Consider the following 56,070-nt stretch of genomic DNA (forward strand, 5'->3'; position numbering starts at 1 on the left):
GCGATCCAGAACTTCGGCGGCTACTTCGGCGGCGCCTTTGCCCCGCTGCTGACCGGCGTGATCGCCGACGCCACCGGGTCCTACGCGCCGTCGTTCGTCATCGGCGGCATCATCGCGGCGCTCGCCGCAGTGGCTTACACCGTGCTGGTCCGCGGCCCCATCAGCGGCAAGACTGAAGAAACAGAAACCGAAACGGAAATCGGCATCGACGCATGAGCACAGCAACAAAGGAAACGACGACGGCGGCCGCCGCAACAAAGGAAACGACGACGGCGGCCGCCTCACCCTCGCCCTTCACCGTGGCGGTCACGGCGGACGCCGCCCGGCCCGACGGGACGTCAATCCATGGAGACCTCGGGCTTCAGCGACTCAGCGAGAACGGCATCAGCTGGCGGGTCCTGCCCAGCTACACCGACCCGGTCCCGCTAGAGGACCTCGCCGGAGTCCAGGCTGTTCTGTCGCTGGGGCACATCGCCTTCGGTTCGCGCACAGTGGACCACGCGCCGGACCTAAGGCTGATCGCTCGGTTCGGCGCAGGCTACGAAACCATCGACCTTGACGCCTGCACCCGCGCAGGCATCGTCGTCACCAATACGCCGGATGCCATTCGCCGGCCGCTGGCGGTGGCGGGGCTAACCCTGCTCCTGGCGCTCTCGCACAAGCTCCTGGCCAAGGACCGGCTCACCCGGACCTCGGACTGGGCGCAGCGGGAGCACTACCGGGGTGCACCGCTCGTGGGGCAGACGGTGGGCATCGTGGGCTTCGGCAGCGTGGGTGCCGAGCTCGCGCGGCTGCTGGCCCCCATCGGGCTGAAGGTGGTCGGCAACAACCGCAGCGGCCGCCACCCCGAGGCCGCCGCACTCGGCGTCGAACTGCTGGGCCTGAACGATCTCCTGGAACGTTCGGACTACGTGGTGCTCTGCGCGGCGCTCACGCCGGCGACCGAAAAGCTGATCGGCGCCGCCGCCCTGGCCAAGATGAAGTCCAGCGCCTACCTGATCAATATCGGGCGCGGAAAACTCGTGGACACCGATGCCCTCCGGGAAGCGCTGCGGGGCGGCCGCATCGCCGGCGCGGGCCTGGACGTCTTTGAGCCGGAACCCCTGCTGCCCGACGACGACCTGCTCACCTTCGACAATGTGGTGCTGTCCCCGCACTCGCTGTGCTGGACAGAGGACTTCACCCAGGACGTGTCCGCGGCCGCCATCGGATCGATCCTGGCCGTGGCGGCGGGGGAGCGCCCCGCCAACGTCCTGAACCCGGGGGTCTTCGCTACCGAGGCGTTCGCCGCAAAGCAGGCGTCTGCGGACCTGTGACCTTGACAACATCCCGCCGGATAGTAAATCCTATAGGAAACAGGATTCCACGAAGGAGTGACCCCATGGCCTACACCGCCGAAAACTGGCCCATCACCGCGGCCCTGCTGCAGTTCCCGGGCACCGACGCCCGGGGCACGCACGTCAACGACGCGCCGGCCTCTGCTTGGGCCGAGGTGCTCCAGGAAGTGAAGGACGCCGGCTTTGCCAACGCTGACCTCACGGACAGCTGGGTCCGCCCGGGCGACCTGAGCCCCGCCCGCCTCGCCGAGTTCAAACAGACCGCGGAGTCCGTCGGGATCGGCGTCCCGGTCATCTCAGCCATCCGCCGCAGCGTCATCGAGGAGGGAAACTGGGAGGCCAACCTGGCCTACAGCCACCGCACCATCGACGCCGCGGCCGCGCTTGGCTGCGAGGTGGTCTCGTTCGGACTGCACCAGGCCATCACCGCCGAGCAGCAGAAGCAGCTCTGGTTCTGGACCCTCGAGGGCTACAAGGACCCGGTGGGGGACAAGGAAACCTGGAACAAGGCCGTGACCCGGCTGCGGGAGCTCGGCCAGCACGCGGCCGAGGTCGGCGTCCTGCTGTCGCTCGAAATGTACGAGGACACCTACCTCGGCACCGCGGATTCTTCCGTCCAGCTGGTCCAGGACATCGGCCTGGCCAACGTCGGGCTCAACCCGGACCTTGGCAACCTCATCCGGCTCCACCGCCCGATTGAGGACTGGCGCGAGATGGTCGCCAAGACCCTCCCGTACTCCAACTACTGGCACATGAAGAACTACATCCGCGACGAGGACGTGGCCCGGGACACCTACGTCGCCATGCCCGCCCCGATGGAAAGCGGCCTCATTAACTACCGTGAGGCGTTCAAGGTGGCGCTCTCCGTCGGCTTCCAGGGCATCCTGTGCACCGAGCACTACGGCGGCGACGGCCTCAGCGTCACGGCCAGCAACCAGGACTACCTCCGCCGCCACGTCCTGCCGAAGACGGACGGCTACACCCTCGGGCAGAGCCAGGTGGCCCAGGGCCGGCAACAGCCCGCAGCCGCGGAGCTCGCCGGCGTCTAACCCTGTCCGGTGCGGCCGCCAGGCCATTTGGGGGGGCGGCCGCACCACCCTAGATCTCCAGCACGACATCCCCAACACGGATTCAATCCAGCACGACATCCCAACACGGATTCAATGAGGAACCATGACCCAGATCTTCGACAACCCCGCCGACTTCGCGGATGAGGCACTGGACGGCTTCGTCGCAGCCAACCGCGGCTACGTGGCCCGGGTCGACGGCGGCGTCGTCCGCTCCACCGAGGTCCCGGCCGGGCAGGTGGCCCTGGTGATCGGCGGCGGCTCCGGGCACTACCCGGCTTTCGCCGGACTCGTCGGCGCGGGCCTGGCCACCGCCTCGGCGTGCGGCAACATGTTCGCCTCGCCCGCGGCCGGCCAGGTCTACCGGGTGGCCAAGGCGGCCAACGCCGGCGGCGGCGTGCTGCTGAGCTACGGCAACTACGCCGGTGACGTCCTGCACTTCGGCCAGGCCCAACTGCGCCTCAACGCCGAAGGCATCGAGACGCGCACGGTCCTGGTCACCGACGACATCGCCAGTGCCCCGCTGGATCAGATCGAGAAGCGCCGCGGCATCGCTGGCGACCTGACGGTCTTTAAAATCGCCGGTGCGGCCGCCGAGGCCGGCCTGTGCCTGGACGACGTCGAACGCCTGGCCATCCGGACCAACTACCGCACCCGGTCCCTCGGCGTCGCCTTCGACGGCTGCACCCTGCCCGGTGCTGACGCGCCGCTGTTCTCGGTCCCCGCGGGGCACATGTCCCTCGGTCTGGGCATCCACGGCGAACCCGGCATCTCCGACCACCCCATGCCCACAGCCTCCGAACTGGCCGACCTTCTGGTGTCCAGGCTCCTGGCCGACAAGCCGGACGACGCCGGCACCCGCGTGGTGGCGATCGTCAACGGCCTCGGCACCGTCAAATACGACGAACTGTTCCTGCTCTTCGGCAAGATCGAAAAGCTGCTCACCGCCGCCGGACTCACCGTGGTGGAACCGGAATGCGGCGAGCTCGTCACAAGCCTGGACATGTCCGGACTCTCCCTGACGCTGCTCTGGCTGGACGATGAACTTGAGCAGTACTGGGCCGCCCCCGCCGACACCCCCGCATTCCGCAAGGGCAACCTCGCGCCCCGCGCCCGCCGCGAACTTGCCGGTCCGGAAGACACAGCAGCCGAAAACACCGAGCAGGCCACCGCGGCGTCCGCGGACCTCGGCCGGCTGGCAGCAGCCGTGCTCGCCCAGGTGCGCGACGTCGTCGTCGAACATGTTGAGGAACTGGGCAACCTGGACGCCATTGCCGGCGACGGCGACCACGGCATCGGCATGCGCCGCGGCGTCGACGCCGCGGCAGCCGCGGGCGAGCAGAACGCGTCGGCCGGAGCCTCGGTTGAACGCGTCCTCACCGCGGCCGGGGAAGCGTGGAGCGAGCGCGCCGGCGGAACCTCCGGAGCGCTGTGGGGATCCGCCGTGATCGCTGCCGGCCTGGCCCTGGGCAACCGCGAGTCATACCGGGCCGCGGATGCGGCCGCCGCCGTCACCGCGTTCACGGACGCCATCACCGAACTCGGCAAGGCAGAACCGGGGGACAAGACCATGGTGGACGCCCTCCTGCCGTTCCGGGACGCCTTCCTTGAAGCGTCCGACAGCGGCGCCTGCCTCAGCGGTGCCCTCACCGGGGCCGCGGCGGCGGCAACCGAGGCTGCCCGGCAGACTGCTGACCTTCGACCCCTGAAGGGCCGGGCCCGCCCCCTGGCTGAAAAGAGCCTGGGCCACCCCGATCCCGGTGCGGTCTCCTTCGGACTGATCACCGAGCGGATCGCGACATACATCGAATCCGGCGCCGGGACTCCGGGAGCCGACAATTCTAGGCTGGCCGCAGCGGCCGGAAATGGAGCAAAAAATGACTGACACCGCAGGCTGGCGCATCGTCGTCGGCAACGATGAGGCCGGCGTCGAATACAAGAACGCGCTGAAGGCACTGCTCGAAGCCGACCCCCGCGTCGCCTCCGTGCTGGACATCGGCGTCGGACCCGACGACTCCACCGCCTACCCCCACGTGGCCGTAGACGCGGCCCGCAAGGTCGCCGAGGGCGACGCCGACCGGGCGCTGCTGATCTGCGGCACCGGCCTGGGCGTGGCGATCGCCGCCAACAAGGTCCCCGGCATCCGGGCCGTCACCGCCCACGACAGCTACTCCGTGGAGCGCTCCGTCCTGAGCAACAACGCCCAGGTCCTCACGCTCGGCCAGCGCGTCATCGGGCTGGAACTCGCCAAGAAGCTCGTGGGCGAATGGCTGGGCCACCGCTTCGACGAAAACTCATCCTCCGCCGCGAAGGTGGAGGCCATTTGCTCGTATGAACCTGTTTACACGAAGGCAGACTGAACATGACTGAATCAGCAAACACCGCAGCCGCCATCAACGCCGCCCGCAGGATCGCCGTCGTCGGCTCCGGGTACATGGGCGGCGGCATCGCCCAGGTCCTGGCGCTCGGCGGAGCCCGGGTGGCGCTGGCGGATGTGTCCGCCGAAGTCGCCCAGAAGAACTACGAACGCCTCCTGACCGAATCCGACCAGTTTGTCGCCGACGGCCTCTTCCCGGAGGGCGCCACCGCCATCCTGAAGCAAAACCTCTGGGCCGCCAAGGACATCGAGGAAGCCGTGGCGGATGCCGACTTCATCGAAGAAGCCGTCCCCGAGGTCATCGCGATCAAGCACGAGACGCTGGCCCGCATCAGCGCGGCCGCCCGTCCTGACGCCGTCATCGGCTCCAACACCTCCACGATCTCCATCGCGGATCTATCCGAACCCGTCACGAATCCGGAACGGTTCCTGGGCGTGCATTTCTCCAACCCGTCGCCGTTCATCCCCGGCGTGGAAATCATCCCTCACGCCGGCACTTCCGCGGCCACGGTCGGTGCGGTCCGCGAACTGGTCCACGCCGCCGGCAAGCAGACCGCCGTCGTCAAGGACGTCACCGGATTCGTGCTCAACCGGCTCCAGTACGCGCTGTTCCACGAGGCCGCCCAACTCGTGGAGCAGGAAATCGCGACGGCGGAAGACGTCGACACCCTGGTCCGCACCACCTTTGGCTTCCGGCTGCCGTTCTTCGGGCCCTTCGCCATCGCCGACATGGCCGGACTGGACGTCTACAACTTCTGCTACAAATCGCTCCAGACCGATTTCCCGGAGCGTTTTGCCACACCGAAGATCCTCACCGACCTGGTGGAAGCCGGAAAGCTGGGCACCAAGTCCGGAGCGGGCTTCCTCAACGTCCCGGCGGAGCGCACCCCGGAGCTCATCGCGTACCGGAACAAGGCGTACGTGGCCATGCAGAAGCTCATTGACGAGCTCGGCCCCGCCCCCATCAACTGATTCCCTCCACTCTTCACACCTTCAGGAGCATTCCCATGAGCGCTTTCCCCGCAGAACGCACCGCGATCATCACCGGTGCCGTTTCCGAGCGAGGCATCGGCCGCGCGACCGCCAGCTACCTGGCGGCACAGGGCTGGAACATCGGCATCATCGACCTCGATGATGCCCGCTGCAAGGCTGCGGCCAAGGAACTGGCCGCCGAGTACGGCGTCCAGGCCTTCGGCGCCGGCGCCAACGTCTCGGACGAAGCCTCGGTCCGTGCCGCGATCGACGCCATCGAGGCCGAGCTGCCGCAGATCGTGGCGCTCGCCAACGTGGCCGGCGTCAGCTCGCCGGTTCCGTACCTGGAGCTCGACGCGGCCGAGTGGGACCGGGTGCTCAACATCAACCTCAACGGCGTCCACTACGCCACCCGCCGGGTAGCGGAATCCATGGTGAAGAACCGCATCGGGCGCATCGTGAACATCTCCTCCGTCTCCGCCCAGCGCGGCGGCGGCACGTTCTCCAAGACGCCGTACTCGGTGGCGAAGGCCGGCGTGATCGGCCTGACCCGGTCCACCGCGCGGGAACTGGGCGAATACGACATCACGGTCAACGCCATCTCACCGGGCCCCATCGACACCGACATCATGGGCGGCACCCTCAGCGAGGAACGCAAGAACGAACTCACCCAGGACCTCGTGGTCAACCGCGTTGGCTCCACCCGGGACATCGCAGCAGCCATCGCCTTCCTCATCAGCGAGGACGCCGGGTACATCTCCGGCCAGACGCTGAATGTGGATGGCGGGCTTTACATGCACTAAGGAAGAAACACCGTGGCACAACACAGCCAAACCCGCGCCACTCCGGGAGCCGTATCCTCGGGATTCGGATCCTGGAGCAAGGGGCGCAAGATCTACCTCGCCGTCGGAATCCTGGCCTGCCTGGCCGGGGTACTGATGATCGCTTTCTCGCTCTAGAAATATTCTCCTGACCGGACCCGGCCCCACCGGGCCGGGTCCGGTCTGCTCTCCACGCACCTGATTCACCCCCATCACCCCACCGGGTCACACCACTGATTGCTCGACGAGGAGTATTTTGATGTCCGAAACAACAACGTCCACCCGGGACTTACTGGAGACGCCGGTCCTTAAATCGGCCATCTCCAAGGCATCCCGCCGGCTCATGCCCATGCTGGTGATCCTGTATGTCGTCGCCTTCCTGGACCGCACCAACGTCGGCTTTTCCGAAGCTGCCCTCGGAGTGGACAAGGGCATCAGCGCCGGCGCTTTCGCCCTGGGCGCCGGGATCTTCTTCATCGGCTACGCACTGTTCGAAATCCCGAGCAACCTGCTCCTGACCAAGTTCGGCGCCAAGGTGTGGCTCGCACGCATCGCCATCACCTGGGGCATCGTGTCTGCCTGCTTCGCGTTCGTGCAGGGCGAGACGTCCTTCATCATCCTGCGCTTCCTGCTGGGTGTGACCGAGGCGGGCCTCTTCCCGGGCGTCATCATGTTCCTGGCGGCGTGGTTCCCCAACAAGGTCCGCGTCAAGATGTTCGCGATCTTCTATCTGGCGCAGCCGTTTTCCCAGATGATGGGCGCACCGCTGTCGGGCTGGCTCATCAACATCGGCGACCAGGTTCCCGGCGTCGAGGGCTGGCAGGTCATGTTCTTCGTTGAAGGCATGCTGGCCGTCCTCGCCGGCGTCGCCGCGTACTTCTTCCTCATCAACAGCCCCCAGGACGCCAAGTTCCTGGACACGGACGAGAAGAAGGCGCTCCAGGACGTCATGGCCCTGGAGGACACCGTCAAGGAAGAGACCGGACCGCGCGGCGTGCTCCCCGCCATGAAGAACGGCAAGGTCTGGTACTTCACTGTCATCTACTTCTGCCTGCAGATCGCCGTCTACGGCGTCACCTTCTACCTGCCGCAGCAGGTGGCGCAGCTGACCGGCCAGAAGGTGGGCCTCGCCGTCGGACTCATGGCCGCCATCCCGTGGTTCTTCGGCATCTTTGCCTGCTACTTCATCGGCAAGGCCGCCAACACCGTCATCCGGCGCCGCGTCTGGGGCACGTGGCTCTTCGTTTCCACGGGCCTGTGCATCTTCGGCTCCGCCTGGGCCGGCACCAACCACCTCCCGGCACTCGGCATCATCTTCATCACCCTTGCCGTCTGCAGCTTCCTCTCCATCGGCCCCATCGCGTGGTCCTACCCGACCGCGTTCCTGACCGGTACGGCCGCAGCCGCGGGAATCGGCCTGATCAACTCGCTCGGGAACCTCGGCGGCTTCGTCGCGCCGATCCTGCGCACCAGCGTTAACCAGATCGCGGCTGACCCCACCGGCTCCGCAGGCGTCTTTGCCCTGGGCGTGCTCCCGTTCCTGGCCGCGGTCATGATGTATGTGACGAAGCGGTTCCACAACAAGGCCGACGAGCTGCTGGAGCAGTAACACCCCTTCAGATCAGCTCGCCTGAACCCCGCAGAAAGCACCGCAATGCAGCAGACGCCCAGCAGCCCATCGTCCGTCCCCGGCATCCTGGTCGGTGTCAGCACCAAAATGTATCTGGGCTACCGGGACAGCCTGGACTGGCTGGCGCAGTTGCGGCACGAAGTGGACGCCCGTCCGGCCCTCGCGGCCGGGCGGGTTGTCCCGTTTGTGATCCCGTCCTTCCCCGTCCTGCCCGCGGCAGTTGAGCTGTTGGCCGGGTCGCCGCTCCTGCTCGGGGCCCAGAACTGCGGCTGGGCTGACGGCCCGTGGACCGGCGAGGTGGCCCCGTCCATGCTCGCGGAACTCGGCGTCCCGCTCGTCGAGATCGGGCACGCCGAACGCCGCCGGCACTTCGGCGAGGACGACGCCATGGTGGCCCTCAAGACCCGGGCCGCGGACGACGCCGGCCTGACGCCCCTGCTGTGCGTGGGGGAGACCGGCCGCGGGCTGCCCGCTGCCGCGTCGGACCACGTGTACGCCCAGATTGAATCGGCGGTCGACGGCGACTGGGATCTCGCGGGCCGGTTGGTCGTGGCCTACGAACCGGTCTGGGCCATCGGCGCGGCCGAGCCGGCCGGCGCGGACTACGTGTCCGACGTCATCCGCCGGCTCCGGGACCTGCTCGCCGCGGCCGGGGTGCCGGAGCTGCCGGTCATCTACGGCGGTTCGGCCAAGCCGGGCCTGCTGCCCACGCTCGACGGCGTCTCCGGATTATTCCTGGGCCGCTTCGCGCACGACCCCGCGAACTTCGGGCGGGTGCTCGACGAAGCTTTGCTGCTCGCGGACCGGTTCCCGGCGTAGGCGGCCGCCCGCCCCGCAGGCAGCTCGCCGCGGGACATGTCCAGTCCTGGGCGCCCCCCAGCGCTCGCGCCGCGGGACATGTCCAGTCCTCGCCTTGAGCTGTGTACATGATGCTGTTGTGCTCAGTGGCCGCGCCCAGCAATGGACATGTGCCTCGGGGAGCGGGCCTGGGAGTGGACATGCTCTGCGGTGCGGGTGCCCAAGAATGGACATGTCCTACGCGCCGGGCTGGGCCTCAGAGTCAGGCCCAGCCACGGTCCCGCCCCACGAGACATGTCCAATCCTGGCCTCGAGCAGTGGACATGATGCTGTTGTGCTCAGTGGCCGCGTCGAAGCGTGGACATGTCCCTTGATGCGGGTGCCCGCGGACGGACTTGTCCTACGCCGCGGCCAAAGAGTGGACATGTCCCTGGGGGCGGGTGCCCGCGGATGGACTTGTCCCTCGGTGGTAGGGAAGAGTGGACATGTCCTGGGTGCGGGGACCAGTTCAGTGCCCGCGGATGGGCATTTTCGTCAGTGGTGGCGAAGCGTGGACATGTCCCTTGATGCGGGTGCCGGCGGACGGACTTGTCCTACGCCGCGGCCGAAGAATGGACATGTCCCAGGAGGAACTAGGCGCGGACCGAACGTTGACACAGGCCGATGAAGCCGCCCAGTTGTTCCATGCCCTCGGGATGCGTGGGGAGGTAGTTGGTCAACTCCGCCGCGCGGACAATCACGGCGCGCCACTGCCCGCGGGACACGGCCACGTTGATCCGGTTGCGCGAGAGCAGGAACTCCATCCCGCGCGGAGCCTCGGCAGCGGCCGAACAGGCCATGGACACGATGACCACCGCGGCTTCCTGGCCCTGGAACTTGTCCACGGTCCCCACCCGCACCCCAGTCAGGTCTGCACCCTCCAGTGCGTCGCGGATGGTGTTGACCTGGGCGTTATAGGCGGCCACCACCAGGATGTCGGTTTCAGCCAGGGGCCTCGTGCCGTCTCCGGTGTGCCAGGAAAGTCCTAGATGCCGCCGCACCTGCCGGACGACCTCCGCCGCTTCCTCGGGGGAGGACGTCGTGTTGCCGCTGTGCTCGACCATGACCGTCTCGATCCCGGCGGGGACGCCGGCCAGTTGCCGCCGGTCCGCCGCTGGCGCCGACCGCAGACGGCCCTCGTAGGACAGCTCCGACACGGCCAGGCACAGCTTGGAATTCATCCGCCAGGAGTCAGCCAGAAAGTAGCCGAGTTCGGGCGGAAGCGTCGCGTGCCCGGCGGAAATCCAGCCCAGCGCGGACTCGTCGACGGGTTCGGGATGCCGGCCCTGGCTGACCTGGGGCAACTGCTGTGGATCGCCGAGCAGGAGCAGCCGGCTGCTGGCCTGGGCCACGGCCAGCGTGTTGGCCAGGGAGAACTGTCCGGCCTCGTCGATCACCAGGAGATCCAGCGATCCGGGCGGCACCGTGGCGCCTGTCATTGTCCACGCGGTGCCGCCGATCAGCGCCCCGCCTGCAGACCCGAGGACAGCCGAGACGTCCTTGGCGGTGCGGCGATCCCACGGGAGGGGGCCGTTGTGCTTCACCTCTTTAGCGACGCGCGCGGGGTCTACCCCGGCCTTGGTCACGGCGGTGGTCAACAGGTTCTCGACGACGGCGTGGGACTGCCCGACGACGCCGACCTTCCAGCCCCGCTCCACCAGGCGGGCGATGACGTGGGAGCCCACATGCGTTTTGCCGGTGCCCGGAGGACCCTGCACTGCGAGGTAGGAGTGGTCCAGATCCTGAACAGCCTCCGTGATCGCGTCGATGAACCGGTTCGGCCCAACACTTTGCTGCGGGAGCGGACCGCCGGTGGCCAGCCGCGGCGGCCGGCGGCGGACGAGGTCCAGCCCGGGATGCTTGGGAAGGGACGAGGATTCCAGGCCGACTGCCACTCGGCCGGCGAGGGCTTGCAACGCTTCCTCAATGCTCTTCGTGGCGAGGGGCTGGTCCTCCGTGAGCGCCACGGGCAGGTCATTGTGCGGTGGAATTTTCCGATGCAGCCGGTCCCGGATGACAACTGTGTCCTTCCCGTCATCGTGGCCCAGTTCCAAAATCTCCGTTCCGAACCAGCCGTTGCGCCCGGCACTGTCCTTCCCTGTGCCGTCGAGTCCGGCTGGAAGCGGGACGCCGTACATGCGGAACCATTTGCTGCCTTCGCGCAGATCCGAGCCCGGGCTGACGGTGCCGGTCAGCTTGACCCGGCGTTCGGGAAGCTTGGTCCCGACCTGCTGCCACTCGTCCAGGATCTCGGCGGCTTCGACCAGGAACACGTTCCTGTCCCGGTCATGCGTGTCGGGGCCGTTCTCGCACCGGTCGAAGTGCGCCCACCAGAAGGACTTCCGCTCGCGGCGGTGGTAGCTGACCGCCGCCGCCAGCATCGCGACGGCCTTCCGGTCGTCCTCCGGCAATGCGTTCCCGGGCGCCGCGAACGTCATCAGCGCGATCTCGGCAGGAGTCAGGGCGGGATCGCTCGCCGCATCTTCGCCGGACGGAGGAAGGGCGGAGACGTCGGCAGAAGGGGCGGCTGGGGCGCGGGCTGCTGAGCCGTCCGCCGCCGACGCCGATCCCGACAGACCGCCGCCAGTGCCGCCGGTCACGGCCCGCGGCGCGATTCCGCGCTCCTCGGCCAGGCGCAGGAGCCAGTCCCGAAGTTCCAGAGTGGAGAGGCAGTCGTATTCGTTGTAGTCCGAGATGCTGGTCAGGATTCTCTCGGCGTCCTCGGTCTGCCCGTCGTCGCGTGCCTGGCAGTAGTGGGCGTAGGCAACCACGGAGGCGCCGGCGTCTTTCACGTCTCCGGAGCGGAGTCTCGTTCCCATGTAGAGAGGTTCGAGCTTCTTGATGCTGTAGGAATTCTCGGAAATCCGGAGGCTGTTCCGCACCGTCTGGTAAAGATCAACGAGCAGCCCGTCGCGCAGCCAGCCATCCACTGTGTCCTCGCCCGCGACGTGCACGACCGAGAGCTTGCGGAGAGCGGTCTTCTCATAGGCGGCGTAATGGTAGACGTGCATGTCCGGGTAGTCCTGCCGGCGCTTTTCCACGTAATCAAGGAAATCCAGGAACGCCTGTTTCTCGGCTTCCCGGCTGTGCGCCCAGAACGGCCTGAAGATGCCGGGCGCGCCCGGTGCGGCTGGTGCCTCAATAACGCCAAACAGGTACTCCAGTCCCCAGGCCCCCGTGGCGCTGTCCTGCCAGAGCGGGTCGCCTTCGAAGTCGAAGAAGATGTCCCCCGGGCTCGGTGGCGGCAGTTCGGCCAGGATGTTCTCCGGGATCACCCGGTAGCTGATGGTGTGTTCCGCCCCGTCCTTGGCGTACCGGACGCTGCCGTCGGGAGTGCCCGTCCCGTTCTGCATGCGGGCCTGGTCCTGCAGCCGCTGCAGGGCGCCGTTCGCACCGGCAAGGTCTGCTTCGGCGAGTTCCTTGACCGTGAAGATCTGCCGCGCGTGCAGGGCCTTGCGTTGTGTTGAGTTCATCCGCGCCACCAGGAGGAGATCGTCGGTGGCTTTGACCATCTCTTGGCAGTAGTCGCAGCGGCCGCAGGCGGTGATGCCGGCCGTGCCCCAGCCAACGGGGCCAGGCTGTGCCATATGCTCCGACGTCAGGGCGAGGAAGCGCTCGCGGCGTTCCCGGAAAACCGGCAGGAGGTCCGGCAGCTTGTGGTGGCTGCGAAGGTAGTCGAAACCGCCGCCGGGCAGCGGGACTGTGGCGCCGAGGACCAGGGTGACGGCGGGATCGGGTGTAATGCCGGCCTTCAGGAGCTGGTCCCCGTAGGCCGCAAGCTGGAGCAGTGCCGTCACCTTGGCGTGGCGGGCCAGTTTCGTGTCGAACACGGCGTAGCTTCCGTCCGGCTGCCGCACCAGGAAGTCGGAGCGGCCGTGGAACTGGCCGTCGAAAAAGGCCGCTTGGAAGACGACGTCGGCGCCCGACCGCAGCGCCTCGATGGACTCGGCGTGTTTGGCCTCAAGAGTGGCCCGGTCCATGTTCTTGGCAGGGACGACGTCGTACACGCCGCGCCCGGAGGCCGGATCCCACGGGCCGAACTGCTCCACGAAACCGGCCAGGACCTTATGCTCGTGGACATCGCCGAGTCGGGCGGCGTACTTGAGCATCTCGTCCTCGCCGAAATCCGCCTTCGCGGTGCGGTCCAGTTTCTCGTCGAGTTTCCGGAGCAGCTGGTACTCGCAGCTCGCGGCCACCACAAGATCGCTCGCAGAGTAAATCAGGTCCGGTGCTGAGCCCGGCTCCTCAGGTTCAAGGAAAAACACTGTGCCCCCGTCGTTGTGGCCCCATCTGGCTCCGTCGCCGGTGGTGACTGCCGCGTCGATCTCTTACTGCCAAGCTATCAAAGGCCACCGACAATCTGACCCGGCCCGCGGCCGCCGCCCTGATCCGCGACGCCGCCCTGATCCGCGACGTAGGGCAAAATGGGAAGGGTGACCCAACTCCCGCAGCGCCCCGCCACACCCGCCTCCAGCCCGTCGGCCAGGACCGGCACTCCGCAGACTCAGGAGTCCGGCATCGCCGCACAGATTGCCGGGGAACTCGGTGTGCAGGCCTGGCAGGTGAAGGCCGCCGTGGACTTGCTCGACGCCGGATCCACCGTGCCCTTCATCGCCCGGTACCGCAAGGAAGCTACCGGAACCCTGGATGACACCCAGCTCCGCAATCTGGAGGAGCGGCTGCGGTACCTCCGCGAACTCGAGGACCGCCGTCGGAGCATCCTCGAGGCGATTGCCGCCCAGGGCGCGTTGACCCCGGAACTGCAGGCCGCCGTCGTCGGGGCCGACACGAAGTCGCGGCTCGAGGACATCTACCTCCCGTTCAAGACCAAGCGGCGCACCAAGGCGCAGATCGCCCGCGAAGCCGGGCTGGAGCCGCTCGCCGACGCCCTCCTGAAGCGCCCGGAGCTTGACCCGGAAAGCGAAGCCGCCAAATACTTCAACGCCGAACATTCGATCGGGGACACCGCTGCTGCGCTCGCCGGGGCCCGCTCCATCCTGGTTGAGCGTGTCGCCCAGGATGCGGATCTGGCCGAGACATTGCGGGAGCGGCTCTGGACGCAGGGCCGCATGGTCTCCCGGGTCAAGAAGGGCAAGGAGGCCGAGGGGCAGAAGTTCAAGGACTACTTCGAGTTTTCCCAGCAGCCGGCCGGGATGCCCTCGCACCGTGTTCTTGCGCTGCTGCGCGGGGAGAAGGACGGTGTGCTCGAATTGGACCTCGCAGAAGCAGCCCCCGACGACGACGCCGCCCTCACCGCCGCGCGCGGCCGTTACGAGGCCGCGGTGGCCAGGTTCCTCGGGGTTGCCGACCGCGGCCGGCCCGCCGATGCCTGGCTGCTGCAGACCGCCCAGCTGGCCTGGCGCTCACGGGTCCTGGCCCGCCTGACCGCAGATCTGCGCGGCCGGATGTTTGCCGCCGCCGAAGATGAGGCAGTGCGGGTGTTCGCCGCCAATCTGCGCGATGTGCTGCTCGCCGCTCCTGCCGGGAACCGCGCCACCTTGGGCCTGGACCCGGGGCTCCGGACCGGGGTGAAGGTCGCGGTGGTCGACGGCACCGGCAAGGTGGTGGCAACGGACACGATCTACCCGCACGCCCCCGCCCGGAAATGGGACGAGGCGCTGCGGACCCTCGTGGGTCTGGCCAAGAAGCACGGCGTCCAACTCGTGGCGATCGGTAACGGCACGGCGTCCAGGGAGACGGACAAGCTTGCGGGGGACCTGATCAAGCAACTGTCCTCCGGATCGGACACCAAGGTGCAGAAAATCGTGGTGTCCGAGGCCGGCGCATCCGTGTACTCGGCGTCGGCGCTTGCCGCGGCCGAGCTGCCGGGCATGGACGTGTCCCTGCGGGGTGCCGTCTCGATCGCCCGGAGGCTGCAGGACCCGCTCGCAGAGCTCGTGAAGATCGAGCCGAAGTCGATCGGCGTCGGGCAGTACCAGCATGACGTCACGGCCGCGAAGCTGGACCGCAGCCTGGACGCTGTGGTCGAGGACTGCGTGAATGCCGTGGGCGTCGACGTCAACACGGCCTCGCCGGCGCTGCTGAGCCGGGTGGCCGGCGTCGGGCCGCTGCTGAGCGAAAACATCGTGGCCTACCGCAATGAGCACGGCCCGTTCGCGAAGCGAAGCGAGCTGAAGAAGGTTCCGCGGCTTGGCGCCAAGGCGTTCGAGCAGTGTGCAGGCTTCCTGCGGATCACCGGGGGCGCGGAGCCGCTGGATGCCTCCAGCGTGCACCCGGAGGCCTACCCGGTGGCGCGGAAAATCAAGGCCGCCGCCGGGAAGGGGCTGGCTTCTGCCCTGAACCCGCAGGACTTCGTGGACGGCTCCTTCGGCCTGCCCACGGTGCAGGACATCATCGCCGAGCTCGAGAAACCCGGCCGTGACCCACGTCCGGCGTTCGCGGCGGCTGCGTTCTCCGAAGGGATTGAGAAGATCTCCGACCTGAGGCCCGGCATGGTGCTGGAGGGCACCGTGACCAACGTGGCGGCGTTCGGCGCGTTCGTCGACGTCGGGGTGCACCAGGACGGGCTGGTGCACGTGTCCGCGCTCGCCAACCGGTTCGTGTCTGATCCGCGCGAAGTGGTGAAGTCGGGGCAGGTGGTCCGGGTCAAGGTGCTGGAAGCGGATCCGGAGCGGAAGCGCATCTCGCTCACGCTACGGCTCGACGACGAACCTGCGGTTTCCGGGGGCGGCGCACCTTCGTCCGGGGGCCGGGGGAGCGGTCGGTCTGCGTCGCAGCCTGGCGCGTCGCAGCCGGGCGGGTCGCGGCCAGCCGGGTCGCAGCCAGCCCAGCAGCGGCAGCCCCAAATCGGTCAGCAACGGGACGGACGAGCCCAGGCCGGTCAGCAGGCCCGGCAGTCGCAGCCCGCGAAGGCGGCCGGGCGGCAGTCCCAGCCGCAGCGGTCGGGCTCCCAGCCGAGGCCCACGCCGTCGCCGGTCAACACGGCGATGGCTGAGGCGCTCCGGCAAGCGGGCCTGGCTAAGTAGCTTTCCTGTTCGAAGCCGTCACCGGGAGGGCATCGGGTTTGGGCGCCGGCTCAGCGTGCCAGCTGCGCCGGTGACCGGCGGCCCGGGAGTTCAGCCCATGAATTCGTTGAGGGCCAGAACGTTGCCTTCAGGGTCCATCAGGAAGGCCGACTTGACCTGGCCGAAGTCTATGATGTCGCCGGCCACGTTTCCCTCGGTCCCGCCGAAGCTGGCCGGGGATGGTGGCTGGAAGTTGGCGCCACGGGCCTTAAGTGAAGTGACCAATTCCTCGATACCGGTGACCATGAAACTGATGATCGGATAGGACGGCGGAACCCGGTCTGGGATCTCGCTGAGGGCAATGGTGGATCCGCCGGCGGCCCCGAAAACCATGGGGTCCTCGGCAGGGCCGGAGAGAAGGTCGAGGCCGAGGACGTCCCGGTAGAAAGCGCGTGCGCGGTCTCCGTTTTGTGCCGGCAGGATCGGATTGACGTAGAAACGGTGGAGCATGCCGGGCCTCCTCCTTGGCAGAGCGCTTGCTGACACTTCCATCGTTGCAGAATTCGCGCGGCTTCGGAGGCGTTCTTTGCGCCACGCCGTTGTCGCTCTTGCTGCGGCCGCGCCGGACTGCGGCCGCGCCGGACTGCGGCCAGGCCGCGGTGGTCTATTTCAACCCTAGTAGACCCTGCTGGTCCACGACCTGACGCAGCTAGGCTTCCGGAATCGGCGCACCTTCCCCGTTGCGGATGCGCTGCACCATGGCCGTGGTGGAACGTTCGGGAACGTAATCGAGGATGATCACCCTGCCGCCGTAGGTTTCCACCGCCTCAGTTTCCGCCAGCATCTCAGGTGTGTAGTCGCCGCCTTTGGCATAGATCTCCGGGCGCAGCTGTTCGATCAGTGGAATCGGAGTGGGAGTGTCGAAGACAGTTACGTAGTCCACGCAGCTCAGGGCCGCAATCACGGCGGCTCGGTCGGCGACGCTGTTGATCGGACGGCCCGGTCCCTTGAGCCTCCGCACCGAATCGTCGCTGTTCAGCGCTACGACCAGGATGTCACCCAACTGTTTGGCCTGGTTGAGGTAGCGGGTGTGGCCGCGGTGCAGGACGTCGAAGCAGCCGTTGGTCAGAACTACGCGCTGCCCGTCGCCGCGGTGTGCCCGGATATGCCGTTCCAGTTCATCAGCGCTCAATGCCGTGTCCGCGAAGCTTTCCAGGTACCGGCTCAACTCGTCGGTGCCGCAAACTGACGTTCCCGGATGATGGACCACCACGTCCGCAGCCGCCTGCGCCAAGTCGAGACTGGCCGTCAGCGGGAGCGAAGCGGCACGGGCCAGGGTCAGGGCTGCCACGAAGGTGTCCCCAGCACCCGAAGCCTGTTTCTCGGTGGCCGGCCGCGCCCATGTCCGGTGCGTGTTTCCGGTGGCAGGGATGAGGACAGTGCCGTCCCGGTCCAGGGTGACCACGACGGCGTTCGCCCCGGTCTCCTGCAAAAGTCGGCCTCCGTGTCTGACCACCGTTGCCGCACGCTCCGGGCCGTTGCCAAGCCGAACATCCAGCAGCTTCGCCGCTTCCTGTGCGTTTGGGGTAACGAGGTCCGGTCCGAGTCTCGCCCACGGGCGCGGATCGTGTGCATCCACTACAACCAGGGTGTCCTGGCTCCGCCCGGCAAGCGATTCGATGAGCCGGGTCCGGACCTTCCCGTCGAGGATGCCCATTCCGTAGTCGCAAATCACCACTGCATCCCGGTGTTTGACGGCGGCTGGCACAGCTGTTGCGAGGGTCGCCAGGGCGTCGGGCGGGACTGTTGCGGTGGAATCATCGAAACGGAGCAGGACCTGGCCGCCGCTGCTGATCCGAATCTTGGTCGTGGTCACGAGATCCGGGTGTTCATACAGCAGAATGGTGTCCACGCCCGCGGCGGCGAGTTGCCGCCTGAGTTCCACCCCGGCGTCGTCCGTTCCAACGACGCCGGCTACGCTGACACTTGCGCCGAGGGCGGCGAGATTCATGGCTGTGTTGGCGGCACCGCCCGGGGCGAAATCCCGGCGCTGTATGTCCACCACGGGCGCCGGAGCCTCCCGGCACATCCTGTCGATCGAGCCGCTCCACCAGCCGTCGAGCATGAAATCGCCCACCACCACGATGGAGGCGCGTTCTTCGGCGAGCCTTCGCGGAAGCCAGGCGGCAAGGCCCCGCTGCTCGGAAAGCGCCAAGTCGCCGTCGCGGTTAAGCCCGTCAGCACCCGTTGACCCGATGCCGCTCATGATTCCTCCCCTCCGGCCAGCGCCGCTTCCGCGGCCAGTCCGCTTTCGCTGTCCGGTGCAGGGGTCGGCGGAACGGCGATATGCACCACTTTCACCCTGGTGAACTCGTCCAGCAGCTCCGGTCCGTAACCAAAACCGTGGCCGCTTTCACCGCGGGGCTCTGCGGACCCGCCCGGAGCTCCGCCGAATACTTCATTGACTTTCACAGTTCCCACCGGAAGCGCCGCCACTGCCTGCTGGGCGTGGGCGATGCTGCCGGTGAGGACGCTGGCGGCCAGTCCATAGCGGCCAGCCGCGGCGCGCCGGAGCCCTTCCTCAAAGCTGTCCACCACGCACACCGGCGCGACCGGGCCAAACGTCTCCTCGACCATGACATCCATGGCGTCGGTGCAGTCCAGGAGCACCGTGGCCGGGTAGAAAGCGCCAGGCCCGTCCGGGACCGTGCCGCCCTCCGCTGCCCGCGCGCCCAGCAGCAGCGCCCCGGCCACGTGCCGGTGCACGGCGTCGCGCATCCGGGTGTCCACCAGAGGGGCAAGCCTGTTATCAAGGTTACGGTCCTGGGCCTGCTCCACCAGTGCTTTGCAGAAGCGTTCGGCGATGGCCCGGTGGACGTAAATCCGCTCCACCGACGTGCAGATCTGCCCGGTGTTGCTGAAGGCCCCGATCGCCGCCTGTTCCGCGGCCCACGTTGGGTCCACGTCCTCGTCCACCAGCAGCGGATCGTTGCCGCCGTTTTCCCTGATTACATGGGCCCCCGTCAGCACGGCGGCGCGTGCGATGCGGGCGCCCGTTTCGCTGGATCCCACGTGCGCGAACATGTCCACGTCCAATTGCTGCGTGAGGAGGTCGCCGAGGCCGGCCCCTCCGGTCAGGGTGAGCAACACGTCGGGCGGAAAGATCGGTGACAGCACCTCTCCCAGCCGCCCGCCAAGGTGCGGGCAGCGCTCGCTCGGCTTGTGGATGGCGGTGTTGCCGGTGACCAGGGCGGCGCCGATGAGCCCGCAGGCGACGGCGACGGGATCGTTCCAGGGCGTCAGCAGCACAGCCACTCCCCGGGGCTCGGCGATGGTGTAATCGGCTGCGAGTACGTTGCCGCGCAGGCTGTGGCCTCGGTGGACGGGACCGAGCTCGGCGTATTGCTCCAGTGCGGATACGCCCGCGGCAATACCGGCGAGGGCTTCCCCCACCGGACGCCCCGTTTCCTGCGCGTTCAGTTCAGCCAGTTCCGCCGCCGCTGCAGCCAGGGCCGCAGCGGCCGCGCGCAGCAGTTTTCCCCGCTCCGCCGGAGCGGTGGCGCCCCAGCCCGGCTGGGCAGCGCGGACAGCCGCCATGGCCCTCGCCACATCCTCCGTCCCTGCCGCGGCAAGGCGGCCGACGGTTTCGCCAGTCCTGGGATTCAGGATGGTGTGCATGTCCCTTGCATTGGCCAGCCCGCTGGCGATGGTCGTTTGCATGTGGCTCCTCACTGTGGTTCGCGGGCACCGTCTGGCCAGACGCACTGGCGTAAGAGACAACCGGTGAGCATTGCCGGGCAAATTCAACTGGCCTCTCTAGGGGATCCGTACCCCCGCGCCGACGGAATTACACGCACCAGCACGAGTTTTCCAAGCCGGCCGGCGACTCTTGCTGGCTAGACTGGCGGGCTTCGTGGACGAAGCTGGCGGGATGGTGCCGGCGCCCCGTATGGTGGCTCCCACGGACTCCACACCGACGTGAGCTGTCCGGAGCCGAGGGGGCGAAAACCATGGAACTCTTCAACGCCGACTTCGGCGGAGCACGCATCATTGGTCAGGGAGTCGGCCCTGTCCTGGAGCCCTTCAGCGGTGTGTCCCGCATTGCAGTGCTCCGGGGCGGCGGCCTCGGTGACCTGATGTTTGCGCTTCCCGCGGTCGCGGCACTCAAGGCCGCTTACCCGGAGGCCAGCATCACGCTGCTGGGCGCACCGGTCCATGCGGAGCTGCTGTCGCAGACCCTGGGACCGGTGGACGAGACCGTGGTTTTGCCCTTCTCCGAAGGTATCCGGCCCGGCCCGGAAGATGACGGCGAACTGGAAGAGTTCTTCGCGGCGATGCGTGCCCGGAACTTTGACCTGGCCGTCCAGGTGCACGGCGGGGGACGGTACTCCAACCCGTTCCTGCTCCGGCTTGGGGCGCGGCATACGGTGGGCACCAGGACCGCGGACGCGGCGCCGTTGGAGCGGACCGTGCCGTACCTGTACTACCAACATGAACCGCTCCGAGCCCTCGAGGTGGCAGGATTCGCCGGCGCCCCACCGCGCGAGCTGGAAGCCCGGCTGCAGGCGCTCCCGGAACTCAGGCGGGAGATTGAGCATCAGCCCCCGCCGCACAATAACCTTCTGCCGTACCACTCTCCGGAGCCGGACAACGGACAGCATGACCGCCGGGTGCTCGTGATCCATCCCGGCGCGACAGACCCCCGCCGCCGCTGGCCGGCGGAACGCTTCGGGGCGGTGGCCCGGAAGGCAGCCGATGACGGTTTCCGGGTTTTCGTTGTGGGCGACCACAGTGAAAAGGAACTGGCCGAATCGGTGGTGGCGTACGCTGTCGAGCATTCCCGTTCAGGGCGGCCTCATCCAGTGCAGGCCGGCGCATCCAATGGAGGCCACCCGGCAATCGAGTCCTTGGCCGGCAAGCTCAGCCTGGGCGAACTGGCCGCACTGCTGTCGGACTGCAGCCTAATGGTGGCGAACGACAGCGGACCGCGCCACATCGCCCAAGCCTTGGGCACCCCCACCGTGGGCATCTACTGGGTAGGCAACGCCATCAACGCCGCTCCGCTGGGGCGCAGCCTGCACCGGATCCACCTCGGCTGGGAGACGAACTGCGAGGTGTGCGGCATCGACGTGACACAGGTCGGGTGGGCCGCCGCCCGGTGCATCCATGACGAGTCCACCGTGAAGGCCATCGACCCTGCAGAGGTTTATGAGGATGTCCTCCAGCTCACGGCCACGAGTCCTCGTCCTCGGTAGCCCACCGTCTACTTCGTGGCGTTAGACTCCTCACAGGCGGCGTCCGCCAGGGGCCCCACGAGGGGAAAGACGGCAGTTGGAAGCATCGAACGGTACGCACAAACAACCAGTCCTGCTGGTCCTGCGGGCGTTGAAGCTCGGCGACTTGCTCGTTGCTGTGCCCGCGCTCCATGCCCTGCGCCGTGCGTTTCCGGAGCACCGCCTGCTGTATGCGGCCCAGGACTGGTTGGAAGACGCCGTGGGTCTGGTGGGCGGATACGAACTGCTGCCCACGCACGGGCTGGACGTCCCGATTCCGATTGAGGAAGGAACCGTGGACGTGGCGGTTAATCTTCACGGCAGCGGACCGGAGAGCGACGACCGACTGGCTGCCATCCTGCCCCGGACGATCATTGGTCATCGAACACCGGCATGGCCCGGCCCTGCGTGGATCAGCGAAATCCACGAACGCGAGCGATGGACCAGGCTGCTGCAGTGGCACGGCATCGACGCAGAACCAGACGATTACCGCCTCCTGCCTCCGGCTGTTCCCAGCCCGTCTCCCGACGCCACCGTGCTGCATGTCGGTGCCGCGTACGGCAGCCGGCTCTGGCCTGAGGAAAGGTTTGCCGAAGTGGCCCGCTCGTTGGCAGGAGACGGCCATCAGGTCCTGTTTACCGGAAGTTCCGCGGAGCGTGCGCGGGCGCTGGACGTTGCCCGGCTGGCCGGGTTGCCGGAGTCCAAGGTTCTCGCGGGGCGGTTGCGGCTGGCTGAATTTATGGCATGCGTTGCGGAGGCCCGGCTGGTGGTCTCCGCGGACACCGGCGCCGCGCACCTCGCCTCTGCCTACGCCCGGCCTTCGGTTGTCCTTTTCGGGCCGGCCCCCGCGGAAGTGTGGGGCCCGCCGCCGGGACCACACATTGTTTTGACCGACGCCCAGGTGCGCCGTGGCGACACATTTGCATCCACACCTGATCCGGCCCTGCTAGCCGTGTCAGTACAGGATGTTTTGGCGGCGGTAGGTGAGCTCCGGCTGTCTTGAATTCGGCGGCGCGGAGGCCAAGCTCGGTTTTCCCGTTCCCGAGTTCTATGACGCACGGAAGGTTCCGGCACGGCCCTTCCCTCACATGACCGGATCCCGCCGCCGGGGTCAGGTCACAATTGTCCTGTTATGGCACTGCAGCCACTGAAAGGCGTCAGATTTTGCGTCGGGCCCGGACGCTCGCGGCACCCTGGGCTGTCCATCGGAAGTCGGGAGCTGCTGGTTCTGTTACGTCGGAACTGAGCGCCGCAGTCAGCACGGCTCCGTCCGGGAACCAGGGCCGGTGTTGTCGGGCTTCGCCGGCTGGACGGGTCCGAGGGTGAAGAGGATGCTAGCAGACCTTCGCGGCCGTGGTACCCAGCACGGCAATCGCCCGCCTGACGACGTGCGAATCATGTCGCGGCGGTGCTACACCCTGCTTTTGCGCTCCGCGAGGGTGCCGTGGATGAAGGGGGCAATAACCGCGGAGAGGATGGCTACGAACCAGGTCCGCAAGTCGAAATAATCGCCGATGCCGCCGCCGAAGATCAAAGAACCGGTCCAGCCGCCGATGATGGCGCCCGCGACACCCAGAACGAATGTGGCAGTCCAGCGCCCTGTCTGCCCGTCGGGAAGTATCATCCTGGCGACAATTCCCGCGATGAGACCGAGGATCAGATAAGCCAGTATCGCCATGGTTGCGCCTCCATTCTGAAACACTTTCCGGCGATTCACTTCGCATTCCGATTTAATCAGCATGCTTAGTATCATGCAAGGCTGGATTTGGCACCACGGTGCGAAATCCGCGAGATACATCCTGCCCGAACCAGGCAGATCTCTGACGGGGCCATTCGCTTTGCCGCTGGAAACCCGGTCCGCCTTCAGGCCGGGCAGCGCCGGAGCCGAAGGCAAGGTGGTACGGACTGCTGGAGGCCCTTGCGGAAGTATGTACAAGCTCCGGCGGTGCAAGATACGATCACTGCAGAGCCTGCGCAATGCGAAGGCCTTCGCAGGGCCCCTCCCGGCGTAGTGCAGCGTCTGGAGGCAATGGCGGCTGTAGCATCACGGCGCCACACAGACTGCACCCTGAGGAAAGAGCCTGTCATGGCCACCTCCCATTTCCAGCAGTTCCTTGACGACGCCACTTGTCCGGCCCCCGACACGGACAGCCCGTTGGGGCCGGACTGCCTCTACGGGCTGTATACGAGTTGGTGCCTGCTCCACGGGATGACACCTAAAAGTGGTGCCCGCTTCCGGGCGGGGATGCGCTTGTGCCGGGTCAATATCCGCAGCGGCAAGCTGAGGATGAAGGGACGCGCCGCAGCAGATTACATCCTCACCAGCTATCCGTACTCCGGCTGATCATGTCCCCGAGCTTTCACGGCTTCCGACGCGACGGGGAACGGGCGCGCATTCCGCCGGTGATGTGTGAGCACTGCGGCACTGACAGCTACCTCGTCATCAGGTCGGTGACCGAACTTCCGGACCATCCGGCCGACGTCGTCATGGTGTCCTACACGTGCGAACGGTGCCGGCTCTTCAGGGAACATCCGGCCCGGGTCGCCGACCTGTGCATGGTCCTCGGCCGCGCGGAACCAAGCGGGGACGTACTCATATTCGGCGGCTACTACCTGCATTGCGGACGACCGATGGCAAGAGCGGGGTCAGAACTCCGTCGGTTGTCCGCGCCCAAGTCCACCGAAGGCGACGAAGCGGACACACTGGAGGTTTACCTCTCCACCCGGGTCCTTCGATGCGCGTGCGGCTTCCAAATGGAACTGCCCGAATGACCCCGTGAGGGCGACCCTCAGTGGGCGCTGTGCAGGACCCGCGGTCGGCCAAACTGTGTGTGGACACCGGGCGAGAAAAGGACAGATTCGGGTGGCCCGGCGATTTCAATGCCGGCAGCGCTTATTAGTTGATCGTCGAGATGGATCAGGTGAGCCGGGTACAGCGGCCACGCACTGTGGGCATTGGGAATATAGACGGTCTTGCCTCTGAACCGGGAGTGCAGGCCGAACCGGGCCGTTAGGTGAATCGACAGGGGATCGGTCGCTTCGACGTCGAACTCCGGGCCGACGGTGAAATCGCTCCGGGCGCCGCCCCGGAACCGGCGGACCGAAAACCCAGCGCTCGGGGGCACAGCGTCCGGGCGTACCACGCTCGGGCCCACCACGCGCGGCCGCACCAGCCCCGGGAGTTCCCCGTCACCCACGAAGCTCGTGCGCGACCAAACATAGGGGATCCCCGCGGCCCGCGCAGCGAGCACCGGCGCCAACCGCGACGCATCCAAAGTGAGGAAAACTACTCCGCGCGTGCCGTCCGGTTCGCGGGAGTAGAGGCGCACGTTGACCTCTATGAAGCTCCCGAAATACGGCACGCCCGGCCCGCGTCCCAGACCTGCGTCCCGCATTCGGAAGCCGATTAGCCCCACCCACGCGGATCCGTCAAAGTTGTCCGGTACCACACCCCGAGGCATAAACGACGCGGCCACCGGTTCCGGGATGCGCCAATGCAGGAAGACGGCGTGTATCCACCGCTGGTCCATGATGACCGGGGCGGGAAGGTCAGGAGCCTCGGGCCACGGATCTAGTTGCATTCGACCACGCCCTCCTCGGTTCAACCGGCTGCAGAAGAGGCGGAAGAAGTGTCAGATGCACCTTCGCGCTCACTCTGCCAGGGCCAGCGGCCGGTGATTTCCAGCTCGAGCGAAAAGCTCAGGAAGGTCCGGATGAGCACGATAACGGCCAGCACTCCGACGCTTTCAAACGTGGGAGTTACGGCGACGGTACGGATGATATCGGCCGCGACCAGCAGTTCGAGCCCGAGGAGGATGGAGCGGCCCAGCAATTGCCGGTAGGAGCGGTAGACCGACAGCGGCGCGGAGCCCGTCGGAAGGCGTCTCGGCTGGAATCCACGCAACGCAAGGGGGATGGATATGACGGCGCCGAACACCATGACGGCCACCCCGGCGAAGTCCATGAAGGCGCCGGCCGTTTCAATGATGTGCTGGAGATCCATGGTTCCCTTCGGAGAAATGGGCAGTGAGCTTCAAAGCAAACTTTAGGGGTGCCGGACACCGATGCCGGCAAGAATGGCCCGGTAACCCTCCCGGAAACTTGGGTACTCGAACTCGAAACCGGTGCCGCGCAGCAACGCGTTGCTGACTCGCTTGTTGCCGCCCCGTGCGGGTTCACCGCCCGACGTCGACGTGCCGCCTGTGGTGCCGCCGTCGCCGCCCGGCGTCGAAACCCTCGCGGACTCCGGCGCCGGCTGGGGGAGTCCCAGCTCGGCCGCCAGGAAACTCAGTACGTCGCCGAGCTCGGCAGGTTCGTTGTCCACGCCCGCATACACGGGCCCGGGGACCGCGTCCATGGTGCACAGGTGGACGATTGCGGCAGCGGCGTCGTCGCGGTGAATCCGGTTGGTGAAGCGCGACGCGGCCGGAATCACAGCGGTTCCGCCGCGCACCTGGTCGATGAGCCTCGTCCGGCCGGGACCGTAAATCCCGCCAAGCCGCAGCACGGTCGGGGTGATGCCCGTGCCATTTAGGCGGCTGAAGAGGAGTTCCTCCGCCTCGCGGATGATGCGGCCTGAAAACCCGCCGGGTTCCGGCGTCGTGCGTTCATCCATCCAGCCGCCGCCGGCGTCACCGTAGACCGCAGTCGAGGAGACAAAGAGGATCCGCCGGACGGCCGCTCCGGACGCCGTTACGGCGTCCAGCACGTGTGCGAGGCCGTCCACGTAGGCGGCTCGGTAGGCGCTTTCCGTGGGGGCGTCAGCGGCTATGGCGACGACGACGGCGGTCGTGTCGGGCGGGATGGGCGGCAGCTTGTTGGCACTCAGGTCCGCGGCGGCGCCCTCGATTGCGGCCGGAAGCTTCTCCGGCGAGCGGCGCCACCCCACCACGCGATGGCCGGCGGCCGCGAATCGCAGCCCGGCTTCGGTGCCCAAGTCGCCGCAACCGGCCAGCAGTACAGTCATGAGGCAAGTCTGCCAGCCCTCAGGAAGCGCCGCGGCCAGGCATGGGTAAATCTTGAAGTGATCTTGACGGCCGCGCCCCGCCGCCGGCCGCCGCCCGCCGGCGTCGGACTACCGTCGCCCCGGGGCTACCGCGCCGGAATCGGGAAGAAGACCCGCGGGTCCTGCAGCAGTGCCGGGTAGTCGAAGGCTGCGCGGTCCACGATCTCGTCAACCTGGAAATTGCGCGCGAACTGCCCCTCCACGGTGATCGGACGGCCCAGGACCTTGCCCACGGCGAAGGATCTGCCGCCCTCGACCGGGATTGCCACCACTGAGTTGCCGGGAAGAGTGGTGAACGCTTCTTCCTGTTGCTGGCGCTTGCGGGTGGGCTTCTTGACGAGCTGCTTCGGCGGCAGCTTGCGCTCCTTGCCCGGACGGCGGGAACCCGACTCGGCGTAGACGAACTGGTAGTCCTCGTCGCCGGCTGCTGGCCGTGCGCGTCCAACGGGCGGAAGGCTGACGGTCTTCAGCTGCTCGGGCTCGGTGTCGCCAAGGGGCAGGCGCAGGACCCACATCCGGTCCCCGGCAGGATCCTCTGGCAGGAGCTCGTGCCTCGGCTCGGGCCAGACATACTCCAGATCCGGGTCCGTGTCCGGAAAAGCCTTTGTGTAGAACCGCGGATCCTTGGCGATCAGGCGGGACCGGTGGCTGAGGTGGAAATCCGGCTCGCCCAGCCACGGGGGCATCGGAATCTTGGCGGCGTAGTCGGGGTGTGCCGCCTGCGGGGCGAACTCCATGATCTTCTCCCGCGTGGTGTCCTCCCCGCCGCGGGCGGTCCATTCATCCACCATAGCGAGGCCGTACATGGTCAGCGCAGGGACATGTCCCATCCACATCCGGACCGCCGGGTGCGACCGCCACCCGTACTCCGGAATCACCAGCGCCCGAAGAATCTGCAACGCTTCAACGCGCTGCTTGCCGAGCCGCACGCGGTCCAAGGCCGCGGCGCTCTGCTGGAAATCGGGGAAGGGGAGGAAAGTCTGCATCTCTCCAGTTTGAGGCCACCAACCAAATGCGCCAATTGCAGATGTGCTGGTGAGAGTGCTCACATCCCGAAACAAGGCAGACAGGGGTGTTGATGAGCGGATAAAATAACATGAACCACAACCTTCGCCCCGGAAGACACGCCCATGCCACAGACAGCAGAACCCCAAACAGTAGAGCCTAAATCAACAGCAGCTCCAGCGCTGGTGCCGTTTGCGCCCCGGTATGGACAAATGCTGAGCCCCGACGCCAACGGAATCGTTGTGCTCGAAGAAGTCATTCTGGACCCGGTCGCAGCCCGCAATGAACAGCACAAGTTCCGCGCAGCAATGGCCTCGTTCGCACTGACGATGCGGCGCCTGATGGCCCTTCGCCTCTTCATCGCCGCTGTGGCCATCGCCAACCTGCCGCTGTTCCTGCTCAACACCGGCTGGGAGATCTACGCAATCTCATTGGCCCTAGTCCTCGGCGTCCACGCCGCGGTGTCCTGGCTGAACCGCCACGAACCAAAGCTCCGTCAGCGTCGCATGCTGGAACTGCACCTGAACCGGGAGCGCAGCGCCAATTACCGCAAAGTCCGTGACGCGGTGAAGTACGTGATCGATGCCCCCGCCCGCATGAACGAGAGCCTGTACCTCGAACTGCTGGCAGCCAAGCGGGTCGGCCTGCACCTGGCCATGGGTACGGTGGCCCTGCTGGACACGAGCGACGACGCCGCGTGGAAACTCCGGATTGTCCGCGAAATCCCGCAGGTTGCCCTGGCAGCTTGAGTAGTTCAAGGGCTTGATCGGTTCCGGCAGCCTGAGCAGTCAGCGCCTGCCCGGCCGAAGTCAGCCCAACCGACGTTTAGTCGAAACAACGCCGGAGCCCACCCGAAAGGGTGAGCTCCGGCGTCGTTCGTTAAGTCGTTCTTTAACGTCCAGCCCTAGGCGGGAAGCTGCAGCACCTGGCCGGGGTAGACCCGGTCGGGGTTGCTGATGGTCGCCGTGTTCGCGTCGGCCAGCGAGTGCCAGCCTCCAGCGATGTTGAGTTTTTCGGCGATGGTGCTCAGCGTTTCGCCGCTCCGGATCGTGTAGGTCTGGCCGCTCACGGCAACCGGTGCGACGTGGCGGGGTGCCGGGACGGCTGCCTTGGGGGCTATCTGCCGCGCAGGCACGCTGGCCGGGGTGGAAACTGCGGCGGTCCGCTTTGGTGTGGTCGCGCTCTGCGGAGCCACGGCGGCGCCGCCGCCGCTCAGGCCAAGCTTCGCGGCGCAGGCTGGCCACGCGCCCCAACCCTGGCTGGCCTGCACCTTCTGCGCGACGGCGATCTGCTGCTCGCGGCTGGCGTTCGCCGCGGACCCCGCTCCGCCGTAGGCCGCCCACGTGCTTTGGCTAAATTGCAGCCCACCCGCGTAGCCGTTACCTGTATTGGTGCCCCAGTTGCCGCTGCTCTCGCACTGGGCGAGGGAATCCCAGACCGAAGCTGTGGTGTTCGCGGGTGCAGCCGCGTTCGCGGCGGTGGCGGACAGTGCGACGGAGGCCATTGAAACAGCCGCCAGGGTGATGCCGCGGCGCGCGGCAGTGCTATAGGTGAATTTCTTCATGGCTCAGAATGCTCCTGAGGGCCACCAGCGCTCGGTCCGTCCCCGGACGTTATCGCGCCACTGCCCGCCCCCGACGATTGAGGTCATAGCGGTGTCTACCGGTCGGGCAGTAGCTGGTGGTGGTAGCACCGGGCATGCAATACCCGGTTGCCGGGCATGCACACTAGGCTAAGGCAGGCCGCGCCCGTTATCAAGCTGTTATTTTCGCCGTTTCTGCCGTTATCATTCCAGCCGGTCTTAGGCCGCCCCCGCCGCGGCCGAGCCGGGAATGCCGGGAATGCCTTCGGCTCTAGCGGCGGCGGGCAGCGCCGGGCATATCCTTACCGGATGGAAACGAACGACGCCGGGGCCCAGTTGAACGCCGAAGAACCGGAATCCGCGGAGCTGCCCGAGGAAGTACTCGAACTCCCTGTGGCTGAACTGCACTTGCACATCGAGGGAACGCTGGAACCGGAGCTGATCTTCGCGCTCGCGGAGCGCAACGGGATCCAGCTGCCGTATGCGGACCTGGACGAGCTCCGTTCCCGGTACGAGTTCACGGACCTGCAGTCCTTCCTGGATTTGTACTACGCGAACATGGCGGTGTTGCGGACGGAACAGGACTTCGCGGACATGACCCGTGCCTACCTGAGCCGGGCGGCGCTCGCCGGCGTGCGGCATGCCGAGATCATGCTGGACCCGCAGGCGCACCTGTCCCGTGGAATATCGCTGGAAACGTGTGTCAACGGCGTGGCCTCGGTGCTGGCGGGATCCTTCGAGGAGTTCGGCATCTCCACCCTGCTGATCGCCGCCTTCCTGCGCGACCTCTCCGAGGATTCCGCCCTGGAGGTGCTGGAGCAGCTGCTCGCCATGGGCGCCCCGATCGCCGGAATCGGCCTGGATTCGGCCGAAGTGGGCAACCCGCCGGAGAAGTTCCAGCGGCTCTTCGCCCGGGCCAAGGACGCCGGGCTGCACCGGATCGCGCACGCCGGCGAGGAGGGTCCGCCGTCGTACATCATCGACGCGCTGGACATCCTGGAAGTGGAGCGGATCGACCACGGAATCCGGTGCATGGAGGATCCCGACCTCGTCGAACGGCTCGTCGACGAGCTCGTGCCCCTGACCGTGTGCCCGCTGTCCAACGTCCGGCTCCGGGCGGTGGACATGCTCGCTGCGCACCCGTTGCCGGCCATGCTCGCCGCGGGCCTGAACGTGAGCGTCAACTCGGACGATCCCGCGTATTTCGGCGGCTACGTGGACGACAACTTCGCCCAACTGAAGTCCGTGATCGGCCTGTCCGAGTTCGACTGCGTGCGCCTGGCGGCGAACTCGATCCGCTCCTCCTTCGCCAGCGAAGAGCGCAAAACCGAGCTGCTGGCCGAACTGGCCGACTCCGGGCTCTAACCCCAGACCCGGACCCTCCACCGAAGGCAACGAGGGGTCACTTACGGCCCAATAAAAGCCGCCGATTGGGCGCGAAGTGACCCCGCGTTGCTCGTGGAACCGCCGCGCGCCTAGTCGTCGATCGTGTCCATGTGCGGGTAGCGCGCCCCGGCGGCCGCGCCAGCTGGAGCGAGTTCGTCCAGGCGCGTCAGGTCCTCGGCAGTAAGTTCGACGTCGGCAGCGCCCAGGTTTTCCTGCAGACGGTCGCGCTTCTTGGTGCCGGGGATGGGGACGATGTGCTCACCTTGGGCCAGCAGCCAGGCCAGCGCTAGTTGTGCCGGGGTGCACCCTTTCGCGTCCGCCACCTCCTTGACCCGATCCACGAGTTGCAGGTTTCGGGTGAAGTTCTCGCCTTGGAAGCGCGGGGAGTGCCGGCGGAAATCGTCCGCCGGAAAGTCGTCCGGGCTGTGAAACTGGCCCGTCAGGAAGCCCCGGCCGAGCGGGCTGTACGGAACAAAGCCGATGCCCAGTTCGGCCAGGACCGGGAAGACCTTGGTCTCGGGCTCGCGTTCCCACAGCGAGTATTCGGTCTGCAATGCGGTGATGGGATGGACCGCATGGGCCCGGCGCACGGTTTCGGCGCTGGCCTCCGACAGGCCAAGGTGCCGGACCTTGCCCGCTTCTACCAGCTCAGCCATGGCTCCGACGGTTTCCTCGATCGGAACGGTCTTGTCCACCCGGTGCTGGTAATACAGATCGATGTGGTCCACGCCCAGCCGCTGCAGGCTTGCGTCGCAGGCGGAGCGCACGTAGTCGGGGGAGCCGTTGATGCCTACCCAGGATCCGTCGGGCCGACGTTCGTTGCCGAATTTGGTGGCCAGGACGACGTCGTCCCGCCGACCGGCGATGGCCCGGCCAACAAGCACTTCGTTCGTGAACGGGCCGTACATGTCCGCGGTGTCGAGCAGGCTTCCGCCGGCGTCGAGAAAGGCGTGGATGGTGGCGATGGACTCGTTGTCCTCGCCGTGACCATAAAACTCGCTCATGCCCATGCAGCCCAAACCCAGTGGGGAGACAGTGAGCGAGCCGAGCGTACGGGATTCCATAGATATCTCCTCAATGAAAACGGTGGCGGCGGCCGCCGGCACCTTTTCCTGCTGCAGGCCGGCGCGCGGTTGGCAGACCGCCACTTTAGGCCCATCGGGCCGGGGGCACAACGGGCGGCAAGCCGGGGCGGGAGCCGCGGGGAAGCAACGCGGGGTCATCTACGGCCCAATAGTGGCCTCAGATTGGGCCGTAGGTGACCCCGCGTTGCTCTGGACGAGGCCGGCTGACCCAGTTCACCCTCGCCGGAGGATGTGCCGGGCGGCGTCGGGCGGCAGAGTGCACGTATGACGAAGACCGGACAGCGGCAGAGGAACCCGCTGCGCCAGGTGATGCCTGGGCTCGACGTCGCCGCTGCGTATCGGAGGGACTGGCTCGGCAAGGACATCGTCGCCGGGATCGTCCTGTCCACGTTGCTGGTGCCCCAGGGCATGGCGTATGCGGAGCTGGCGGGACTTCCGACGATCACCGGGCTGTACACCACGGTCCTCTGCCTGCTCGCCTATGCGGTCTTCGGCCCGTCCCGCATCCTTGTGCTGGGGCCCGACTCTTCGCTGGGCCCGATGATCGCCGCGACGGTCCTGCCGCTGGTCGCTTCCGACGGCGACCCGCAGAAGGCGGTGGCGCTCGCCTCGATGCTCGGGCTCATGGTCGGCATCATCATGGTCCTGGCGTCCGTCGCCAAGCTTGGCTTCATCGCGGACCTCATCTCCAAGCCGACCATGATCGGCTACATGAACGGCCTCGCGATCACCATCCTGGTGGGCCAGCTCCCGAAGCTCTTCGGGTTCAAGGTCAGCGCCGAGGGCTTCATCGGTGACCTCGTCGGCTTCGTCGAGGGCGTGGCCAGCGGCAAGACCGTGCCAGCCGCGGCCGCCGTCGGCATCAGCGGGATCGTGGTGATCCTGGCCCTGCAACGCTGGCTGCCCAAGATCCCGGCTGTGCTCATCATGGTGGTTCTCGCGATCGCGGCAACCTCGATCTTTGACCTGGCCGACCGCGGCGTCTCCCTGGTCGGGGAACTCCCACAGGGCTTCCCGCCGTTCACCTTCCCCCAGGTGGAGTGGTCGGACATCGGGCTGATGGTTGCCGGCGCCCTGGGAATTGCGCTCGTCTCACTGACTGACACGATTTCGACGGCGTCATCGTTCGCCGCGCGCTCCGGCCAGGAAATCAATGGCAACCAGGAAATGATCGGCATCGGCGCCGCGAACCTCGCCGCAGGCCTGTTCCAGGGCTTCCCCGTGAGCACCAGCGGTTCCCGGACCGCCGTCGCGGAACGATCCGGCTCGAAAACGCAACTGACCGGCGTCACTGGCGCCGTGCTGATCATCCTCATGCTCGTCCTGCTGCCCGGGATGTTCCGGAACCTGCCCCAGCCGGCCCTCGCGGCCGTGGTGATCACCGCATCTGTCTCCCTGGCCGACATTCCCGGCACCGTGCGCCTGTGGCGGCAGAGCAGAACCGAATTCGGCCTGTCGCTCGCGGCTTTCCTCGGCGTGGTGTTCCTGGGCGTGCTCCCCGGCATCGGCATCGCCGTCGGACTGTCCATCCTCAACGTCTTCCGCCGGGTGTGGTGGCCGTACCAGACCGTGATCGGACGGGTGCCCGGCCTCGAAGGGTTCCACGACGTCAGCGTCCACCCCGATGCCAAGCACCTCCCGGGGCTGGTCATCTACCGGTTCGACGCGCCGGTCTTCTTCGCCAACGCCACGACATTCCGGGACAACATCCGGCGGCTGGCGCGAGCCGAGCCGAAGCCACGGTGGATCCTCATCGCGGCCGAACCCATCACGGACGTGGACACCACCGCGGCGGACGTGCTGCTCGAGTTGGACCGGGAGCTGAACGCCCAGGGCACCTCGTTGGTGTTCGCAGAGCTCAAGCATCGGGTCCGGGCGAAGGTTGAACGCTTCGAACTGACACGCCAGATCGATCCGAAGCACTTCTACCGCACTATCGAGGCTGCCGTCGCCGCTTATTCCGCCCAAACCGGCGCGCAATGGAGCGCCCGGGACTGAGCGGGGAATCTCGCCGGGAAGTGCCGTCGGGGCGCTTTTCTACTCGCGGGTAGCGGTGAGTTGGTCGCTCCCGTGCTCCGGTCGGCACTGTCATAGTGGGTCACGACACATAGAGTTAACGGGTTCCACTCGCAAAAACCATCGTTTCCTTGGCAAAATGCAGGTGGATCAATTGCTTCTAAGGAGACCCATGGGCGCGAACACCGCGGAAAAAACCAACCTTCGGCTCAAGGCCGTGCTTGATGTCCTGTCAGAGGGGGTATGGACCGGCGAGAAGTTGAACGCCGGAACTGTGCTGGGCGAAGCCATTGCGCGGGTTCCCCTCGACGATCGTGAACGTGAGCTCCTGAGCGGCGGCATTCCGCGCGGCCACAAGACCCTCACCAGCGCCACGGCCAAGCTGGTCAAGGCCGGCTGGCTGGTCAAGGGCCGCTCCGGCTGGTCCATCACCGACGACGGCCAGCGCGCCACGGTTGCTTTCGCCGAGCCCGACGCCTTCGCTACAGCGCTCGACGCCGGTACCCCGGTTCCGGCGGGCACCCCGCTGCCGGCTGCTCCCGCAGTCAAGCCGGCGCTGGTTTCTGACAAAGCTGCGGCTGATGGACAAGCGCCGAAGGCTGAAAAGGCGCCGTCGAAAGCCGGAAAGGTTGCAGGCAAGGCCGCCAAGCTGGTCGAGGAAGCTGTTGCCCCGGTCGCCAAGGTGGTGCGGAAGCGCAAGCCCGCCGCCCAGGCCGCGGCGGCAGAGGCCACGCCGGCGCAGGCCACGGCGGCGGCTCCGGCAGCGGATGCGCCTGCCGTCAGCACCGAAACCATCGAGCAGCCGGAAGCGGTCGCGGTGGCCGGTGACTTCAACATCCTGCTGGGCGCGCCGGCCAACTGGGCGCCGCAGTATGACGAGGCCCAGATGGAACTGGATCAGGTGGACCAGCTGTGGAAGATCGCCGCTGACATTCCGGCTGGCTACTACACCTTCAAAATCGCCCTGAACCGTTCCTGGGACGAAAACTACGGCGCGTTCGGCACTTTTGACGGGCCCAACCACGAGGTCCACCACGGCGGCGGCCAGCTGGTCATTCACTACGATCACCGCACCAAGGACATCGTCCTGCTGTAGGGACCGGCACGCAGCTTTCCTGTCGACCCCCGCAAATGCCCCTGCGCCCCCGTGTTGGGTGGCCCAGGGGCATTTGCGTGTGGAAGGCGCACTCGCGCGTCCGCCCCTGCCGGGCAACCGTGGATCGAACTACCGTGGATCGAACTACAAGTGGACCGACCCACCTGCCACCGGCCTAGCATTACCTCATGGATACCGTCGAGCTTGCGGGCCTGCGCATCCTCTACCAGCGGGTTGGCCAAGGCCCGCCGCTGGTCCTGCTGCACGGCGCCTACGAAGACAGCCGCATCTGGCGTCGGCAGCTCGATGCGTTGTCGGATGAATTCACGGTTTTCGCCTGGGATGCTCCCGGGTGCGGCGGTTCGGACGATCCACCGCCGGACTTCACCGGAAAAGACTTAGGCGACGCCCTGGCAGGATTTCTGCGGGAAGCGGTGCCGGGTAGGCCGCACATCCTCGGCTTATCCATGGGCTCCTGCATTGCGCTGGAGTTCTACCGGGCATACCCGTCGGTCCCGGCGTCGCTGCTGCTGGCCTCGGCGTACGCCGGCTGGGCGGGATCGCTGCCGCCTGAGGAAGTGGAGCGCCGCTATGCGCAGGTCCTCGCCGAACTCGAGCAGCCGCCTGAACAGTTCATTCCAGTGTGGCTGCCCACTCTCTTCACTGAACACGCTGATCCAGCGGTGGTGCAAGAAACCAGCGCCATCATGGCGGACTTCCATCCGAGGGGCATGCGGGCATTGTTGAACGCGAGCGCGCATGCTGATTACCGGGACGTCCTGCCCACCATCGCGGTGCCCACACTGCTGCTGTACGGCACAGAGGACGTCCGCTCGCCGCTCAGTGTGGCCCGCGAGATGAACCGGTGGATCCCGGGCTCGACGCTCGTGACGATTCCCGACGTCGGGCACATGGCTCAGGTGGAAGCGCCCGTCGCGTTCAACGCCGAGGTACGCCGATTCCTGCACGGTCTACCGCCGGCTGACGCCCGCTAGAACCGGGTCGGATCCGGCCGCGGCGGCACCGGGCCGGGGTCCGGAATCGGAAGAGGATTGGGCGGCGTCGGGAACGGACCTGGCTCCGGGGACGGAGTGGGGGCGGGGCCGGGTACCGGCTCGGGCCCCGGAACAGGCGGGGGCGCCGTGGGGCCGGGTTCCGGCGGAAACGGATCGGGTTCGGGCGGCGGCGGGATAGTCATGACTGGCTCCTTCTCTGGGTTGACTCTGGATTGACTTCTGCTTTGATTTCGCTGCGTTGATTTTTCGCTGTGTTTGAGTTGGCTGGGTTGATGACCCCGTTGTCGATCAGGCACGGCGGCTCCGGCGCAAGACCTTCAGCTCCCAGGGCCTGAGACGCAGCGGGCCGGCGGCGGCAGCTCCGCCGTCGGACGGATGGTCAGCGGATGCGTAGTTCCCCAATACCAGCTCCGCACCAGCCCATGTCTCATCCTTGAGTTCCACGTTTCGTTCCTCGCCGGAGAAGTTGCCCAAGACCAGCATCTCCAGGACCAGCATCTCCCGGTCCGGCATCTCAGCGCCGTTGGCGCCATCGCCGGGGGAACCTGCCAGCGCCCGCGTGAACGCGTAGACGTGTGGATCATCGGGCAGGAGCATGGTGAAGTCCCCGTGAGAAACCACCGGCTCCGCATGCCGGAGCGCAATCACCTTCCGGTAGAAGTTGTAGACCGAGTCCGGATCGTCCATCTGGGCGGCAGCGTTGATGTGGTTGGCATTGGGGTTCACCGCGATCCAGGGAGCCCCGGTGGTGAAGCCGGCGTGCCGGGAAGCGTCCCACTGAACCGGCGTCCGCGCGTTGTCCCGGTTCAGGGGCGCGAGGGCGGCGAGGACCTCGGCATCCGTGTGGCCGAGGTGGGAGGTGGCTTCGCGGTGGTGGTTGAGGACCTCGATGTCGCGGTAATCGCTGATCGCGCCGAACGTCATGTTGGTCATGCCCAGTTCCTCGCCCTGGTAGACGTAGGGCGTGCCGCGGTGCAGGTGCAGGATGCCGGCCAGCATCTTGGCGGAGAGTTCGCGGTATTTGCCGTCGTCACCGAAGCGCGATACGGCGCGGGCCTGATCGTGGTTGCCCCAGTACAGGCTGTTCCAGCCCCGCTCGGCGAGGCCTTCCTGCCAGCGGCCCAGGGTTTGCTTCAGCTCGGTGAGCAGAAGCTTCTTGGGCCGCCATTTATCGCCATCCTCCTGGTCCAGCGCCACGTGCTCGAACTGGAACACCATGTCCACCTCAGCCCGGGCGGGGTCGGTGTACAGGATGGCCTCCTCCACCGTCACTCCGGGCATTTCGCCGACCGTGAGCAGTTCGCCGGGGCGCTTGGCGAAAACCTCCCGGTGCATCTCCTGCAGGAACTCATGCATGCGCGGGCCGTCGATGTAATAGGGCGTGCCATCGCCAAAGAGCTTGCCGTCGGCAACGGGCCCGTCCGGCAGCGCGGTGTCCTTGGAGATGAAATTAATGACGTCCATACGGAAGCCGTCCACGCCCCGGTCCAGCCACCAGTTCATCATCTCGTAAACCGCCGCGCGGACCTCGGGGTTCTCCCAGTTCAGGTCCGGCTGCTTCTTCGAGAAGATGTGGAGGTAGTACTCCCCGGTGGCTTGATCAAACTCCCAGGCGGGCCCGGAAAACGCGGAGCCCCAGTTGTTCGGCTCCGCGTCCGCGCCTCGATGGGCGGACCGGGCAGCAGCGTCCCGCGGCGGCCGCCACCAGTACCAGTTCCGCTTCGGGTTGTCCCTCGAGGACCGGGACTCCATGAACCACGGGTGCTCGTCCGAGGTGTGGTTGACCACGAGGTCCATCACCAGTTTCATGCCGCGCGCGTGCAGCCCGTCGGTCAATTCCCTTAAGTCTTCGAGGGTGCCGAAGAGCGGATCGACATTGCGGTAGTCGCTGATGTCGTAGCCGTTGTCGTCCTGCGGGGAGGTGTAGATCGGGGAGAGCCAGACGACGTCGACCCCCAGCCGCTGGAGGTAGTCCAGCTTGCTGATAATGCCGCGCAGGTCGCCGATGCCATCGCCGTCGGAGTCGGCGAAACTGCGCGGATAGATCTGATAGACGACGGCGCGCTGGAACCAGTCGCGGGCCGGTGCGGAAAGTGCGGTGGACTGCGGGGAGGTCATGGTGGAGATTATCGGCCACTTCCCGGAGGCTGGGAACCCCTCGCCGGGCCTGGGCTAGTTCTGAGAGGAGATGGCGTTGTCGCGGTCCTCAAAGACGTCCTGGCCCGGACCGGTGAAAGCCCGGGAGCGCTGGATCGCCTCGATGGACCCGGTGAACAGCTGGGAATCGTGGGGGTCCGGGTGCCGGGGATGCTCGACCGTGACGGAATCCTTGCGCAGCCGCTGGGACCGTTTCCCGGCGTCGGACGCGGCGTCGGCCGGAATGGATCCTGCCGACGGCAGCGATTCGAGGCGCACATGGGGGAGCGCCGTCGGGTGGTTCTGCTGCAGGAACACCACCAATTCCTCGCGGATCAGGCAGCGGAGGTCAAAGAGGGAGGCGCTGTCGGCGGCGCTGACCAGGATGCGCACCCGGACAAAGCCTGCCGTGGCGTCCGTGATCTGCAGGACACCCACGCGGTTGTCCCACAGTGGGGTGTCGGCCAGGACCTTCTTCAGTTCGGCGCGCATGGCTTCCACCGGGGCGCGCCAGTCGAGGTCGAACTCCACGGTGCCCATGACTTCGGATTGGCGGCGGGTCCAGTTCTCGAATGGCGTGGTGGTGAAGTACGTCGAGGGCAGGATCAGCCGGCGGTCGTCCCAGATGTGGACCACCACGTAGGTCAACGTGATTTCTTCGATTCGGCCCCATTCCTTCTGGACCACCACGACGTCGTCCACCCGGATTGCGTCCGTGAAGGCCAGTTGGATGCCGGCGAAGACATTGATCAGCGACGTCTGCGCTGCGAGGCCCGCGACGATCGAGATCAGGCCCGCGGAGGCCAGGAGGCCGGCGCCGAGGGCCTGAATGGCGGGGAACGTCAGCATCATGCTGCCCAGTGCCACCACAACGATCAGGGCGACGGCGATCCGCCGGGCCAGGATCACCTGGGTGCGCAGCCGCCGTGCACGGCGGTTGTCTGCTACGTCCACCCGGTAACGGGTCAGCACCATCATCTCGACGATGAGCAGCATGGCTATCGCCAGCCAAGCCAGGGAAACGATGAGGGCAAGCAGCAGCACGTGGTCCAGCGTGCCGCGCCATTCGATGTCCCCGGGGGTGGTGGCCAGGGCGGTCCGCACGGCGATCAGGCAGAGGGAGAAGCGCAAGGGCAGCCGGGCGACGCGGGAGATTTCCCGCAGTTCAGGCTTGTTGCGGTTGAGCTGGAGCACGATCCGGCGGACCAGCCAGGACAGGACGAGCCCGGCCACCACGGCGAGGGCCATAGTCAGGAACGGCATTGCGTGGGTGAGGAACTCTTGCATACCTAAGCTCTAGCAAGCTTTCGTTTCCAACTGAAATCCGCAGGATGTCAACATGGGGCCGGTCACGCCGTCGGTGGCCAAGCGAATCCCGGCACGGCGCCCGGATCCCGGCAAACGGCCTGGTCCCAACTCGGGTCTTATGGCCCTTGTTCCTGCAGCGGGGCAGTCGAGAATGATCGAACCAGTTGAATCCTAGGGGGAGGGTGACATGCGTCGACTCGGGGCAATCGGCACGGCAGCGTCAGCCGGCCTTTTGGTTGCGGCACTTCTCGGTGCCTGCGGCGCGCCCGCTGCCCCGGTTTCGCCGTCGCCGTCGATGCCCACCGTGCCCCCTCTGACGTCCGCGCCCGCGACCGGCGGTGGCGGCGATGTCCCGCCGACTGAGACGTCCTCGGGCCCGGGTACACCGGCCCCGACGGCGGCGAACTGGAAGATCTTCAAGACCCCGGACGGGAAGTTGCAGTTCGATTACCCGGCTGAGTGGACCGTCAAGGACCGGAGCGCCGAGGCTGCATCCGGCGCCGTGTTCCTGGAGGTCCTCAACCCCCACGGAAAGTCGCTGGCCACGTTGCGGACCGATGTGGTCACGGGCGCCGAATGCACGCAACGCATCCCGTACTCGGTGCTCGATCTTGTTCCTGTTCCCGCCTTGGCCCAGCAGGGAGCCACACCGCACTTCATCTTTGAGTTGCGGCTCTACCCTGCGGAGAAGGACCCCATGAAGGCAAACGTCATGGCCTATGGCATCAGCTCGGCGCCTAAGCCGTCCGGACCCGATGCCTGCCCGATCTTCCACTTCTTCACGTGGCCGCCAAGCGGAGCGTCGTTTGGCGGTGTCTACAACCCCTTTGACACCACCCCGGGCAACGAGCCGAATGTGGACACGCCGGAGGCGTACAGGAACACCTCCGAATATCAGGACATCAGGAAAATGGTCACCTCGCTTCGGCCGGCGGGGCAGTAAGGCTGGCCGGGCGCATGAAGCGGCGCATTTACCCGCGTATGAAGCGGCAGCAGTCCGTGCTGTCGGCTGTGGTCCCTGCTCCGGTACTTACAGTGCTCCCGGCGCTGACACTCTCGGCCCTGCTGCTGGCCGGGTGCGGCGCGGCATCGGGTCCCTCTGCGACCGGCGGCAGCGCCACGACGCCGGGCACCACCCCGGGAACGACGTCGGCGACTGCCCCGACGGGGAACGCCCCGGGAGCTGACCAGAGTAGCGAGTCGGGGACGGAGTCCGGAACTACGTCTCAGGGACCATCGTCAGGCACGGCTTCCGACACCTCGCCCGGAGCGTCGCCGGCAACCTCACCGGCGAAAACCTTACCGCCTGCGGCGGGTCCGACGTCGTCCGGCTGGAAGACGTTTACGACGTCGGACGGGACGCTGAGTTTCGACTATCCGGCCGCCTGGACCGTCAAAGATCCCGCCGGGGAGGCGCCCTTAGGCGGCGAGTTCGTGGACGTCCTGAACGCCGCAGGGAAGCAGATGGCCGCACTGCGCACCAATGTGGTCACGGGCACCGAATGCGGCGATCAGCAGCCCTACCTGCTCATCGATTCCGAGCCGATGCAGGCGCTCACGGAACCCGGTGCGGCGGACCAGGGCGGGCCGCGCTACGTCTTCGAGGGCCGGGGCGATGTAAAAGCGGCTGAAGCTTCACCGCCCACGTACGCGTCGTACGGGATCACCATGATGCCGGAGGAGACCGGGCCAACGGCATGTCCTCTGTTCCAGCTCTTCCTCTGGCCGCCCAGCGGTGCGCTGTTTGGCCAGGCTTATGACCCGGCCAAAAATACGACGCCGGGGGACCCCGGGCTGCCTTATCTGGAGAAGGCAAAACTCTACGCCACCACCGCGGAGTACCAGGATGTCCGCAAAATGATCACGTCGCTTCGTCCCGCCGGTACGGCGAGTGGAACCAGCACCGTCACGGAACCAGCGCGATGACGGAACCAGCGAACTAGCAGCGCCAAACGTGGGATGGGAGGGGCGCAACGGACCAAAGCGCCGGCTGCCCGCTAGCTCGCTCCGGTGTAGGGAGCACGTAGGGGGGGCAGCCGGCTCCGGCCTCTCGGATGCTCGCCGCTTAGACGGCGGGCAGGTGCCGGCGGTGCCGGCTTACTGGCGACGGCGCAGCCTTCCGGGCCGCGCGCTGCCCGGTCCACGGATTGCTGCGGACCTCACGGATCAATCCGGTGCCCGCGCATTCGCGCACGGCCATGATGCCGTTCGCCGCCTGGCGCTTGTCTTCGAACGCTGTGGAAACGGCCAACACGGTCCCATCGGCTGCGAGCAGCCGGAACCGGACGTTGGAGTCCGCGTCGGTGAAGATTTCGAATTGTCCAGCCATGGTCTTTTCCTTTCGGGCAGCTGTTGCTGCCGGGGGCGAGAGCACTTCTTTGTGCCGTTGCCGGGTCTCGGCAAGGTCGCGCAGCGCAGTAACCAGCCTCACAGGGACCGCGGTCCGCGAAAAGGGGGCAAAGGTCCCATTGTGTCCGGCCGGTGAGACTGCGTAGGTGGGATCCGTACCCGCCGGACGGGGCGCAACATGGCGCTACATTAGGAGCATGACTGACAAGCACCCTGCGCAGTTTCCGGCGGATTCCGGTGATCCCGTGCGGCTGAGCGCACGGGTGTCCGGTGTGGTTCAGGCGGTCGGCTTCCGGTACTGGACAGTTCGGAAGGCCGAGGAGCTTGGGCTGACCGGCACGGTCAGGAACAACGACGACGGCTCGGTGGGCATTGTGGCGGAGGGGCCGCAGTCCGTGGTGCTTGAGCTCCGGCGCTGGCTGCGCTCGCCGGAGGCGCCGGGCCGGGTGGAGGACGTTCAAGAGTCCGTCTCGGCCGCAACGGGGGAGTTCGGCGGGTTCCAGGTGGGGTACTAAGAGCCCATCGGACCGGTCACGGGCGGCCTTCGGGGCGAAGGACCCTCGGCAGCAGGTCGCGAGGCGAGTAGCGTGTGCCCATGCAGAAAATATCGATCGAGGCCCTGGCCCGGCAGCAGATCGCGGCTGCTCTGGGGGCAGAGAGCGGCCGGGCAGCCGACACGGTGTTCGGCGGACACGAGAAAGTCCTGCGCCAGACCGTCATGGCCTTCAAGGCCGGGACGCAACTGAGCGAGCACCAGAACCCCGGCGAAGCGACCGTGTTTGTGCTCCGCGGCTGTGTGCGCCTGCGGTCCGGCGAAGAATCCTGGCAGGGCAAGACCGGCGATCTGCTGATCGTGCCCGACGGGCTGCACAGTCTGCTCGCCGAGGAAGACTCGGCGATCCTGATGACGGTGGCGAAAATCAGGACCTGACCCGCCGGACCGGGTCGGTGCGCCCGGCAACCACAGCCAGACGAGTAGGCGAAGGAGATGCCGAAAGTGAAATCCAGGGATGCCAGGGAGCACGAGCCTCTGCGCCTGGTGGGCGGAGGGCAAGGCCCGGCAGGTGCGGGAATGGACGCGGCAGGCGGAGGAAAGGACCCGGCGGCGGCAGAGACGGCGACCGCCGTTGGGGTTATCCGGAACGGGGCGGGCCATGACTGAGATCGCTTCCCCGGCAGGGGTCCCGGAGTCCCGGCGGTGGTGGGCAAGGGGAGCTTACGCCGCGGTCTTTTGCGCGGCGGCCGTCCCGCTGGTGGTCGCGGGATTGGCCGGCACCATTGCACTCCTCCTGACCGGTGTGGGCGGCGTGTTGGTGACGGTGGCTGCGATGTACTGGTTCCTCATCAGCCGGGGTTTTCTTCGCTGGTGTGCGCTGGCTCTGGCGGTGCTCGCCCCGGTGATTGTCCTGGCTCTGTTCGTCCAAGCGAGCCTGCTGTGGGTGGTGGTGGTCGCCGTCGCCCTGATCGTTCTGGCCGTCGCCTGTGCCCGCGCCGCCCTCCGGCAACGCCGGGCGGACATGGTGATGGCCGAACACCCGGCTCCAACCTGGCGGCATCCCTTCGTGATCATGAACCCGCATTCCGGCGGGGGCAAGGTGGTGAAGTTCGACCTCAAGCGGAAGGCCGAGGAACTCGGCGCGGAGGTGGCGCTGCTTGAGGGCCCAGGGCACGTGGATGTGGACGCCTTGGCCCGACAAGCGGTGGAGCGCGGGGCCGACCTCCTCGGCGTCGCCGGCGGCGACGGAACCCAGGCGCTGGTGGCAGGCATCGCGGCCGAGCACAACCTCCCGTTCCTGGTGATCAGCGCCGGTACCCGCAACCACTTCGCCCTGGACCTCGGGCTGGACCGGGAGGACCCGACCGGATGCCTGGATGCCCTCCGCGATGGGGTGGAACTGCACGTCGACCTCGGCAAGATCAACGGGCGGACCTTCGTCAACAACTCATCCTTCGGGGTGTACGCCGAGGTGGTGCAGAGCCCGGAGTACCGCGAAGACAAGGCCGGAACCGTGTTGCAGATGCTTCCGGACCTAATCAAGGGCCACAAGGGCGCCCGGCTGCGTGCCCGAATGGACAGCTCGACGGTGGACGGCCCGCAGGCAGTACTGGTGAGCAACGGACCCTACGGCAGCAATGACCTCGCAGGCCTTGGCCGCCGGACGCGGCTGGACCGCGGTGTGCTGGGCGCCGTGGCGCTCTCTGCCTCGAGCACCCGCGAAGCCGTAGGCCTGCTGCGCCGGGCCACGAACCATGGCCTGATCCAACGCACCGCGGCGGAGGTGGTGGTCGGCGCCGACGCGCCCGAGATCCCCGTCGGAGTGGACGGCGAGGCCCTGCTGATGAGCACCCCGGTGCGGTGCACCATCGAACCCCGCGCGCTGCGGGTAGTGGTGCCGCGGCATCGCCCGGGCGTCCCCCCGGCCCAACCGGCGCTGGACCTGGTCCGGCTCCGTGAGCTTGCCTGGGGGCACCGAGGTGCACCGCCCAGGCACAACTAGCCAGGCATAACTAGCCGGCACCTGGCTGAGGGTGGGGACTCCTAGTTAGATCTTGCCCACAGCTGCAGCCACACGAGCAGGCGCGTTTCGGCGTCGTCGAGGTCAATGCCGAAAAGCGGCTGTACACGGGACAGGCGGTACCGGACCGTGTTGACGTGCACGTCCAGCGACTTGGCAGCGTCCATCGCGTTCCCGCCGTTGCTGAGGTACGCGTAGAGGGTCTCCTCGAAAGATTTCTTATGTTGTTCGTCGTACTCGGCAATACGGAGGGCATGAGCCCCCGGGAGTTGGCCTACCGCCGCCAACGCCGAAACGAACTGCCGCAGCTGCAGACGCGAGCCGAGAGAGTCGTCGTCGGCCACAATGTCATCGGAATCGGCCGCTATGCGCCCTTCGGCGACGTTGCGCACAAGCTCGGACAAGACCAGTTCCGCGTTGACCCGGGACTCCTCGAGACGGTCGATGGTGGCCGGGGTGCCCAACGCGGCCAGCACCGGGCGGGAGAGAAGCCGGCGCGCGTTCTGCACAATTTTCAGAAACGCGTTGCGTTGGAATTCGCGGGAGGATTCGGTGGTGTGCGGCAGGACGACGTAAACGATGTTGTCCGAGAACCCGCAGACGGCCGAGGGCAGCCGGATGGCACAGGCGGTCCGGATGGTGTCGAAGAGCCGGAGACGTGACTGCAACGTATCAGCGGCAATGGCCTCGGACGGCCAGACGCTGAGAGCTGCAACACGAACGGAAGGCGCCGAGATCCCAAGCCTGATGGCCGCCAGTTCGGCGCGTTTCGGATCGAACAGCAGCGGCTGGACCAGGTCTATCTGGCGGGTCAGGTTTGAGACGTAGGTGGTCCGTTTGTGCAGGATGTGGAGCGCGGCCACGTTGGCGGCCTCCCGCAGGATCCGGTCGGCGTCCTCGTTATGGTGGTCCGCCCGCTCAAGGAGCCAGAGCGAGCCCAATACGGAGTCACCGGCCCGGATCGCGATTGCCGTGCGCCGGAGCAGGGGATCCTGCGTCGCCACCTCCAGCGCGTCGGTGGCGGCATGGACACGGCGGTAGTCGTTGTCCGTTTCCACGGAATGCGGAACATGCAGACTCAGGATGGAATTCCTGCGCGTCTCGTCAATGGGCTGGTCCGGGAGCGTCGAATACGCCAGGATGGTCTGCTCGGGATCGGCGATCGCGATGGCGCCGCCGGCTTGGGCCGCCACGGTGTTGGCGAGGTCGAACAGGTCCCCGGGCCGGATATCCACCAGGGTCCGTCCAGATCGCCGGTGCGGCATGACCGCGGCGTCCATGATCTCCGCGAGCTGGTTCCACGGCACCGAGTCGGAGGCCCGGAACAGTGCCATCCCGTTGTCCCGGGCGGCCGCCCGCAATGCTTCGTCCGGGGCGCTTTTGGTTTTGTACACGATCGCCACGTAGCCGGCGCCGCTGAGCTCCCGGACCTTCGCGCCCAGTCGCTTCTTCCCGGCAAGGGACAAGCCGATGGCCAGGGCAACGGCGCCCGGAAACCTGACAGGCCGGGCCGTCGAGTCGTAAAGAACAGAGCCGGCGACGATCTGCCGGTCATCGGCCGGCATTTCCACGAGGGTGAGAATTTCCGAACCCGCCGAGCGGGCGACGTCGGCCAACGTTGGCAGGGCATGCCGATCCGCCGCAGCGAACATCATCACGGATTCCCCACCCATCCCTTGGTAGTAGCTGCTAATCTCGTAGCCCCTAATTTGTCGTTATCTCCATAGTGGCACGGGGTTCCGCTTTCTACGATGAACCATAAGGCACGCACGCAGTGGAAGGCCCTCAGTGAAAATCAGCGAAGCCAAACAGCTCATCCAAGTCAAAGCCCCAGTTTTATCCCGACGACGCCGGGTCCTGGCCAACGCTTTCAATGTGGAGGAATACAGGAGGTCGGCACGTAAAGTCTTGCCGGCCGGAATCTTCGACTATTTGGACGGCGGATCTGAAGACGAAGTGACGCTCCGCCGCAACAGAGCCGTCTTTGACGCGTGGGCCCTCATGCCCAGCTGGGGCCCGGTCTCCGGCCCGGACACTGGCACCGCCTTGCTCGGAAAAGACAGTGCCCTGCCGCTGACGCTGACCCCGACCGGGGCAACTCGGCTGTTCCATCCCGAGGGCGAGCTGGCCGTCGCGGCTGCCGCCGACCGGGCCGGCATCCCCTACGGGCTGGCCGGGCTGAGCACCGTACCCATGGAGACGATCGCGGAGCGCCACCCGGGCCTCGACCGCTGGTTCAACTTTGGCCTCACCTCCGACGCCCAGGCGATGAAGAACAAACTGGCCCGCTGCAAGGCCGCCGGATTCAACACGCTGATTGTCGGCGTCGATACACGGGCTCTGGGATCGAGGGAGAGGGACCTCCACAACGGCTTCACCGCGCCTCCTGCTCTAACGCTTTCAACCATCGCGGATATCGCCCGGCGACCTTCCTGGTGGATCAACTTCCTGAAATCGGACGGAATCAGTTTCCCAAACCTGGATCCGCGCAGCGCCGCGGCCACCTCCGTCGTCACCCCGTCCATGTGGCAGCACATCCTTGGCCACTCGGATGCGAGCAGCGGCTGGAAGGAACTTGATGCCTTGCGGCAGGCCTGGCATGGAAAGATCGTGCTCAAGGGCTGCGTCAACCCGGCCGACGTCGCAAAGGCCTCCCGTATTGGTTTGGACGCCGTGCAGCTGAGCAACCATGGCGGACGCCAACTCGACCACATGCTGAGCCCCATGGATGTCCTCCAGGAATCGCGGCAGCGGGTGGGCAACTCGATCGAGATCTACGTGGACTCCGGCGTCCGCCGGGGCAGCGACATCCTCAAAGCGTTGGCGTTGGGTGCTGACGCCTGCTCGATCGGCCGTGCCTACCTGTACGGACTGGTGGCGGCGGGCTCGCCCGGCGTCGGGCGCATCATTGAGATCTTCGGGGACGAACTGCGGCGTACGATGACGTTAGTGGGCGTCTCCAGCATTTCCGAACTGAAAGCTCGTGGCGAGGAAATTCTTCGGGATATTCGTCATTCCGGAGAGAATCTGGAATCAAGAGCGTCGAAAAGCACGAATTAGTAAGTTTTGAACAACCAGGCACACAGTGCCCTCCCGCAGCGTTGCGGGAGCCTAGAGAATCCCTGAACAGCTAAGGAAGCCATGCGCACCCGATACCTTCTTCCCGTTCTCACCCTAGCCACGGCGCTTTCGCTCTCAGGCTGTGTCAACAACAGCGAACCCGCCGCTACCAGCGGGGCCACCGGGACCGCTGACGCCGTCAACGTGCAAAAGAATGACTCCATTGCCGCGTCGCTCCCGGAAAAAATGAAGACCTCAGGCGTGCTCAACGTCGGCATGGCCAACAACTACCCGCCCAACGAGTTTAAGGACGATAACGGTGAGCCGGCAGGCTGGTCTGTAGACCTCACCAACGCCCTTGGCAAGGTCATGGGGTTGAAGGTCAATTTCGACATCGGCACCTTCGACAACATTCTGCCGGCAGTGAAAGCAGGGAAGGATGACATGGGAATGTCGTCGTTCTCCGACACGCTGGAACGCGAAAAGCAGGTGGATTTCGTGAACTACTACTCTGCCGGCATCCAATGGGCCTCCCCGAAGGGCAAGACCGTGGACCCGAACAACGCGTGCGGGCTTAAGGTCGCCGTTCAGGCCACCACCTATGAGGACACGCACGAGGTGCCGGCCAAGTCGAAGGCTTGCACGGATGCAGGCAAGCCGGCGATCACCATTTTCAAGTACGACGCGCAGGACCAGGCGACCAACGCCCTCGTGGTGGGACAGGTCGACGCGATGAGCGCCGACTCGCCGGTGACTCTCTACGCGATCTCCAAGACCAAGGACAAGTTGCAGACCGCCGGCGACGCCTTCGAGGTGGCGCCGTACGGGATGCCCGTGGCCAAGGGGAGTGAATTTACGCCGGTCCTGCAGAAGGCGCTCCAGTCCCTGATCGACGATGGCACGTACAACAAGATCCTGTCCAAGTGGGGCGTCGAATCCGGTGGCGTGAAGACGGCAACGCTCAACGTGGCAGCCAAAGGGTGATAGCACATGAGCGAGCCGGAATCCGACAGGATGATTGAGTCGGAACCTGACAGGAAGATGCGGGCCCGGGGCGGACAGGACGCGGACACCTCGTCGGCGGAGGCGATAGTCGCGGTCCCGCTGCGACACCCGTGGCGGATCGTGATTGCCGTAGTTCTGCTGCTTGGGTTGGCGGTCTTTGTGCTGGACGCCGCCCAGCGCTCGGACTATGGCTGGCCGGATGTGGGTAAGTACATCTTTGACCGACGGATCAGCCAGGCCGCGTGGGTAACGTTGTGGCTGACCATCTACTCGATGATCGGCGCGATCGTCCTCGGCCTGCTGCTGGCCATCATGCGGCTCTCACCAAATCCGGTGCTGAAGAGCATAGCCTGGCTGTACATCTGGGTCTTCCGGGGAACTCCGGTCTATGTGCAACTGGTGTTCTGGGGCATCGTGGCGTTGATCTACCCGGTGTTCACGCTGGGGATTCCGTTCACGACGCCGTGGGTCACCGTCCCGAACGAGATCTTCACAAACCTGTTCATCACCGCCGTGATCGGGCTGGCCTTGAATGAGGCCGCCTACATGTCTGAAATCGTGCGTGCCGGCTTGCTGTCTGTGGACGAGGGCCAGGCAGAGGCTTCGACGGCCCTGGCGATGTCTTGGGGCCAGACCATGCGGTACGTCGTGGTGCCGCAGGCCATGAAGATCATCATTCCGCCTACCGGCAATGAAGTGATTTCGATGCTTAAAACCACCTCCCTGGTGGCCGCGATCCCGTTGAGTGTTGACCTTTACGGAGTGTCCCGCGGCATTTCCGCGGTGACGTTCACTCCGGTCCCGCTGCTGATTGTGGCTTCCCTCTGGTACCTGCTCTTCACCTCCATTCTGATGGTGGGACAGCACTTCATTGAAAAGCGGTTCTCCCGCGGAACTGGGCGGGTCAAGACGGGCAAGGAACCGGCGGCGCCGGAGGCACCACCCACTGCGGGACCCGGCGCCCCGGGTGTACCGCTCGGCACAGACTTTGGAGGAAAAGGATGACCGGCGCGCCAATGGTGCTTGCGGAGAAGGTTTCCAAGAATTTCGGCACCAACAGAGTCTTGCGCGGAATCAGCCTGGAGGTCGACCCCGGGGAGGTTCTCTGCATTGTGGGGCCCAGCGGTTCGGGTAAGTCGACGTTCCTGCGGTGTATCAACCACCTGGAACGCGTTGATGGCGGCCGGCTTTCGGTCGACGGACAACTGGTCGGCTACCGTCAAAAAGGCGAAAAGCTCTACGAACTCAAGCTCAAGGAAGCCGCTTTCCAACGCCAGGAAATCGGGATGGTCTTCCAGCGATTCAACCTGTTCCCGCACCTGACCGCGGTGGAGAACATCACCCTTGCTCCCATGCGGGTGAAGGGTCTTTCTAGGACCAAAGCCACTGCCCGGGCCAAGGAACTCCTGGAGCGTGTGGGGCTGGGAGATAAGGGCGATGCCTATCCGGCGCACCTGTCGGGTGGCCAGCAGCAGCGTGTGGCCATCGCCCGCGCCCTGGCGATGGACCCCAAGCTGATGCTCTTCGACGAGCCGACAAGTGCCTTGGATCCGGAGCTGGTGGGTGAGGTGCTGGACGTCATGAAGGGACTGGCCAAAAGCGGCATGACCATGATCGTGGTGACCCACGAGATGGGATTCGCCCGCGAGGTGGCGGACACGCTGGTCTTCATGGACGACGGCGTGGTGGTGGAGGCAGGACCGCCACGCCAGGTCCTCAGCGATCCGCAGCACGACCGGACCAAGGCGTTCCTGTCCAAGGTCCTCTGATGCGGGGGCGTCACGTCAGGCAGGTTTTCCGATCCCCGCCCTGAGGGGTTCCGCGGTTCTCCGGGAAGCCCCGACTGCAGCAGGGCTCAAAGTCTGTTCTGCGTGACGCCTCACCCGGTCAGGAGACAGACCCGTTCCCAGTCGCCCCAAAAGCCCCGGTGCCAGGCCCGACACCCCGGCATGGTCGCCGGTTCGGCTTCAGGGCGGGCCGTAGGACAGACTTGTTGCCGTGAGCAACTCTCCCCGGTCTGGCCTGGCCGTCGCCGGCCTTAGCCTCGGCACCGCACTGAATCCGCTGAACTCCTCGATGATCGCCGTCGCCCTCGTGGTGCTGCGGGCGGATTTCGGGCTCGACGTCGCCACGGTCACCTGGGTGATCACGGCCTTCTACCTCACCTCCGCAGCCGGCCAGCCGCTCATGGGGCGGTTCGCGGACCGGTTCGGCCCGCGCAGGCTGTTCATGCTGGGCATGGCACTGGTGGTGGTGACGTGTTCGCTGGCCCCCTTTGCGCCGAACTTCGCCCTGCTCTGCGTGGCCCGCGCCTTCATGGCCCTCGGCACCGCCACCGCCTACCCGAGCGCCGTCGTCATGGTCGGGGAACTGGCGCGGCAGGCGAACGTGAAATCCACGCGGCCGCTGGGCCGGATCCAAATGGCCAACACGTCCGCCGCCGCCGTCGGGCCCGTGGTGGGCGGGCTGCTGGTGAGCCTGATCGGATGGCAGGCGCTGTTCCTGGTGAACGTCCCGCTATCGCTGGTGGCCATCGTGTTGGTCCGGCGCTTCGCCCCTGCCGACGAGGGGCGCGAACGCGGCCGAGTCTCCGAGTTGCTGCGGGACTCGGACGTCCCCGGAATTCTGGCCTTCCTCGGCGCCATGGTGCTGGTGATGATGGCGCTGCTGAACGTGCTTCCCGGCTACCGCTGGGGGCTGCTGGGCGGCGGGACGCTGCTCACGGTGCTGTTCGTCTGGCGCGAGCTGCGGTTCAGCCCGCCGTTCCTGGACCTGCGGCTGCTGGGCCGCAACCGGCCGCTGTTGCTGGTCTACCTGGGGTTCGCGGTGTTCAGCGCCGTGTACTACTTCGCGTTCTTCGGCCTGCCGCAGCTGCTGCAGGAAGCCGGCGGCTACGATCCGGGCGTCGTCGGGGTGCTGATGCTGCCGCTGGCCGCGATGTCGGTGGTGGTGACGCCTTTCACGGTCCGCGCGATCGACCGTTTCCACGTCAAGCGGGTGCTGATCGCCGGCGTGGTGCTGCTCATTGCGGCGTCGGGGGCGATGTGGCTGCTGACGGCGTCGTTCGCCATCCCGCTGGTGCTTGCCATGACAGCCCTGCTGGGCGTGCCGTACGGGGTGGTCGGCCTCGCCTCCAGCCAGGGCATGTACCTGTCCACCCGGCCGGAGGAGCGCGGCGTGGCCGCCGGGATCTACCAGACCTGCCGGTACGTCGGGGCGATCACGGCCACCGTGCTGATCGGCATCTTCTACGGCACCGGCGTCAACCAGGCCAACTGGGGCCTGATGGTGTTCGTGATGCTGGGGCTGGGAGCTGTGGTGTTGGTCGTGTCGCTGCTGTGGCGGGAACGGGAATAGGACGACGACGGCGGCGCTACAGCCACGCGCGCACGAGGCCGCCGCGCTGTGCCGCTGGAGGCCCGGCGTCGGGCGTTTCGGCGTCGGGCATCTCTGGCGTCTCGGCGTCGGGAGTCAGCGAGATGCGCCGGTCGTAGCGTGAGCACAGCTCCTGGACCGGGTGTTCGGTGCAGCGCCAGCCGGCCACTCCAAGGACGCGGGCCGGGTCCGGGGGGTCGGCCCGTGCCAGCAGTTCGCTCATCGGCAGCCCGGACTGGATACTGAACTCGCGCAGCTTGGCTCCAAAGTCCTCAGTGCGGGGCAGTGCCACAGCGCGCTCTATGACGGCCCTCGATCGGGGCGCCGACAACGCCGCGACCTCCTTCAGTGTCAGGAGCTGGGCGTCCGCGTCGAGATAGGGCAGCAGGCCTTCAATGACCCAGGTGGTGGGCTGGCTCCGGTCAAAGCCGGCCGCCTGGAGTTGCTCGGCCCAGGAACAGGACAAGTCGGCCGGCACCGACACCAGCTCGCATCCGAGCTCAGCCGACAGGCCGGCCAGCACCTCGGCTTTGAACTCCAACACCGTGGCCAGGTCGAGCTCCAGGACGCGGGCGTCATCGGCCCAGGGGAGCCGGTAGGCGCGGGTGTCCAACCCCGCGCCGAGGATGACCGTCTGGGGCGTTTGTTCGGCGGGCTGGAGGAAATCGTCGATGAAGCGGGTACGCATGCCGATGTAGGTCGAGGCCAGCAGGATCGGGTGGTGCAGGGGAGGGGCGTCCAAAGGGTTCGGCGGCCACACGAGAGGCCAGTCCTGCAACGAGTGCGCGTTCTCCACCAGGGCCGCAGCATAGGGGTCGTCAATCAGCTTGTCCGGCCGTGACGCCTCCACGGCCCGTCCAGCCGCAACCGCAAGGGCCGTCATCGGCAGCCCCTCGCCCTCAAGACCTGTCACCGCCGGACCTCCCCGTTCGTGTTGGTGACATCCTTGCACAAGGTCGTGGCAGTGGTGTGAGACCGGATCCGTTAGGGGGTACTGCCGGGGGACTCCGTACGGAGGCCCGCTTCCGTCGCAGCGGCGACAAGTTCGACGTCGTAGGCCACCAGGACGTCCGTCTGCAGCCGGATTGCGGTGGCAAGGTGGATCGCGTCGGCGCTACGCAGCTTCCCGGGCATGGCGGCGGCGTACAGGAGATCCGAACGGGCTACATCCACGAGGTTGATTCCGCCCAACACCGTGTTGATCGATTCGGCCGGAAGGCCCCGGCGGTGAGCGGCGCAATGCAGTTCCGTGTAGAGGAGCATGGAGGCCACCAGATGGTCGCCTCGATGCGCTGCTGCTGAAAGGTACTGTGCCGCGGCCGCCGAATCGGGTTCCTCCACGATCAACTTAATGGCGGCGGAAGTGTCTATGTAGACGATCAACGGTCGCCGCGCAGCTCGGAGACGATCTCGGCAGTAGTCGCGTCGCTGCTGACGCGCCGCACAATCTGGAAATCAACAGCTTGTGAGGCCGCCCGCCGCACACTTCCGGAAAGCAGCAGCCGCTCGAACGGAGAGACTGCCGGCGGAATCAACGTGGCTGCCACTTCGCCGTTGTTGGTGACATCGATGGTTTCGCCGTTCTTCACGCGCTCAAGGATCTTGCTGCTCTGATTGCGGAGCTCACGGTGCGGGATGGTTGTCATGACTGCCTCCGTAGCAATCGTAGCACTCGGCCTTGGCGCCCGGGAGAGAGGTACTTGCCTGGGTAAATCCGCCTGACGTTCAGGGCCTTGAAAGTTAGCCCCTGAACGCAAGGGCTAGGCCAGGCTGGGCGCGCCGGCGATCGCCGCCAGCTCCCCCTCGTCCTGGCCCGCGGTCAGCCGCTCGCCGTTGAGGTATTCAAGGTGCCAGCCGTCGACGGCGTGGTGGTGCGCCAGGTTGAGCACGGCGTTGTCGATGCTCGGCAGCGTGCGGCCGATGGCGCGGCTGAGGCTCACCCGGATGAGCGTGCCGTGGGCGACGACGAGGAGGCGGCGGCCGGGGAACTCCTCGGCCAGGGCTGCGAGCGCGGCCAGACCGCGTTCAGCCGCCTCGTCCTCGCTTTCGGCGCCGTGGAACCCGCCGGGCGTGCGCAGGGCGTCCAGTTCGGGGCCGTCCTGCATGCCCTCGGCCGGGCCGAAGCTACGCTCGGTGAGCTCCGGGACCCGCCGTGCCACCTTGAGCCCCAGCCCTGCGGCGATCAGGTCAGCAGTTTCCGCGGCGCGGCTCAGCGGCGAGGACACGACCGCGTCCCACTGGTAACCGGACAGGGTGGCGACGGCGTCCAGGGCTTGGCCGCGGCCGACGTCGTTGAGCGGAATGTCGCTGGATCCCTGCAGCCGGCGCTGCGCATTCCAATCGGTCTGGCCATGGCGGATGAGCGCGAAGGTCGTAAGGGTCATGGCTAACATTCTGCCCTGACCGCGGATTGACCCGGGAAACCGCTGCGTCACGAAGCGTGCCGCGACGGTCCGACCGTCCGTTATCGCGGCATCTTGACATGATCAGCGGCCGGGAATAGCTTCGGCCTTAACGAGGCGTTTCGCCCGTTTCTCACTGGTTTTTCACAAAATTACTCGGCGCTCAAGTGTGACCGCTGATGCCTGGCCGGGGAGCCAGAACACACGCCCGGGGGTCTGGTAGCACCGCATGATGGAGCGGTCTGCGCGACCGGCCGGTGTAGTACGCCGGGGGGATCCAAATTTCGGTCTCGCACCTACAAGGAGTCAGAAATGTCTAAAGGTGTTGGATTGATTGAGAGGTTCTACAAGGACGTCATAGAGAGCGGAAACCTCGACCTTATCGATGAGTTGGCCGCGGATAGCTATGTGGATCACGAGGAGGCCCTACCCGGGCAACCGCCGGGCAAAGACGGTGTCAAGTACTTCGTCAACATGATGCGGTCGGCTTTCCCGGATATCAAGGTCAAGGAGATTGAGCCCGCGCTGACCGACGGAAACATGGAGGCGTGCCACGTGGTTCTCACGGGCACTCATCGTGGGGAACTGGGCGGCTTCCCGGCATCCGGCAAGAGCGTCGAGTTCGACTGCACTGACATCATCCGTGTCGAAGACGGCAAAGTGGCCGAGCACTGGGGCACCACAGATAACCTGAGCCTCATGCGGCAAATTGGCGCTGTGGCCGTTGGATAAAGGCCGGCAGACAATAACGAAAACGGCTGTCCACGTTCCCCCATGGAACGCGAACAGCCGTTCGACGCCAGCACCGTTCGACGCCAGGGCCGTTCGACGCCAGGGCCGTTCGACGTCGGCGAGGTTGCGTCAGGCGGCCTGTGCCGGCGGCAGGTCAACGAGCTGGACCGTCACGCCGGATCTCCTGAAGAGCTCAACCTGCTCCGGATCCGCGTGGTCGTCGGTGACGAGGATCCAGGGGGCGGGAAGCCGGACCCAGGCATGGAAGGGACGCTTGCCAAGCTTCGTGGAATCCGCGAGCACGTAGAGCATGTCGCCGCGGCGCGCCATCAGTTCTTTGAGGCGCGTCTGCGCCTGGTCGGCTTCACACAGACCGGCGTCGGCCGTGACGGCGTCCGCGCCCAGGAACACCCGGTCGAACGTCATGCGTTCCAGGGCGGCCTCCGCAATGGGACCCACGAATGTCTGGCTGACCCCGCGGAGGCGTCCGCCCAGGCAGTCCACCTGGATTCCGGGCGAGTCGGCCAGTTCCTGGAGCGTGTTAATTCCCGGTGTGGTGACGGACAGATTTTCCCTGTCCCGCAGGGCGTGCGCCATGGCGCCAACTGTTGAGCCGCCGTCGAGCAGGATATTTTCCCCGTCCTTGACCTCGGAGGCAGCCCAAAGAGCGATGGCATGCTTTTGTTCAAAGGCCTCGCCGGTCCGCTGCCGCAGTGACGGCTCAGGGTGCGCGCCCAACGCGACGGCGCCCCCGTAAGTCCTGGCGAGTTTCCCCTGCTCGTTCAACCGGGCAAGGTCGCGCCGGATCGTGGAAGCGGTCACGGCAAAACGCCCCGCCAGTTCCTCCACGGACGCCAGGCCCGTGGTCACGGCAAGGTGGTAAATCTCTTCGCGCCTGGCTTTGGCGGTAGTCATCGCTGGCCCTCCTTCACCGGCTGGTGTCGCATCGTTGCCGTACCGGTCGGTACATCGCTGTGCTCATGGTATTCCGAGCCGGCGGGAATCGGTTCACGGCGCATCGGCTCACTGCGCCTTCGTTCGGAGCGCATTTGTTCACCCCGCACCGGTTCCCCGCGCATCCGTTCACAGCGCACCCGTTCATAGGGACGCGCCGCCGCAGATCACATAGTTCTGTCCCGTGATGGACTTCCCGTGCCGGCCCAGCAGGAAGCCTGCGAGCGCAGCCACGTCCTCCGGGTCCACGAGTTGGCCCAGGGCGGGCAGCTTCGGCGGTGTGGCGGCCCGGCCAGGATCGGCCAGCATCGGGGTGTCTGTGGGGCCGGGGGACAGCACATTCACGGTGATCCCGCGAGGGGCCAGTTCCTGCGCCCAGGTCCGGCCCATCCCCAGCAACGCAGCCTTGGTGGCCGCGTACTGGCTCTTCCCGGGGGAACCGGTGGAGGTCCGGCTGCCAACCAGGAGTACGCGGCCGCCGTCGGGCATCTGCGGAACCAGGGCGTTGGCCAGGCTGCTCGCGGCGGCCACATGCACGGCGAACATCCCGGCCAGCGCGCCAGGATCCAGCTCGCCCAGGAGGGCGGTCCGCTGAAAGCCGGCGGCATGGACCAAGGCATTCACCGGAGGCAGGCCCTGGACGACGGCGGCCAGGGATGCGGGGTCCGAGAGGTCGGCCTGCCGCCACTGAAAGCCCGGCCCGAGCACGGGCTCGCTCCGGCTGAGCCCGGTCACCTGCCAGCCGTCCGCCAGCAACCGGACC

At 66.6% G+C, this 56,070-nt stretch carries 52 protein-coding genes (2 of these 52 running past the window's edge); 31 read left to right on the forward strand and 21 right to left on the reverse strand.

Annotated features, from left to right (window positions below; all coding sequences use genetic code 11):
• The 10 genes from BM372_RS12525 to BM372_RS12565 form a co-directional block, all read left to right on the forward strand.
• Window positions 1-216 carry the 3' portion of an MFS transporter gene (locus BM372_RS12525; RefSeq protein ID WP_256214230.1) on the forward strand. The gene continues 1,131 nt to the left of window position 1, outside the view, so only the last 216 of its 1,347 coding nucleotides appear in the window; its start codon lies beyond the left edge, outside the window; the stop codon is at window positions 214-216.
• The gene (locus tag BM372_RS12530) at window positions 213-1,316 is read left to right on the forward strand and encodes a 2-hydroxyacid dehydrogenase (RefSeq protein WP_090955707.1); all 1,104 of its coding nucleotides are present in this window, start codon (window positions 213-215) and stop codon (window positions 1,314-1,316) included. The genes BM372_RS12525 and BM372_RS12530 overlap by 4 nt, the downstream gene beginning before the upstream one ends.
• Window positions 1,317-1,381: 65 nt before the next feature.
• A complete protein-coding gene (locus BM372_RS12535) occupies window positions 1,382-2,386 on the forward strand; it encodes a sugar phosphate isomerase/epimerase family protein (protein ID WP_090955709.1) in 1,005 nt (334 codons plus the stop codon).
• Between the two features lie 124 nt (window positions 2,387-2,510).
• A complete protein-coding gene (dhaL, locus tag BM372_RS12540) occupies window positions 2,511-4,289 on the forward strand; it encodes a dihydroxyacetone kinase subunit DhaL (protein ID WP_090955711.1) in 1,779 nt (592 codons plus the stop codon).
• Entirely contained in the window at window positions 4,282-4,764 is a 483-nt protein-coding gene (locus BM372_RS12545; protein WP_090955713.1) for a ribose-5-phosphate isomerase, read from the forward strand. The genes dhaL and BM372_RS12545 overlap by 8 nt, the downstream gene beginning before the upstream one ends.
• Before the next feature lie 2 nt (window positions 4,765-4,766).
• Window positions 4,767-5,753 (forward strand): 3-hydroxyacyl-CoA dehydrogenase family protein, encoded by a 987-nt coding sequence (locus BM372_RS12550; RefSeq protein ID WP_090955715.1) that lies wholly within the window; start codon window positions 4,767-4,769, stop codon window positions 5,751-5,753.
• Between the two features lie 35 nt (window positions 5,754-5,788).
• Window positions 5,789-6,556 carry an SDR family NAD(P)-dependent oxidoreductase gene (locus BM372_RS12555; RefSeq protein WP_090955716.1) on the forward strand — a complete coding sequence of 256 codons (768 nt, stop codon included), beginning with the start codon at window positions 5,789-5,791 and terminating at the stop codon, window positions 6,554-6,556.
• Window positions 6,557-6,568: 12 nt separating this feature from the next.
• Entirely contained in the window at window positions 6,569-6,712 is a 144-nt protein-coding gene (locus tag BM372_RS20720) for a hypothetical protein (protein WP_177235989.1), read from the forward strand.
• Between the two features lie 121 nt (window positions 6,713-6,833).
• The gene (locus BM372_RS12560; RefSeq protein ID WP_090955718.1) at window positions 6,834-8,183 is read left to right on the forward strand and encodes an MFS transporter; all 1,350 of its coding nucleotides are present in this window, start codon (window positions 6,834-6,836) and stop codon (window positions 8,181-8,183) included.
• A gap of 45 nt (window positions 8,184-8,228) precedes the next feature.
• Window positions 8,229-9,023: a triose-phosphate isomerase family protein gene (locus tag BM372_RS12565; protein ID WP_090955720.1), complete on the forward strand. Its 795-nt coding sequence runs from the start codon at window positions 8,229-8,231 to the stop codon at window positions 9,021-9,023.
• Window positions 9,024-9,634: 611 nt separating this feature from the next.
• On the opposite strand, the gene BM372_RS12570 is transcribed toward BM372_RS12565, so the two are convergent.
• Window positions 9,635-13,306 (reverse strand): TM0106 family RecB-like putative nuclease, encoded by a 3,672-nt coding sequence (locus BM372_RS12570; protein ID WP_090955722.1) that lies wholly within the window; start codon window positions 13,304-13,306, stop codon window positions 9,635-9,637.
• Window positions 13,307-13,465: 159 nt separating this feature from the next.
• Here BM372_RS12570 and BM372_RS12575 point away from each other — a divergent pair, with 159 nt between their 5' ends.
• Window positions 13,466-16,027, forward strand: a complete 2,562-nt coding sequence (locus tag BM372_RS12575) for a Tex family protein (protein ID WP_371261738.1) — start codon at window positions 13,466-13,468, stop codon at window positions 16,025-16,027.
• A 90-nt stretch (window positions 16,028-16,117) separates the two neighbouring features.
• Here the strand turns inward: BM372_RS12575 and BM372_RS12580 are convergent, their stop codons facing one another.
• The 3 genes from BM372_RS12580 to BM372_RS12590 form a co-directional block, all read right to left on the reverse strand.
• Window positions 16,118-16,516, reverse strand: coding sequence for a VOC family protein (locus tag BM372_RS12580; protein ID WP_090955725.1), 399 nt, complete (start codon window positions 16,514-16,516; stop codon window positions 16,118-16,120).
• A gap of 199 nt (window positions 16,517-16,715) precedes the next feature.
• Window positions 16,716-18,272, reverse strand: coding sequence for a D-glycero-beta-D-manno-heptose 1-phosphate adenylyltransferase (gene rfaE2 / locus BM372_RS12585; protein ID WP_090955726.1), 1,557 nt, complete (start codon window positions 18,270-18,272; stop codon window positions 16,716-16,718).
• Window positions 18,269-19,726, reverse strand: a complete 1,458-nt coding sequence (locus BM372_RS12590; protein ID WP_090955728.1) for an aldehyde dehydrogenase family protein — start codon at window positions 19,724-19,726, stop codon at window positions 18,269-18,271. Before BM372_RS12590 ends, rfaE2 begins: the two co-directional genes overlap by 4 nt.
• A gap of 290 nt (window positions 19,727-20,016) precedes the next feature.
• On the opposite strand from BM372_RS12590, the gene BM372_RS12595 reads away from it, so the two are divergent.
• Together BM372_RS12595 and BM372_RS12600 are read left to right on the forward strand one after the other, a co-directional pair.
• Window positions 20,017-21,261 carry a glycosyltransferase family 9 protein gene (locus BM372_RS12595; RefSeq protein ID WP_090955730.1) on the forward strand — a complete coding sequence of 415 codons (1,245 nt, stop codon included), beginning with the start codon at window positions 20,017-20,019 and terminating at the stop codon, window positions 21,259-21,261.
• Window positions 21,262-21,337: 76 nt separating this feature from the next.
• Window positions 21,338-22,282, forward strand: a complete 945-nt coding sequence (locus BM372_RS12600; protein ID WP_090955731.1) for a glycosyltransferase family 9 protein — start codon at window positions 21,338-21,340, stop codon at window positions 22,280-22,282.
• Between the two features lie 408 nt (window positions 22,283-22,690).
• Here BM372_RS12600 and BM372_RS12605 read toward each other — a convergent pair whose 3' ends face one another.
• Entirely contained in the window at window positions 22,691-23,020 is a 330-nt protein-coding gene (locus BM372_RS12605; RefSeq protein ID WP_371261739.1) for a GlsB/YeaQ/YmgE family stress response membrane protein, read from the reverse strand.
• Window positions 23,021-23,365: 345 nt separating this feature from the next.
• On the opposite strand from BM372_RS12605, the gene BM372_RS12610 reads away from it, so the two are divergent.
• Window positions 23,366-23,623 (forward strand): hypothetical protein, encoded by a 258-nt coding sequence (locus BM372_RS12610; RefSeq protein ID WP_090955736.1) that lies wholly within the window; start codon window positions 23,366-23,368, stop codon window positions 23,621-23,623.
• Window positions 23,624-23,625: 2 nt separating this feature from the next.
• Entirely contained in the window at window positions 23,626-24,051 is a 426-nt protein-coding gene (locus tag BM372_RS12615) for a hypothetical protein (RefSeq protein ID WP_090955738.1), read from the forward strand.
• Between the two features lie 17 nt (window positions 24,052-24,068).
• Here BM372_RS12615 and BM372_RS12620 read toward each other — a convergent pair whose 3' ends face one another.
• The 4 genes from BM372_RS12620 to BM372_RS12635 form a co-directional block, all read right to left on the reverse strand.
• The gene (locus BM372_RS12620; protein ID WP_177235990.1) at window positions 24,069-24,860 is read right to left on the reverse strand and encodes a YqjF family protein; all 792 of its coding nucleotides are present in this window, start codon (window positions 24,858-24,860) and stop codon (window positions 24,069-24,071) included.
• Window positions 24,861-24,880: 20 nt separating this feature from the next.
• On the reverse strand, window positions 24,881-25,282 hold the full coding sequence (locus BM372_RS12625) for a DUF1622 domain-containing protein (RefSeq protein ID WP_090955740.1): 402 nt from the start codon (window positions 25,280-25,282) through the stop codon (window positions 24,881-24,883).
• A gap of 42 nt (window positions 25,283-25,324) precedes the next feature.
• Entirely contained in the window at window positions 25,325-26,245 is a 921-nt protein-coding gene (locus BM372_RS12630; RefSeq protein ID WP_090955742.1) for an SDR family oxidoreductase, read from the reverse strand.
• Window positions 26,246-26,370: 125 nt separating this feature from the next.
• Window positions 26,371-27,270: an MSMEG_6728 family protein gene (locus BM372_RS12635; protein ID WP_090955744.1), complete on the reverse strand. Its 900-nt coding sequence runs from the start codon at window positions 27,268-27,270 to the stop codon at window positions 26,371-26,373.
• 231 nt (window positions 27,271-27,501) lie between these two features.
• On the opposite strand from BM372_RS12635, the gene BM372_RS12640 reads away from it, so the two are divergent.
• Window positions 27,502-28,038 (forward strand): hypothetical protein, encoded by a 537-nt coding sequence (locus BM372_RS12640; protein WP_090955746.1) that lies wholly within the window; start codon window positions 27,502-27,504, stop codon window positions 28,036-28,038.
• Between the two features lie 155 nt (window positions 28,039-28,193).
• Here the strand turns inward: BM372_RS12640 and BM372_RS12645 are convergent, their stop codons facing one another.
• Window positions 28,194-28,853 (reverse strand): transglycosylase family protein, encoded by a 660-nt coding sequence (locus tag BM372_RS12645; RefSeq protein WP_090955747.1) that lies wholly within the window; start codon window positions 28,851-28,853, stop codon window positions 28,194-28,196.
• Window positions 28,854-29,180: 327 nt separating this feature from the next.
• On the opposite strand from BM372_RS12645, the gene BM372_RS12650 reads away from it, so the two are divergent.
• Window positions 29,181-30,236, forward strand: a complete 1,056-nt coding sequence (locus BM372_RS12650) for an adenosine deaminase (protein ID WP_256214231.1) — start codon at window positions 29,181-29,183, stop codon at window positions 30,234-30,236.
• Window positions 30,237-30,346: 110 nt separating this feature from the next.
• Here BM372_RS12650 and BM372_RS12655 read toward each other — a convergent pair whose 3' ends face one another.
• Window positions 30,347-31,321 (reverse strand): aldo/keto reductase, encoded by a 975-nt coding sequence (locus BM372_RS12655; protein ID WP_090955934.1) that lies wholly within the window; start codon window positions 31,319-31,321, stop codon window positions 30,347-30,349.
• Window positions 31,322-31,606: 285 nt separating this feature from the next.
• On the opposite strand from BM372_RS12655, the gene BM372_RS12660 reads away from it, so the two are divergent.
• The 3 genes from BM372_RS12660 to BM372_RS12670 all read left to right on the forward strand — a co-directional run bounded on the left by BM372_RS12660 (window position 31,607) and on the right by BM372_RS12670 (window position 35,449).
• Entirely contained in the window at window positions 31,607-33,340 is a 1,734-nt protein-coding gene (locus BM372_RS12660; RefSeq protein ID WP_090955749.1) for a SulP family inorganic anion transporter, read from the forward strand.
• A gap of 190 nt (window positions 33,341-33,530) precedes the next feature.
• The gene (locus tag BM372_RS12665) at window positions 33,531-34,454 is read left to right on the forward strand and encodes a pullulanase X25 domain-containing protein (protein ID WP_090955751.1); all 924 of its coding nucleotides are present in this window, start codon (window positions 33,531-33,533) and stop codon (window positions 34,452-34,454) included.
• A 188-nt stretch (window positions 34,455-34,642) separates the two neighbouring features.
• The gene (locus BM372_RS12670; protein WP_090955753.1) at window positions 34,643-35,449 is read left to right on the forward strand and encodes an alpha/beta fold hydrolase; all 807 of its coding nucleotides are present in this window, start codon (window positions 34,643-34,645) and stop codon (window positions 35,447-35,449) included.
• Window positions 35,450-35,758: 309 nt separating this feature from the next.
• On the opposite strand, the gene BM372_RS12675 is transcribed toward BM372_RS12670, so the two are convergent.
• Both BM372_RS12675 and BM372_RS12680 read right to left on the reverse strand, forming a co-directional pair.
• Window positions 35,759-37,588 (reverse strand): glycoside hydrolase family 13 protein, encoded by a 1,830-nt coding sequence (locus tag BM372_RS12675; protein WP_090955755.1) that lies wholly within the window; start codon window positions 37,586-37,588, stop codon window positions 35,759-35,761.
• A 54-nt stretch (window positions 37,589-37,642) separates the two neighbouring features.
• On the reverse strand, window positions 37,643-38,893 hold the full coding sequence (locus BM372_RS12680; protein ID WP_256214232.1) for a mechanosensitive ion channel family protein: 1,251 nt from the start codon (window positions 38,891-38,893) through the stop codon (window positions 37,643-37,645).
• Window positions 38,894-39,101: 208 nt separating this feature from the next.
• Here BM372_RS12680 and BM372_RS12685 point away from each other — a divergent pair, with 208 nt between their 5' ends.
• Both BM372_RS12685 and BM372_RS12690 read left to right on the forward strand, forming a co-directional pair.
• Window positions 39,102-39,857, forward strand: coding sequence for a hypothetical protein (locus BM372_RS12685; RefSeq protein WP_090955757.1), 756 nt, complete (start codon window positions 39,102-39,104; stop codon window positions 39,855-39,857).
• 14 nt (window positions 39,858-39,871) lie between these two features.
• On the forward strand, window positions 39,872-40,840 hold the full coding sequence (locus BM372_RS12690) for a hypothetical protein (protein WP_256214233.1): 969 nt from the start codon (window positions 39,872-39,874) through the stop codon (window positions 40,838-40,840).
• A gap of 139 nt (window positions 40,841-40,979) precedes the next feature.
• Here the strand turns inward: BM372_RS12690 and BM372_RS12695 are convergent, their stop codons facing one another.
• Entirely contained in the window at window positions 40,980-41,243 is a 264-nt protein-coding gene (locus BM372_RS12695) for a YegP family protein (protein ID WP_090955759.1), read from the reverse strand.
• Between the two features lie 217 nt (window positions 41,244-41,460).
• On the opposite strand from BM372_RS12695, the gene BM372_RS12700 reads away from it, so the two are divergent.
• The 3 genes from BM372_RS12700 to BM372_RS12710 all read left to right on the forward strand — a co-directional run bounded on the left by BM372_RS12700 (window position 41,461) and on the right by BM372_RS12710 (window position 43,761).
• Window positions 41,461-41,778 carry an acylphosphatase gene (locus tag BM372_RS12700; RefSeq protein ID WP_090955761.1) on the forward strand — a complete coding sequence of 106 codons (318 nt, stop codon included), beginning with the start codon at window positions 41,461-41,463 and terminating at the stop codon, window positions 41,776-41,778.
• A gap of 80 nt (window positions 41,779-41,858) precedes the next feature.
• Window positions 41,859-42,194, forward strand: a complete 336-nt coding sequence (locus BM372_RS12705; RefSeq protein ID WP_090955937.1) for a cupin domain-containing protein — start codon at window positions 41,859-41,861, stop codon at window positions 42,192-42,194.
• A 223-nt stretch (window positions 42,195-42,417) separates the two neighbouring features.
• On the forward strand, window positions 42,418-43,761 hold the full coding sequence (locus tag BM372_RS12710) for a diacylglycerol/lipid kinase family protein (RefSeq protein WP_090955763.1): 1,344 nt from the start codon (window positions 42,418-42,420) through the stop codon (window positions 43,759-43,761).
• A gap of 41 nt (window positions 43,762-43,802) precedes the next feature.
• Here the strand turns inward: BM372_RS12710 and BM372_RS12715 are convergent, their stop codons facing one another.
• Window positions 43,803-45,434, reverse strand: a complete 1,632-nt coding sequence (locus BM372_RS12715) for a PucR family transcriptional regulator (protein ID WP_177235991.1) — start codon at window positions 45,432-45,434, stop codon at window positions 43,803-43,805.
• Between the two features lie 133 nt (window positions 45,435-45,567).
• Between BM372_RS12715 and BM372_RS12720 the strand changes: the two genes are divergently transcribed.
• From BM372_RS12720 to BM372_RS12740, 5 genes are all read left to right on the forward strand, one after another.
• Entirely contained in the window at window positions 45,568-46,839 is a 1,272-nt protein-coding gene (locus BM372_RS12720) for an alpha-hydroxy acid oxidase (protein WP_090955768.1), read from the forward strand.
• Window positions 46,840-46,920: 81 nt separating this feature from the next.
• Window positions 46,921-47,823, forward strand: a complete 903-nt coding sequence (locus tag BM372_RS12725; RefSeq protein ID WP_090955770.1) for an ABC transporter substrate-binding protein — start codon at window positions 46,921-46,923, stop codon at window positions 47,821-47,823.
• A gap of 6 nt (window positions 47,824-47,829) precedes the next feature.
• Window positions 47,830-48,849: an amino acid ABC transporter permease gene (locus BM372_RS12730; RefSeq protein ID WP_090955772.1), complete on the forward strand. Its 1,020-nt coding sequence runs from the start codon at window positions 47,830-47,832 to the stop codon at window positions 48,847-48,849.
• Window positions 48,846-49,613: an amino acid ABC transporter ATP-binding protein gene (locus BM372_RS12735; RefSeq protein WP_090955774.1), complete on the forward strand. Its 768-nt coding sequence runs from the start codon at window positions 48,846-48,848 to the stop codon at window positions 49,611-49,613. Before BM372_RS12730 ends, BM372_RS12735 begins: the two co-directional genes overlap by 4 nt.
• A gap of 229 nt (window positions 49,614-49,842) precedes the next feature.
• Window positions 49,843-51,201: an MFS transporter gene (locus BM372_RS12740; protein WP_090955776.1), complete on the forward strand. Its 1,359-nt coding sequence runs from the start codon at window positions 49,843-49,845 to the stop codon at window positions 51,199-51,201.
• Window positions 51,202-51,217: 16 nt separating this feature from the next.
• Here BM372_RS12740 and BM372_RS12745 read toward each other — a convergent pair whose 3' ends face one another.
• From BM372_RS12745 to BM372_RS12760, 4 genes are all read right to left on the reverse strand, one after another.
• Window positions 51,218-52,102 carry an SAM-dependent methyltransferase gene (locus tag BM372_RS12745; protein WP_090955938.1) on the reverse strand — a complete coding sequence of 295 codons (885 nt, stop codon included), beginning with the start codon at window positions 52,100-52,102 and terminating at the stop codon, window positions 51,218-51,220.
• A 101-nt stretch (window positions 52,103-52,203) separates the two neighbouring features.
• Window positions 52,204-52,602, reverse strand: coding sequence for a type II toxin-antitoxin system VapC family toxin (locus tag BM372_RS12750; RefSeq protein ID WP_090955778.1), 399 nt, complete (start codon window positions 52,600-52,602; stop codon window positions 52,204-52,206).
• A complete protein-coding gene (locus BM372_RS12755; protein ID WP_090955780.1) occupies window positions 52,599-52,865 on the reverse strand; it encodes a type II toxin-antitoxin system Phd/YefM family antitoxin in 267 nt (88 codons plus the stop codon). Before BM372_RS12755 ends, BM372_RS12750 begins: the two co-directional genes overlap by 4 nt.
• 114 nt (window positions 52,866-52,979) lie before the next feature.
• On the reverse strand, window positions 52,980-53,603 hold the full coding sequence (locus BM372_RS12760; RefSeq protein ID WP_090955782.1) for a histidine phosphatase family protein: 624 nt from the start codon (window positions 53,601-53,603) through the stop codon (window positions 52,980-52,982).
• Window positions 53,604-53,933: 330 nt separating this feature from the next.
• Here BM372_RS12760 and BM372_RS12765 point away from each other — a divergent pair, with 330 nt between their 5' ends.
• Complete coding sequence (locus tag BM372_RS12765) at window positions 53,934-54,353, forward strand: ester cyclase (RefSeq protein WP_090955784.1); 420 nt, start codon at window positions 53,934-53,936, stop codon at window positions 54,351-54,353.
• 129 nt (window positions 54,354-54,482) lie between these two features.
• Here BM372_RS12765 and BM372_RS12770 read toward each other — a convergent pair whose 3' ends face one another.
• Complete coding sequence (locus tag BM372_RS12770) at window positions 54,483-55,268, reverse strand: DeoR/GlpR family DNA-binding transcription regulator (RefSeq protein ID WP_090955786.1); 786 nt, start codon at window positions 55,266-55,268, stop codon at window positions 54,483-54,485.
• Between the two features lie 183 nt (window positions 55,269-55,451).
• A protein-coding gene (locus BM372_RS12775) for an SDR family NAD(P)-dependent oxidoreductase (RefSeq protein ID WP_090955788.1) crosses the window boundary here: on the reverse strand, window positions 55,452-56,070 show its 3' portion. 128 nt of this gene lie beyond the right edge of the window; the window shows 619 of its 747 coding nt (coding positions 129-747); its start codon lies off the right edge, out of view; it ends in the stop codon at window positions 55,452-55,454.

Source organism: Arthrobacter sp. ov118 (genome assembly GCF_900116495.1).
Taxonomy (GTDB): domain Bacteria; phylum Actinomycetota; class Actinomycetes; order Actinomycetales; family Micrococcaceae; genus Arthrobacter.

Excerpts from the sequence above, each read along its gene's own strand:
- BM372_RS12530 (WP_090955707.1), top strand. The coding sequence starts at position 213 with ATGAGCACAGCAACAAAGGAAACGACGACGGCGGCCGCCGCAACAAAG.
- BM372_RS12535 (WP_090955709.1), top strand. The coding sequence starts at position 1,382 with ATGGCCTACACCGCCGAAAACTGGCCCATCACCGCGGCCCTGCTGCAG.
- dhaL (WP_090955711.1), top strand. The coding sequence starts at position 2,511 with ATGACCCAGATCTTCGACAACCCCGCCGACTTCGCGGATGAGGCACTG.
- BM372_RS12545 (WP_090955713.1), top strand. The coding sequence starts at position 4,282 with ATGACTGACACCGCAGGCTGGCGCATCGTCGTCGGCAACGATGAGGCC.
- BM372_RS12550 (WP_090955715.1), top strand. The coding sequence starts at position 4,767 with ATGACTGAATCAGCAAACACCGCAGCCGCCATCAACGCCGCCCGCAGG.
- BM372_RS12555 (WP_090955716.1), top strand. The coding sequence starts at position 5,789 with ATGAGCGCTTTCCCCGCAGAACGCACCGCGATCATCACCGGTGCCGTT.
- BM372_RS12560 (WP_090955718.1), top strand. The coding sequence starts at position 6,834 with ATGTCCGAAACAACAACGTCCACCCGGGACTTACTGGAGACGCCGGTC.
- BM372_RS12565 (WP_090955720.1), top strand. The coding sequence starts at position 8,229 with ATGCAGCAGACGCCCAGCAGCCCATCGTCCGTCCCCGGCATCCTGGTC.
- BM372_RS12575 (WP_371261738.1), top strand. The coding sequence starts at position 13,466 with ATGGGAAGGGTGACCCAACTCCCGCAGCGCCCCGCCACACCCGCCTCC.
- BM372_RS12580 (WP_090955725.1), bottom strand. The coding sequence starts at position 16,516 with ATGCTCCACCGTTTCTACGTCAATCCGATCCTGCCGGCACAAAACGGA.
- rfaE2 (WP_090955726.1), bottom strand. The coding sequence starts at position 18,272 with ATGAGCGGCATCGGGTCAACGGGTGCTGACGGGCTTAACCGCGACGGC.
- BM372_RS12590 (WP_090955728.1), bottom strand. The coding sequence starts at position 19,726 with ATGCAAACGACCATCGCCAGCGGGCTGGCCAATGCAAGGGACATGCAC.
- BM372_RS12595 (WP_090955730.1), top strand. The coding sequence starts at position 20,017 with ATGGAACTCTTCAACGCCGACTTCGGCGGAGCACGCATCATTGGTCAG.
- BM372_RS12605 (WP_371261739.1), bottom strand. The coding sequence starts at position 23,020 with ATGCTGATTAAATCGGAATGCGAAGTGAATCGCCGGAAAGTGTTTCAG.
- BM372_RS12610 (WP_090955736.1), top strand. The coding sequence starts at position 23,366 with ATGGCCACCTCCCATTTCCAGCAGTTCCTTGACGACGCCACTTGTCCG.
- BM372_RS12615 (WP_090955738.1), top strand. The coding sequence starts at position 23,626 with ATGTCCCCGAGCTTTCACGGCTTCCGACGCGACGGGGAACGGGCGCGC.
- BM372_RS12620 (WP_177235990.1), bottom strand. The coding sequence starts at position 24,860 with ATGCAACTAGATCCGTGGCCCGAGGCTCCTGACCTTCCCGCCCCGGTC.
- BM372_RS12625 (WP_090955740.1), bottom strand. The coding sequence starts at position 25,282 with ATGGATCTCCAGCACATCATTGAAACGGCCGGCGCCTTCATGGACTTC.
- BM372_RS12630 (WP_090955742.1), bottom strand. The coding sequence starts at position 26,245 with ATGACTGTACTGCTGGCCGGTTGCGGCGACTTGGGCACCGAAGCCGGG.
- BM372_RS12635 (WP_090955744.1), bottom strand. The coding sequence starts at position 27,270 with ATGCAGACTTTCCTCCCCTTCCCCGATTTCCAGCAGAGCGCCGCGGCC.
- BM372_RS12640 (WP_090955746.1), top strand. The coding sequence starts at position 27,502 with ATGCTGAGCCCCGACGCCAACGGAATCGTTGTGCTCGAAGAAGTCATT.
- BM372_RS12645 (WP_090955747.1), bottom strand. The coding sequence starts at position 28,853 with ATGAAGAAATTCACCTATAGCACTGCCGCGCGCCGCGGCATCACCCTG.
- BM372_RS12650 (WP_256214231.1), top strand. The coding sequence starts at position 29,181 with ATGGAAACGAACGACGCCGGGGCCCAGTTGAACGCCGAAGAACCGGAA.
- BM372_RS12655 (WP_090955934.1), bottom strand. The coding sequence starts at position 31,321 with ATGGAATCCCGTACGCTCGGCTCGCTCACTGTCTCCCCACTGGGTTTG.
- BM372_RS12660 (WP_090955749.1), top strand. The coding sequence starts at position 31,607 with ATGACGAAGACCGGACAGCGGCAGAGGAACCCGCTGCGCCAGGTGATG.
- BM372_RS12665 (WP_090955751.1), top strand. The coding sequence starts at position 33,531 with ATGGGCGCGAACACCGCGGAAAAAACCAACCTTCGGCTCAAGGCCGTG.
- BM372_RS12670 (WP_090955753.1), top strand. The coding sequence starts at position 34,643 with ATGGATACCGTCGAGCTTGCGGGCCTGCGCATCCTCTACCAGCGGGTT.
- BM372_RS12675 (WP_090955755.1), bottom strand. The coding sequence starts at position 37,588 with ATGACCTCCCCGCAGTCCACCGCACTTTCCGCACCGGCCCGCGACTGG.
- BM372_RS12680 (WP_256214232.1), bottom strand. The coding sequence starts at position 38,893 with ATGCAAGAGTTCCTCACCCACGCAATGCCGTTCCTGACTATGGCCCTC.
- BM372_RS12685 (WP_090955757.1), top strand. The coding sequence starts at position 39,102 with ATGCGTCGACTCGGGGCAATCGGCACGGCAGCGTCAGCCGGCCTTTTG.
- BM372_RS12690 (WP_256214233.1), top strand. The coding sequence starts at position 39,872 with ATGAAGCGGCGCATTTACCCGCGTATGAAGCGGCAGCAGTCCGTGCTG.
- BM372_RS12695 (WP_090955759.1), bottom strand. The coding sequence starts at position 41,243 with ATGGCTGGACAATTCGAAATCTTCACCGACGCGGACTCCAACGTCCGG.
- BM372_RS12700 (WP_090955761.1), top strand. The coding sequence starts at position 41,461 with ATGACTGACAAGCACCCTGCGCAGTTTCCGGCGGATTCCGGTGATCCC.
- BM372_RS12705 (WP_090955937.1), top strand. The coding sequence starts at position 41,859 with ATGCAGAAAATATCGATCGAGGCCCTGGCCCGGCAGCAGATCGCGGCT.
- BM372_RS12710 (WP_090955763.1), top strand. The coding sequence starts at position 42,418 with ATGACTGAGATCGCTTCCCCGGCAGGGGTCCCGGAGTCCCGGCGGTGG.
- BM372_RS12715 (WP_177235991.1), bottom strand. The coding sequence starts at position 45,434 with ATGATGTTCGCTGCGGCGGATCGGCATGCCCTGCCAACGTTGGCCGAC.
- BM372_RS12725 (WP_090955770.1), top strand. The coding sequence starts at position 46,921 with ATGCGCACCCGATACCTTCTTCCCGTTCTCACCCTAGCCACGGCGCTT.
- BM372_RS12730 (WP_090955772.1), top strand. The coding sequence starts at position 47,830 with ATGAGCGAGCCGGAATCCGACAGGATGATTGAGTCGGAACCTGACAGG.
- BM372_RS12735 (WP_090955774.1), top strand. The coding sequence starts at position 48,846 with ATGACCGGCGCGCCAATGGTGCTTGCGGAGAAGGTTTCCAAGAATTTC.
- BM372_RS12745 (WP_090955938.1), bottom strand. The coding sequence starts at position 52,102 with ATGACGGCCCTTGCGGTTGCGGCTGGACGGGCCGTGGAGGCGTCACGG.
- BM372_RS12755 (WP_090955780.1), bottom strand. The coding sequence starts at position 52,865 with ATGACAACCATCCCGCACCGTGAGCTCCGCAATCAGAGCAGCAAGATC.
- BM372_RS12760 (WP_090955782.1), bottom strand. The coding sequence starts at position 53,603 with ATGACCCTTACGACCTTCGCGCTCATCCGCCATGGCCAGACCGATTGG.
- BM372_RS12765 (WP_090955784.1), top strand. The coding sequence starts at position 53,934 with ATGTCTAAAGGTGTTGGATTGATTGAGAGGTTCTACAAGGACGTCATA.
- BM372_RS12770 (WP_090955786.1), bottom strand. The coding sequence starts at position 55,268 with ATGACTACCGCCAAAGCCAGGCGCGAAGAGATTTACCACCTTGCCGTG.